The sequence below is a fragment of the Wolbachia endosymbiont (group A) of Conops quadrifasciatus genome (genome assembly GCF_964027015.1).
Lineage (GTDB): Bacteria > Pseudomonadota > Alphaproteobacteria > Rickettsiales > Anaplasmataceae > Wolbachia.
Genome location: NZ_OZ034722.1, coordinates 115,343 through 173,013, shown reverse-complemented (window position 1 = coordinate 173,013; position 57,671 = coordinate 115,343). Strand labels below are relative to the sequence as shown.

Below are 57,671 nucleotides of genomic sequence, written 5' to 3'. Positions count from 1 at the left end.
TGATAGATTGGATTCCAATCAAGTGGATTGTAAGTTTTTTTGCTAGTCTCAACCTTTTGGTTATTTTACTGTTTAGGAGAAAAACCAAGTTTTTCTCTTTCTTTCTTGCTTAGCGTTTTGAGAAATTTTACGGTTTCTAATTCATCAGTTGCTTGTACTTGATGTAAATCAAAGCTTTTTTGATGGTTATCCTGCTTAACATTTTCCATCATTTTATCTTTTATTGTTCTATCCTCATCATCAGAAGTGCTGCTACTAACATCACTGATACCACTATCCCCTGAATCACGCCGTTGTTTGTTGGAAGTGCTAACGCTTACATGAATATAGTCTTTCATGAGTTTTTGCATTAGACCTGCTGCAAAAGGTGATTGAAAAAATAATGTGAGAGAAGTAGAAGAAGAATAAGCAGATTGAGTAAGGTAAAAAAATGAGCTTTAGTTACTATAACATGAAGAAACACCCAAGAAACTTTCGTAGTATAACAGGTTTAACTATAGAGGAGTTCGAAAAGGTAGTGGAAAAAGTGAGGTCTGGGTGGGAAAGACTTGAAAAACAGAAAAAGTGCCATGGTAGAAGATCACAACTACCAACTCTAGAAGATAAGTTATTTTGCGTAATTTTGTACTATCGCACTTACATAACACATAGATTTTTAGGGTGCCTGTTCAATGTTCACAACGCAAATGTATTTAGGTTACTGAAGAAAATAGAGCCATTACTTGCCAAAAAAGTTACTATAACAAAAGATAGAAGTATGACACCAGAAAAAATACTGAAGATTCTGGCTGATGTTACAGAACAGCAAATACAGAGACCAGAAGATAGTAAAAAACGGAAGAAATCATATTCAGGAAAAAAAAGAACCAACACTATGAAAACTGAGATTGTTATCGAAGAAGGTGGAAGAATTTTATCAGTGTCAAATTCATATCGTGGTAGAATTAATGATTTTCGCATAAGGAAACAAGAAAAATATTTACCAATCGATAGCATAAAATATGCCGATTCTGGATATCAAGGTTGGCAAAAATTGCAAAGCAATGTTATAATTCCATATAAAAAGTATCGTAAAAAGCCATTAACTCCAGAGCAGAAAGAGCATAATAGAAGATTAGCATCATTTAGAATGAGAGTAGAAAATAAGATCCATGAGATAAAGATATTTAAGATTATGTCTCATGTTTACCGCAATTTTCAGAAAAAATACAACCTGAGGTTCAATATTATTGCTGGTATTGTGAATCTTAAGCACGCCTTTTAGTTAACCTTGATTTTAGTCACCCTCCTTTCCTTCTTTTTATTGCTTGATTCTCAGCAGGTCTTAAGAAATTGTCAAAAGTCTCAAAAAGATGAGTTAAAATAAAAAGAAGAATATTGGAAGTTTAGTTGTTTACACTTTCATGCTATTCCCATAGCATCATATATTACTTAACCTTGCAATAATTTTTTTATTCTTGCTGCTTCTTCAAACTCTAAATTTTCAGCATGCTCTATCATTTGCTTTCTCAAGTCATCCTTATTAGTATTTACTTTTGGTTCTGCTATTGCCCTCTCCTGTAAGGTGTTTGATATAGGTTTTATTATAGTCTTCGGGACAATATTGTGCAATATATTATGTTCTTCTTGTTTTTTTCTTCTTCTTTCAGTCTCTCTTAATGCACGATCTAAAGAACCAGTGATTTTATCTGCATACAAAATTACTCTACCTTCAGCATTACGCGCAGCACGACCGATCGTTTGAATGAGCGATGTTTCTGATCGCAAAAATCCTTCTTTATCAGCATCTAAAATTGCAACCAAACCACACTCTGGAATATCAAGACCTTCCCTAAGCAAGTTAACACCTACTAAAACGTCAATTTCTTTAGATCTTAATTTACATATAATTTCTATTCTCTCCAGCGCACCAATATCAGAATGCAAATAACTCACTCTCATATTTAATTCACTCATATATTCAGCTAAATTTTCAGCCATTTTTTTTGTCAGTGTAGTGATTAAAACACAAAATCCCTTTCTTATTGTCACTTGTGCCTCATGAATTACATCATCAATTTGACTCTCTATTGGTTTCACAATGCAGATTGGGTCTGTAAGCCCTGTTGGACGAATAACTTGCTCTATAAATACGTTATTGGTTTGTGCTAACTCATACTTTCCGGGAGTAGCTGAAATGTAAATAGTCTGCGGCCTAACTTCCTCCCATTCTTCAAATTTTAATGGACGATTATCAAAAGCGGAAGGGAGCCTGAAGCCATAGTCAATCAATTTCTTTTTACGCGCCTCATTACCACTGTACATTGCACCAATCTGAGGAACGGTGACATGACTCTCATCAACAAATAAAATTACGTCTTTGGGTAAATATTCAAACAAAGTAGGCGGTGGATCCCCAGCTTCCATTCCATAGAGATAACGCGAATAATTTTCAATACCTTTACATATTCCTGTTGTTCTCATCATTTCAATATCAAAATTAGTGCGTTGCTCGAGGCGCTTTGCTTCAACAATCTTGTTTTGCAAGTAGTAATAATCCAAGCATTCATGCAGCTCTTTTTTGATTAGCTCAACTGTCTGCAACAGAGTCTCACGTGATGTAATATGATAGCTGTTTGGAAAAATGGTGATTGTATTTAGGCTTTTGGTAATATTACTCGTTATAGCATCAATTTCAGAAATTTCTTCTATTTCATCACCAAGCAGCGATAAACGCCAAGCTTTATTTTCATAATAGGCAGGAAATATATCGATAATATCGCCACGTACTCTGAAATATCCTCTCTCAAACCTGGTATCAGAGCGCTTGTATTGGAGATCAGCTAAGTTACTCAAGAAATCATTAACATGAATTTTATCTCCAACACTTAAAGATATAGTCATGCTGCGGTAGCTTTCAGGCGAACCAAGACCGTATATGCAAGAAACACTGGCAACTACGATCGTGTCCCTGCGCTCCAAGAGGGAGCAAACGGCAGAATAACGCAGCATGTCAATTCTGTCGTTGATTGCAGAGTCTTTTTCGATATAAGTATCAGTTTGCGGCAAATAAGCTTCGGGCTGATAGTAATCATAATAAGAAATGAAATATCCAACAGCATTATTGGGAAATAATCCTTTCATTTCCTCATAAAGTTGTGCTGCTAAGGTTTTATTGTGTGCCATGATCAGCGCAGGTCTGTTTGTCCTTGCTATAACATTTGCCATAGTGAAAGTTTTCCCAGAACCAGTAACCCCAAGTAAAACTTGGTCTCTTTTATTGCTATTTAGCCCCGCAATTAAACTATCGATTGCCTGCGGTTGATCTCCAGCGGGTTGAAAATGTTTAGTGATTTGAAATTTCATAGACTTTACTTACTATCTTTGATTCATTGCATAGTGAACACTATATTGCTTTTAAGATAAGTTGTATAGCTATAAACTTTCCGTAAAGCCATAAAACATTAACCAACAATAAACTTCTTGCATAACCATATAACAAACTTTTATTGGGAATAGAAACGAAAAACTTCCTTGACAAACTCCGCCAGCCCCCTTATCATGAAACTGAAGCTATTTATTTATCTTCGCAATCTGTGCAGGTTAATGACAAAAAACTTAGGGTATTTGGCGTCTCATGTTTAACTTTTCGCACTACGTGCATCGCATGTCTTTAAAAATTTTTAGGTTTTTACCTATATAAGCCGAAACGCGCTTACAAAGCGTTTAAGAGAGCAAAAAACGTCAAATTGACAAGGGAGAATTTGAATGCTAGCTACTACGGGGTTTCTTTGCCTTTTTTCCTGCTTGGTAAATTTCTTAAACACTTGCGGTGTAGGTTAGTTGCAAGTTAAAAGCAGCTAAATCGCTCTTAATCAAGCGTTTTAGAATAAAAAAAACGCCGATATTTTAGTACATAGTGAATAGCCAACCACCAACAGGGTTTCTTTTGCCTTTTTTTTTACTTGGTAAATTTCTTAAATATTTATGGCTAAAGTAATTTAGGCCTACCGACAACCGTCATCCCGCTACTTGTTAGCGGGATCTATGCTAAGAGATACCGCGAATGAATCGCGGTATGACGTAGAGTCAGCGTTAGCCATAACACAACACTTTTATACTCACCAACTCAGTATCCAATCTGGATTCCAGTGGGCTTTGTTGCATAGTACCTTGTATTGGATAGATCAGGAAAAACTTATGTAGCCATTTCAAACTTAGGCACGCCTATTTCGATAAATTTATTCAGCAAATAACACTTGAGTAGCAGTTCCTTCTCACGATTAATTTCAGATTTGTTCCGAAAATTAAACCCGAATGTTTGTTTCAGTCGCGAGAAAAAACTTTCTACATAAGATCTTTTTCCGTAGTTTGTTTGCCTTTTCCACCTCTTCATTCCATCTTCGCTGTATGACTTTATTAGTCTAATTGCAGCATTTCTCTCTGCCATACTTTGGATGCTCTGCTGCATCGTTTTTTGGAGGAATTTTTGTCTTTATGCCGCATTCATCACACAATTTATAGAGTTTATGTCTGTCATATGCTCTGTCTGCATATAGTGCTTTTATGGCATGCTGAAAATTAACTTCTTTAAGCAAATCGCAAGCTCCATAGTGATCAGACCGTTACTGTATTTTGCAGCTATGGCTTTTTTGCTGTTTATATTCAAAATTACGTGTAGTTTCTTTACTTGTTCATAGCTGCGATACTTTCTATTTTCGCTATTTTCCTTGCTGTGGCCAGGAGTGTTGTTATAAATGCTGATGCTTGTGCTATCTATGGCAATTTCGATATCTTCCATATTATTTTTATCAACTCTGCAATCATTGATCTTAATATCAAGTTTCTTAAACCTTCTTGATGCTTGTGAATAGCTGATAACTGCCAAATCTCTTCCTATTTGTTGCAAATATCCTTTTATAAACCCGACTGTTTGTCTTAAGCCAATTCTAAAAAGATTAACGATTATATGCACCAAAATCACAACTTTATCACTATAAATATAGTTGCCGCCCTGCATTTTTGGACTATTTTCATACCAATTTTCGATAGCTTCATCGATGTAACGAAAAATATTTCCCCTTTTTTCAAGGAATTTGTTATATTCGTTTTGGTTACTGACTTTCATTTTCTGTGGCATATTTTTTCTTCAAAGGTTAAATGGCTATTTTATAATGAATTTTGTCAGTAGCCACCAGATTTTTTCAGTTGCTATGCAACAAAGCCCACTGGGATCCAGAAAACTTAACTCTACACCAAGTAAATGTACAATAAGAACTAGATTCCAGACTGGAATGACATCATAGGGGCACTGGGATGACAAAAAAAGGAGCGCTGACCATTTTCGGTCTCTTAAGTTACTTTAGCCATAAATACTTAAGAAATTTACTAAACGAAAAAAAAGGCAAAAGAAGCCCCGTGGTGCGAGTTTTGACCCTATAATAATTTAAACTGGCGCTGTAATAATGTGCTGACGCTTAGTTTAAGCGCGGTTTGGCTGAATGTAGAAAAAATTTAAAAGACATGCAGCCGCTATAATTTTATGTAATCCGCCAAAAAACACCCTAAGTTTTTTACTGAATTTTGTCATTTAGCCTGCAGGTCAAAAACAAGTTTTGAGTCATAAATACCCTTATTGTCATAACAAGGGGGCTGGCGGAGTTTGTCAAGTGGTTTTTTTGTTTCATCCAACGCGCTGCCAAAAGTTTGTTATGCAAGAATACATAGTATCCTAGCCATTTCTCACAGATTCACTCAAACTTAATCAAGTAGGAGTATTATTAATGCGAAAAGGGTTCAATTAGAGACTTAAGTGATATGGCGCGTGAGGAAGATATAAACCAATTAGTAGAAAATGGATTTGATATTAACTCAAAAGATGCAAGTGGAATCACTCTCTTGCATAAGTTCACAAAAGAAGGTGATTTAGTTGGAGTAAAATCATTGCTAGAGCACGAAGCTGATTTTAATGTCGTAGACAACGAAAATAGAAACCCACTGCATTACGCCATTATGCATGGACACAAGAAAATTGCTAAACTTTTTGTTAATCAGCTGACAATCAATTCCAAGGATAAAAATGGATTCACTCCACTGCACCTTGCTGCACTACAAGATGACACGGAATTAATAGATTTTTTGATAACAAAAGGCGCAAAAATTAATGAAAAAGACGCTAAAGAGGGCTATACTCCTCTTCATATAGCTTCACTATACGGTTCTAAAAAAAGCGTCCAAATTTTAATTGATAGCGGAGCAAATCTCGAATGTGAAGATAACAATTTTCGCACTCCTTTGTTTTTAACTATCTATCAATGCACTGCACATTATGACAGCAGAGCAGAAATTATAGAATATCTGATAAAGAAAGGTGCAAATATAGAAGCCAAAGATGCAGAAAATAACACTACGCTTTTCCTAGCAGCGTATAACAACAAAATGCAAATAGTTAAACTTATTGCAAAAAGACAGCAAGCAAGTAACGATGAAATTAAACTTAAAGAGTTTTTTTGCACAAAAAACAACCATGGTTTTGATGCATTAGATTGCGCTATTGAGCATAATAATAGAAAAATGGTAACATTTCTTGTATCAAAAGGAATAGATGCAAATGATCAAGATTTTAATGGCAACGCCAGGCTGCATAAAGCTAGCCATAATGGTAACACTAAAACAGTTAAGCTCTTATTGAAGCTTAAGGTAAACATTAATGCTGTTACTAAATGTAACAGAACTCCCTTGCTACTGGCAGTTAAAAAAGGCCATACAAAAATTGTGAAAATGTTATTGGAAGTTAGAGCCAATATGAACATTTGTGAGCAACAAGGTTTTGCACCTCTACATCTTGCTGTTCAAAAGGATTATTTTGATATAGCTCAGCTGTTAACAGAAAAAGGTGCAGACCTTAACATTAAGTGTAATAACGGTCATACCGCAATAGATATATTCATTAGCAAGGCTAATAGCAAAAAAAACATCGAAGAAAATTACAAAAAATTTTGTAGATTTTTGATGCTTTACCTGAAAGAGCTACATAGTAAACACAAAGCCTGTTGTATACTTTCAACCCTAACTCTAAGCTTAACAATTATAGGCTTACCATTTATTTTTAAGCCTATTATTAAATATAGAGAAAGAAGTAAAATATATAAAAAAACTAAGGCTATGCTGGAAAACTTACTCTACATTTAAGTACAAGAGGGGCGTACAAAAAAACATATAGCCAGTGCAGGTCAAGCTAATATATGACAATTATCTGTTGAATGAAAATGAGATTAAATACATTTTTAATATTTTTATAGAAATCTATTAGTATAGATCTATATGCTGTTCTAATGGCTATTTTTAAATGCTTAATACTCCTCTTCATTATTTCTTGCACACACCTGCCTACTAAGCAACATCTCACTAATATAGGCAACGAAGATCATCATGATATAGGTGAGCACGATTATTCGTTGCAGCAATACAACACCTCTTTGGAGATTAATGAACCGGCAATACCAGAAATTATACCTTTACCAATAGAGTTTCCCGATCTCACAATCAGTAATCAGCTTATTTCTATTAATGTTAGTGAAGAAGTATCAGTAAAAGATTTGCTGATTGAGATAGGAAAACTTTCTGACGTTAACTTGGATATAGACCCAAAAATATCAGGTAATATTATTTTAAAGCTAAAAGATAAGAATATAAATGAAGTAATTCAGAGCATAGCAAATAGCGCCAAATTGCGTTACTCAACAAGCAATGGTGTAATTAGAATTGAGCAGGACTTGCCATACGCGCAAAATTATTACGCAGACTTCATTAATATTCAACATTCTGCTCAAAGCAGTTTTGTCATTAGTAACAATATTACTAACAGTGATGGAAGTAACACTGATAGGGACTATAACAATGTTATGAAGTCTCAATACAGTAGTGACTTATGGAATTCATTAGAAAAAGGCTTGAATGCAATAATGGATGTTAACGGGGTAGATGATGGCGAATTCCTTTCATCCAACAGAGAAGCTGGTGTTATTATTTTGAATGCTAGAAAAGATATCCATAAAGCTGTTGAAGAATATATTAACAAGGTTAAGAAATTAGCGTCTTCTCAAGTAATGATAGAGGCAAAAATAGTTGAAGTTGTGTTAGATGACAAATATCTTTCTGGTATAAACTTAAATGACTTACGCGATGGAACTAAGTCTATAATAAATCAAGATAACTCCATTATTAACCTAGCAATGAACTTTGGTGCGAGTGATCTAGGAGATTTAGTAAAAAATTTAGACAAATTTGGCGCTTCAACTGTAATTTCAAGCCCTAGAGTACATGCTATAAATAATCAGCAAGCGATGATTTCATTTACCAAAAACCATATTTATTTTACTTCCGATATACAAAAAGATACTAGAAACTCTAATCAGACCTTAATTACCAAGATGAATAGCGTTCCAATAGGTGTTGTGCTAATAATCCACCCAAGCATTAACATTGATACTAGTGAAATATTCATGGATATACATCCAACTTTATCAAGAATTAACGGCTACATTAAAGATCCAGATATAGAGTACATCGCACAGCAGAGTAAAATGAAATTAAATAGCGACATTCCAATTGTTGAAATCAGAGAAATGAACTCTATGTTAAAAATTAAGAGCGGTGAAATTATGGTAATCGGCGGGCTTATAGAACATAGAGAAGATAAGCAAAGCTTTAAAGCTACATTACATCAGAAGTCAAAAAGGCTAGCGAATAACATTAGAACAGTAGAAACTGTCATTTTTTTAAAAGCAACAATCGTACCAACATTTGGTTTGTTAGATAGAAAAGATAAGAATTTATATATATATTAAATCACTACTAAAAATTAAATATCAAACCAACTTCAATATTATGAGTGGATATGTCATCTGCAACAGGTATCGGAACGCTAAAGTAACGATAGCCGAGAAAGGTTTTGACTTCTGGGATTATTGAATAGTTAATACCAAGCTTTATTTGATAAGCAAACCATGGAACATTAAGTGGCATTGAACTTTGGGGTGATCCATTAATTCTTTTTAATCTAAAAACTGTTGGTCCTATACCAAGGCCGATGTATGGAGCAAATTGCGTATCCTGAAAGCTGGGATTATAATATAAGTTTAACAAAAACGCAAATATACTTGCTGATTTATCAAATACCAGAGGAGAATTACTATTTTCAATATTGGCTCTAGAATACATGGCTTCAAAATCAACTCGGCCATTTTCTCCAGCATAGTAACCTAAAGATATGCTGTTAACCCATTGGAAATCAATTTTACCATTAAATTCTTTTATGCTTTTAATTTCATCTCCTACTATGTCTACAAGAAAACCATAACGGCTTTTAGCTAAAGTAAGAATTCTTCTTCCCATTTCTTGTATACCCTTAACAAATGTTTCTGAATTGTCACAGTATGTTTTACCACCGTTAGCACTAACATAAAAATCAAGTTTTTTTGATTTTTCTTTTGTAGGCTGCTCATTATCAGCTTGATCTGCAATACGTGACCACATATTTTTCTGATCAGCTACTTGGAGAATAGAAGGTTGTTCAGTAGGACTACTTTCAAGTTCTTGATATTTTAAATCATTTATTAGTATTTTTTTCTCAGTAACCTCTTCAGAATGCATTACATCTTCATTATTGTCCGTTTCTAGTTTTAAGAGTTGTACTTGCTCAATGTGTGTATTACTAATATAAGTAATAAAAAAATAGACACATGGAATGAAAATCAAAAATAAAGTAATAGATATTTTAGTTATCACAAATGAACCCATAATTATCATTTATAGTATAATTACTATATCATATATTTCTTTAATGTACAAAAATTAAGAAAGAATATTTCCAATTAGATAATTATTTTCCACTCCTTTAACATTAACTTTCACAATACTCTTGGCTTGAGCTTTTGATTCAAGCTTTACTAATGCAAAATTTTCTGTTCTACCGACATTATTTTGCTCAACCAGAACACTTTGTTCAGTGCCTATCAAAGATTGATAAAAGCTACTCATCATTTCTCTATTCATTTCTCTTAAATTTTTTACTCGTTCTTTACGCACATTCTCTGGTACTTGCGGCATTCGTGCAGCAGGTGTATTCTTCCGCTCTGAATATGGAAAAGCATGTAGGTAAACTATATTTGTTTTTTTCAGTAAATCAACTGTATCCTGAAACATTTCATCAGTTTCTGTTGGAAATCCAGCAATAATATCAGCGCCAAATGCTATATTAGGCCTCAAGCTCTTCATTTTATGACAAAATTCTATTACTTGTTCTCTGTTGTGACGACGCTTCATTCTCTTTAGTATTAAATTATTACCAGATTGTAGACTCAAATGTAAATGAGGCATAAGTCTTGACTCATTAGCTATTAAATCCATTAATTCGTCGTCAACTTCAGCGACATCGATAGAGGAAAGTCTTAGCCTCTTCAACTCTGGTATATCTTTTAAAACTCTCCTAATCATTGAACCAAGTGATGGCTTAGCAAACAAATCTGTACCAAAGTCAGTAATATCAACACCTGTAAACACTACTTCTTGATATCCATTTTCTACAAAGATCCTAATTTGCTCTATAATACTGTTTATTTGCACAGATTGATTATTCCCTCTTGCCTCAGTAATTGAGCAAAATGTGCAGCTATGATTACAACCATTTTGAATTTCAATAAATGCCCTTGATTTATCTTCAAATCCATTAATTAGAACAGGTTCTGATTTGTTTACTTGGTTATCACTGACTAAGATTTTATCGTCATTTAGTAAGTAATTTTCAGCTTTTAGCTTATCTTGATTACCGAGCACTTTACTTACACCAGGAATGCTACTGTAAACTTCTGGATCCAACTGAACAGCACAACCAACTACGATAATTTCTTTACTTGGGTCGTTTTTATAGATCTTACGTATTTTTTGCTTTACCTGACGTTCTGCTTCGTTTGTCACTGCACAGCTATGTACCACAACAACATTTTTTCTTTCTGCTTTTTTTAATGCTTCTTTGATTAACTCACTCTCGTAAAAATTTAGACGACAACCAAATGTTATCACTTCATTCATGCTAGTATTTTTTAGACCTTACAATTTAAATTATATCACACATCCAAGCAAAGTCATTAAGCCTCTTGCATGACCATTGTTTTGGTAGATAAATGCTATGCAAGCAGCAGACACTGGGATGGCTTTGTTGCATAGCAACGGTAAGTTTTTTCCAGAGTAAATAATTTTATGCAACTATTTCAAATTTAGGCATACCAATTGCAGTAAATTTGTTCATTAAGTAGCATTTAATAAGTAGTTCCTTCTCTCTATTTGTCTCAGATTTATTTTTAAAACTAAACCCAAATATTCGCTTCAACCTTGAGAAAAATCCTTCAATATACGATCTTTTTCCGTAATTTACTTCTTCTTTCCATCTTTTTATACCATTCTCACCATGTAATTTCATTAACTGAATAGCGGCATTTCTATCAAGCATATAATCCAATTTTGGATGCTCTGCTGCGTTGTTTTTCGGAGGAATTTTCGTTTTTATGCCATATTGATTACACAGCTTATAGAGCTTTTTTCTATCATATGCCCTATCTGCATATAGTGCTTTTATAGCATATTTAACATCAAATTTCCCCAATGCTCCATAGTGATCAGAGTAGACGCCATTACTGTATTTTGTAGCTATGACTTGTTTGCTCAACATTATGTGCAATTTTCTTACTTGTTTATAGCCGCGTTACTCTCTATCTTTGCTATTTTCTTTGCTGTGTGTTGTTGTATATACTAATTCCTGTACTGTCTATAGCAATTTCGATATCTTCCATGTTATTTTTATCAACTCTGCAATCATTGATCTTAATATCAAGTTTCTTTTGATGCTTGTGAATAGCTGCAAATTTTTTCCTATTTGTTCAATGTATCCCTCTAAAAATCCCACTGTTTGTCTCAAACCTATTCTGAATAGATGGGTTATTATATGTATCAAAATTACCACTTTGTTGCTGTAAATATTGTTGCCACCCTACATTTTTGGCCCAATTTCATACCAATTTTCTATAGCTTCGTTGATATAATGAAAAATATTTCCTCTTTTTTCTAGAAATTTGTTATATTCTCTATGGTTACTGACTCTCATTTTTTGTGGCATATTTATCCTTAAATCGTCATTTTATAATGAATTTAGTCAGGAATCACTAGTTTTTCTGCTGCTATGCAACAAAGCCACCCCAGTGTCATGCTACTTGAATGACAAGAAAAAACCCACTGGGATAACAAGACTGAGATAGACTAGAAATTAAACGCTACTCCAGCTTCTGCACCAACAGTGCTGTAAAGAACTTTGATTCCGGCATCGTCTTTAGCTGCCTTACCAAAGTTAGCACCATAAGAGCCGAAATAACGAGCACCAGCATAAAGCTTGATTTCTGGAGTTACGTCATAGCTAACACCAGCTTTTGCTTGATAAGCAACACCAAATCCAGAGGCTTTATCACCAGTAGCTTTTGTTGCTAAAGGATTGCTTACATATGCTGCACCAACACCAACACCAACATATGGAGTGATAGGCATATCTTCAATTGCTATATCGTAATACACGTTAACTAATCCTGAAAATGCTGTTAAACTGTCTGCAATTGCTGGATCAGGAGCTTTCTCAAGTGTATCCTTACTTAGCTGCGAATAAAGCCCTTCAATATCAACTCTGATGTCGTCCATTTTGTAACCAAATGCACCACCACCAGCCATAAAAGAAGCTTTATAAAGGTCAGTAGTTGTACCAGTATCCGCATTCTTCTTTTTAGCACCTGTAGCACCATCAATGTTTGTGAAAAGAGGTAAAATTTCACCATTATATTGCAAACGAACGTAGTAGCTAGTTTCTTCATCACTTATTGGACCAACAGGATCTGAAAAAGCAGAGTTTGATAAACTTAGCAACGTTGCTAAAGCGGCTGCTGAAAAAAACTTTTTATAATGCATAATTGTCCTCGTAAAAAAATTAAAATTCCACTCTAGCAGTCTAAGTAACAACTAAAGTTAAGTCAAGTGCTAACTTAATAACACAAAATATTCTACATTTTAACTAATTTTTGGGAAAAGACAAAGATTTTATTAATGAATAAATAGAGTTACACGACTTTTTTACTCTTGATTTTTTGGTATAGCTAACACAGGTAAGATTTACTATCGAAAGATCTCGTCATCCCGCTGCTTGTTAGCGGGATCTATAGCTAAAGTGGCTTAGGTTTACCTACAATTTGAAAAACAAAAATTCGTCATTCCGCTACGGTATGAAGTAGGGCTGTGCTAGCTATAGGCGTATTATATAAAGAAGTACTAGCGTTGAAAATATTAAAAAAGAAATACTTACACTAAAAGAAACTTCAGTAGTATAGAAATAAATTCAAAAAGGAAGTTTGAACCCAGGTGGTAAACCCATCATACCTGCAAGATCAGAAGTTGCATTTGCCATATCTTCTTCTGCTTTTTTAACGGCATCATTAAACGCTGCTGTTACTAAATCCTCTACTATATCTTTTTCCTCATTTCTCATAAGTTCTAAGTCTATGTTCACCTTTTTAGCTTTATAGCTACCTATTTTTATGACTTCCACTAATACAGAAACTTTGCCACCACCAGAAATACCTTGAAACTCTTTCCCAACATATTTTTCTTGAGCTTCTGCAAGTTTTTTTTGCATCTCTTGCGCTTGTTTCATTATTTGACTAAAATCCACAACTTACTCCTTATTTTCTATATTAACTACTTTTGCACCTTTAAATGTATCAAGTATATCCTTAACTGCAGGTGCATAATTTAAATTACTCACTTCCCTATTTATATAACCCGTATCAACTGTAATAACCCACTCCTGCTGAGTCACCTGGTTTAAGTAATTTTTTAAATCATTGCAAAAATTACTATCCAACTTAGATACAGCTTTTAATTTTAAATATCCAGGTTTACAATCTATTAATTGTAGATTATTACACAGTTGTTTGTAAAGATAAATTTGGTTACTCCGCCTTAATAGTTGCAAAACTTTGTCAAAATCATAATTTTGTTGCTGTTCATTTCCTATACTATGCGTATTTCCCTGCTGTGCATTCTGCGAAAGAATTTTTTTGACCACTTGTTCCGGAGAAGGCAGATCAGAAAGATAACAGAGGCTAATTAACATCATTTCAGCAGCAACATCGTTGCATGTTGAAGTTTTTATATCTTGAATACCTTTAAGCAACACCTTCCACAATCTCGAAAAAAATATTAAAGACTTCTTTATACTTAAATCTTTTATCCTATTCTTTTCATACTCTGTAACTGCATTATCAATCTCTTTTGTAATCAAAAAACGGCATACTAACTGAATTGTTTGCAATAGACCTTCAAAAATACTAAGTGGGTTTGCTGTTTTTATCGCCTTGTCAAACACTGATAGAGCTTTCTGTAAATCACCTTCTAATATTGCTCCTAATAGATCGAATATAATATCTTTATCCACTAGGCCAAGTATGTCTATCACATTTTTAGTGGATATTGCACCATCTTTGCTATATAGCACTGCTTGATTCATCAAAAACAAGGCGTTACGCATTGAATTTCCAGAATGTCGTGCAATTAACTCTAATGCTCCCTTTTCAATGGAATAACTCTCTTTTTGTGCAACATCATTTAAACGTTCTACTATTTTAGCTACAGGAATGTTGTGTAAATCAAATCTTTGACAACGTGCAATAATAGTTATTGGTATCTTTTTTATTTCTGTAGTTGCTAAAATGAATTTTACACTAGATGGTGGCTCTTCTAGGGTTTTAAGTAATGCGTTAAATGCACTGCTGGATAACATGTGTACTTCATCTATAATGTAGACTTTGAATTTAGAGCTTATAGGTGAATAGCAAATATCTCCCAGGATTACTTTAACATCGTCAATGCTAGTGTGACTTGCTGCATCGATTTCAATTACATCTGGATGGCTTGAATTTTTTATTGCTAGACAATTTTCACATGATCCGCAAGGTTCAAAAATTGGCCCCAGGGAACAATTCAAACATAAAGCTATTATCCTTGCAGTGGTGGTTTTACCAACTCCACTACTACCAGAGAGCAGTATAGACTGTGGGATTTTGTTTAAAATAAAAGCATTTTCTAATACACGCACTAATATATCTTGACCTACTAGATCTTTAAAGCTACTAGGACGATGTTTTAATGCTATATTCATAGCCTCGGATAAAACAAATAATGAAATAGGTATGCAACCCAAAAAGGTTTTGATATGGCTGCTTCATTTCTGATCTGACCAAATTACAGAGTTTTTGCCTGCATACCTTATAAAATATTATACTTTTTTTTTTATTTAGCAAGGTATATCCTATATTAACCTTAATAATTTATATGTTAGATCTCTTGCAACATTACTTTGGAGTAAACAACTGTTACCTAAAATACTCTTCTCTTGTCATCCCAACTTGGATCCAGAGAAAAAAGATGTGGATTTCAGTGTCACACACTGGAATAACAACCTATAGGTACTGGGATAACAAAAGAGGAATATTATGATTTTATATCATTTTCCTCTTTGTCCATTTTCACGAAAAGTTAGAACTTTTCTAAAAGAAAAAAAATTAGGCTGCGATCTAGTGTATGAAAATCCGTGGGAAAAACGGAATGAATTTATGGAGATCAATCCAACTGGGCAAGTACCAGTATTAATAGATAATAACTTTGTAATAGCGGATAGTAATGCCATTTGTGAATATATAGAAGAGACTTACAATAGCGACGTCAAATTACTTGGTTCATCCACTATTATTAAGTCTAAAATACGCGCTCTAATTAATTGGTTCGACAACAAATTTTACAATGAAGTTACTAAGTATATTATGAATGAAAAAGTAATTACTAACCGCAGCCCTGACTCTAGATTTCTTCATGCAGCTCAGCATAACCTGCCTTGCCATATGGAATACATCGAACACTTAATTAACAAGAACGTTTGGCTTGCAACTGATAAGTTCACTTTGGCTGATATTGCTTTAGCATCGCATATTTCCGTAATGGATTATGTAAGTAGTTTTCCATGGGAAAAAAGTAAAATTTTAAAAGAATGGTACTCCATTGTTAAATCAAAGCCTTGTTTTCGTGAGATATTATTAGAGAGAGTTTCCGGTTTAACCCCTCCTAAACATTACGCTGACCTTGATTTTTAACTTATGTTAGCTTTAAAGCTACAGTCATTCCTTCATCAGTTGGAATCAATATAGAGAAGTATTTCTTTTCATCTGATAATCTATTATTAAACTCCCTCATAGCATGCCATGATTTTTCTGATACTTCTTTTGGAGGCGATTCTAAAAATACTGTATTAAATAATAGAGTGTTATCTGCAACGATTAACCCATCTTGTTTAATGTATGACTCTGCCCAATCTAAATACTTAGGATAACTACTTTTGTCAGCATCGATTAATATCATGTCAAATGGTGCCTTTGCTGATAATTCATTAATTTTTTCCAGTGCATCACCTTCTATTAGAGTAATTTTATCACTTAGATTAAAAGCACTAAAATTTTTTTTTGCTATTCTTGAGTGTTGAGGATTATTTTCTATTGTATATATATGACCGTCTTTCAGTAGAGCTTTTGCCATGCAAATCGACGAATAACCGTATAACGTGCCAATCTCAACAATACTTTTGATTTTATGGATTTTTATAAATAAACTTAATAGCTTTCCTTCTTCAGGGCCAATCTGAATATGTTGCTTTTTTTCAAGAATACAATATTCTTCTATTTTTTTATATTCTTTTGCAAATAGATTTCTTATATATGATAATTTTGTACTAAAATTATTACGCATTACGTTTTATATTATAAATTAGGGAAACTTAATTCATACACAGTTTATAAATATAATAATATAGTTTAAAATAATAAAAACATTTATTTTAAGTTATTATTTCATAGTATAAAATTTTAAGTGACAAAAATTATTATATATCGTACTATGGTTAACTAGTATAATAAACAATCGATTATTATACTAGAATTAAAGGGATTGTTTATGCGCATTTCTCTTTTTAAAATATAATTTTTATAATCAATTAGAGGGGGTTATATGTCTTATACTATTGCTAGTGAAGTTGAAACGTTAAACAAAAAATCTAACAAGAATGAAGGGGTTATGTTACTACATAATCCAGCTTATCGTGAAAAGTATAAAGAACGTTTTAATGAAGCTCAGAGAAAAGTTATGGATATGGTTCAGTTTTATGATGGGACAATAGTATTAATAGAGAATAAAATCGCTATGTATTACTACACTTGGCACAGTAAAAAAAGAGAGTTTGAGCGTAAAAAACAACAAACAGTAGTGAAAAACAATGACTCAGCATAGAGTCTTTTATATGGTAAGCTACAGTGATATTACTTCACTATAGCTTTTCCATATAATTTATCTATCACATCAGTGAGATATTTCAGCTCTTTATACCCTTCATGTTTAACTTTATTACACTCTATATATGACTTACCATCGTTAAGCTTGATGAAAAATATTGGAGTGGCTGTGATACCAAGTTTATTGATTGCCAGTGATTTATCATTTACGATTTTATCCATAATTTTCTTATCATTAATGCATTGGTTAAATGCATCTTGCTTTAAGTTGCTTAGTGCAGCAATTCTTTGTAGTAAAGTCAAATCACTTAAATTGTAGTAATTCCACGAATCTATTGAGTTAAAAACAGCTTTGTTAAAATTAAAGTATTCTTCTTGTTTTTCGTAGCAATGACTTAGCATTGCAGCCTTTAGCCCTCTGTAATCCAAAGGAAAATGACGAAATATATATAACATCTTACCTGTGTCTATATATTTCTCTTTAATTTTAGGAAAAACATTCTTATGAAAAAGAGAGCAGTGATAGCAAGTTAATGAAGCATATTCTATCATTAGAATTGGTGCTTTTGGATCTCCTAATAATTTATCATCAGGTAATAGTGATAGTAACTCCTTTGATGTTATTTCATTAGTTTCTTTTTGAATACGTTGGTTACTGGATTTAACAACTGCATAAGAATTAACACTCATAAGAATTAGTAAAAACAATAGTCTGAAAATCATTACAATACAAACACTTAACTTACTAAAAAAATTACATATTTATATTAATAATGTCAAGATAACTTTTGTTTAGCAAGGCTTTCAGCCCTATCTTTAAATGCAGCAATTATTTTACTCTGTGTATATTTATATACTGAGTTTAATAAAGTGGAAAATGAGTTGGACTTAAACTTAAACTCTATATAAAACTTTACCATAGTTTTATTTTCATCTATGGGAATGAATTGCCATTCATTGTATAGATGTTTAAATATTCCATTTGATGATACAGCTTTTATCCAACCTTCATTTGTTCCACTTGGAGAAAGAAAGGTTACTTCTGATGTGTACTTTCCTTTAATTCCATGAAAAGCTGCGAGAAGATCCACAACCATTTGGTTGTCAATTTTTTCTTTTATATAAACGGCTTTGCACCAAGGAACAAAATCGGGATACCTTTCAACATCAATTACAATTTGGAACACTTCATTAGGCGAACATAGGAAGGTACCTTGTTCTCTGCATTGATGAAGCATAAATGTTAAACCAATCAAAATAGGATCCGTATCTACCGTCAGCCTTAGTAGATTCCTGAGACTAAAGTTAAGGTGGGCATCGCTTATTAATTTTAACGAAATCAATAGAGGCAATTCCCTTGACTAGAAATTATCGCTCGGGAAGTTTAACTTAACTCATAACGCATAGCACAGACCCTTACTTGAATTATAGATGATTTACACAAGGCATGTCTATAGGTATATTAAAAGTCAGCGATTATTATTTAATCTTTATTAAACTTTGCATTCTAAGTATCATAGTTAATAAATATATCTTATGAACATTACTAAAGTTTTAATCATTATTGTTTTTATTGTAATTTCTTCAAGAGCTTACACTAGTTGTACAGATCACAAAATTTTTGTGCATACTATGAAGCAACAAGTGGATGGTATATCTATAAAAGGAAATAGAAAAAACCTAGGACATGTACACGAAAAGCTTCAGGAGGTCATTCAGAATAATGTTAACCTCAAAGGAATATCGCAATTCGTTATAGGAAAACATTGGGCTTTAGTTAAACAAAAAGAAGATTTTTTAAGAGAGTATGAAGTGTATCTTACGCGTTTGTGCGTTAAAATTTTATATAAATACATGCATGATAGTGAAATGATCATAATGAGTACAAAAGCAGTTGACGATGAAACTTGCTTAATTGGTACAAGATTTTCTTACGGTGATGAAGAATTTACAAATATTGATTTTAAAGTTACTAAAAATAACAGTTCTTTCTTGATAAGTGATGTTGTAATGAGTGGAATAAGTATTGCTATTAATCAACGTTCTCAATTTAGTGAAAAAATCGACACGCATGGCATAGCAAGCGTTATAGCTGAATTAAAATGCAATAACAATCCATGATATATATGCCTCATTGGCCTAAACCGCTTGGTAGTAGACCAAAGGATTTTTCTCTTGATCACATAAAAAGCTTTCTAAATAAATTGGGCAATCCTGAGAAAAAAATGCTGCCAATAATTCATATAGCTGGAACTAATGGGAAAGGCTCAACACTAGCATTTATAAGATATATAATGCAAGCAGCAGAGTATAAGGTCCATGCATACACTTCTCCACATTTGGTGAATTTTAATGAAAGAATAGTTATTGCAGGCAGTTATATCGACGATAATGAATTATATAGCTTATTAGAAGAATGCCGTGCCGTAATTGCAGAACAACCTATCACTCTGTTTGAAGCTGCAACCATTGCAGCTTTTTTAGCTTTTTCTCGTCATAAAGCCGATATAACTTTAGTTGAAGTGGGTATGGGTGGAAAACTTGATGCAACAAATGTTATAGATAGTCCGATTTTAACAATCATTACCTCCATTGCCCTTGATCATACAGAATATCTTGGCCCTACTATAGAAATTATAGCAGGTGAAAAGGCTGGAATAATGAAACCTAATGTTCCTTGCGTAATAGCACCACAAGAAAAATCTGTAATGAACACGCTAGAACACCACGCAATAAATAAGAAATCTCCTTTATATAGAGGAGGTCTTGAATGGAATTGCGAAAAACAACTATCTGTCATCCAAACTGGGATCCAGAAACAAAAAAATGAGTGGTCACGTGCTGGAGCTCAAATGATTTTTCAATCAGCTATTCAATCAATAGAATTTTCTTTGCCATCTTTAAAGGGTGATCATCAGGTGATTAATGCAGGCAATGCTATTGCAGCATGTAGTATTTTAAGTGGAAAATACGGATTTGATATTGGAGAAGAGGATATTACTTCAGGTTTACAGAGTACCTACTGGCCTGCACGACTAGAGCTCATAAAAGAGGGTAATTTAATTTCCCTACTACCGAAAGATTGGCAATTATTTTTAGATGGTGCGCACAATAATGACGGTGCTAAAGTGCTATCTCAGTGGGTAAAAGATAATTTTGCTGAAGGTATCTATATAATTTTTGGTGTTACTCGTAACAGAAATGTGGAAGAGTTCCTAGAGCACTTAAAGCCATATATCAAACTACTATGTGCGGTTTGTGTTAAGTCTGAACCTAAAGCAACAAATACAAATTTGATTAGGGAAAAAGCCAATAACATAGGAATAAAAGCAGTTGAATGTGAATCAATTGGCGATGCAATATCAAATCACATATTAAAAGCCTCTATCCAAAACATCAAAACCATACTAATCTGTGGCTCATTGTTCCTAGCTAGAGACTTCGCTATGGAGAATAGCTAACTTTGATGATATGTGAGCATTAACTGACCGATGGGGAAATAACTTTGATTGCTCATAGTACTGCTTGGTTGTTCGTCATCAACTTCTACAAGTGGACCATCACCTTTAAATTGCTCCTCAATTGAATTTATAGTTGTCTTTTTGAGAATATAATTACTTGCAGCATTTAAAACAGGTGAGGTAACAATTAAAAGCGTGAATGGTAATGAAAGTAATAAGCCGGATAACATCATAGAGTTAGTTATACCAAAGCCGTTGGCAACTAAATCTAATCCCACACCGAAAAACATTAAAGATGTACAGATTATTTTGCTCAAAATCAATGAATTTTTTAGCCACTTTAATTTAGTCCTATCACTCTTTGAAAAATTTCCGCATTCTTGGTCAAAGTTAAACAACAATAAAATATTAGTCTGACTATTAAACTCTTTTCCATTTCTAGTATAAATGCTCTTAATAGCTGAATTCAAAATAAATCCTGCTAACAAGGGAGCAAAAAAACCTACTGCTATTGGTACATTACAAGAAATACCATTAATTATTAAAAATGCAATTGATGTGAAGACCACTAAAAGACTTCCTAAGAGATTTGAATAAGAAGAATATTTTGAATAAGCAGTTACATTATTGTTAATTGACTGCTGCTTACTATGGAGTTTATTTCTGCCCTTATCATCTAAGTATTTTTGCAATTCTTCATAACTGCGACTTCACAACTTACTGCGTAATTCTTTCATTAAATTATTTCTTTCACTGAGACCTTTCTCCAACGGCTCTATTATAAATTCTTCAAAAAATGGCTTATTTGATGCAATAACCTTAAATTTCTCCTCTGCTTCTTTATTGTTTGGGTTTTTATCTGGGTGATATTTTAACGATAATTTACGGTATCGTGCATTGAACTCTTTCCTAACAGTCTCAATGCCAGAATTTACCACATCCTTTTTCTGAATACCAAACGTTAAAAACAACCGCTTAAAAGCGTGATACTCATTTTCATTCAAAACATTTCTAGCCATATTACACCTACAAATTAACTAACTATTAATGTTCTATAATATACATATTTCCAAACTATGTCAATTATTTCATAAACATCTCTGGTAAAAATTATTTCTATTATGACTAGCATGATAAGTGTATGAAGCAACCAAAATTGTCATTACAGCGCTTAGTGTACGACAGTGCTCCAACATTTAGGGTTGCAGTTTGCATGGCAGGCGGCGTCATCTGAGTAGCTGACCTATCCAAGCGGTGTCATCCAAGCAGACCTATTGATTTTACCCTTGGCAATAGAAGCTCTAGAGCAAATTATTTAAATGAAAATGAAGTAACAACGATAATTCATCAAAATGGGTATAGGATTTGGGGAAATAGGACATGTTCAAAAGATGAAAGATGGGCTTTTCTGTCAGTGAGAAGGACTGCAGATTTAATCAATAGACCTGCTGCAAAAGGTGATTGAAAAAATAATGTGAGAGAAGTAGAAGAAGAATAAGCAGATTGAGTAAGGTAAAAAAATGAGCTTTAGTTACTATAACATGAAGAAACACCCAAGAAACTTTCGTAGTATAACAGGTTTAACTATAGAGGAGTTCGAAAAGGTAGTGGAAAAAGTTAGGTCTGGGTGGGAAAGAGTTGAAAAACAGAAAAAGTGCCATGGTAGAAGATCACAACTACCAACTCTAGAAGATAAGTTATTTTGCGTAATTTTGTACTATCGCACTTACATAACACATAGATTTTTAGGGTGCCTGTTCAATGTTCACAACGCAAATGTATTTAGGTTACTGAAGAAAATAGAGCCATTACTTGCCAAAAAAGTTACTATAACAAAAGATAGAAGTATGACACCAGAAAAAATACTGAAGATTCTGGCTGATGTTACAGAACAGCAAATACAGAGACCAGAAGATAGTAAAAAACGGAAGAAATCATATTCAGGAAAAAAAAAGAACCAACACTATGAAAACTGAGATTGTTATCGAAGAAGGTGGAAGAATTTTATCAGTGTCAAATTCATATCGTGGTAGAATTAATGATTTTCGCATAAGGAAACAAGAAAAATATTTACCAATCGATAGCATAAAATATGCCGATTCTGGATATCAAGGTTGGCAAAAATTGCAAAGCAATGTTATAATTCCATATAAAAAGTATCGTAAAAAGCCATTAACTCCAGAGCAGAAAGAGCATAATAGAAGATTAGCATCATTTAGAATGAGAGTAGAAAATAAGATCCGTGAGATAAAGATATTTAAGATTATGTCTCATGTTTACCGCAATTTTCAGAAAAAATACAACCTGAGGTTCAATATTATTGCTGGTATTGTGAATCTTAAGCACGCCTTTTAGTTAACCTTGATTTTAGTCACCCTCCTTTCCTTCTTTTTATTGCTTGATTCTCAGCAGGTCTTTAGTTAAATCAAGTGAAGTAAGACTTGTAAGTTTGGCTAACTCTTTTGCAATTTCAACACTAATCTTGTAATCAGTTAAATGAAGTGAAGTAAGATTTTTGAGCTTAGCTAATCCTTTTGCACCTTCAACACTAATCTTGCACCTAACTAAACTAAGCAAAGTAAGATTTGTGAACTTAGCTGATTCTCCTGCAGCTTCAACACTAATCTTGCACCCAGTTAAATAAAGTGAAGTAAGATTTTTGAGCTTGGCTAGTTCTTTTGCAACTTCAACACTAATCTTGCACTTAGTTAAATAAAGCCCTGCAGTATTTGGTCTGTCTCTTAAAAGGTCTACTAACTTACATCTATGTAATCTAAATCACGTAAAACTAAAGTGTTACCCCGTATTTCGAATGTCATTTATTCCACCACATTATTAGAGAATATTTCAACTCTACATAATATTTCAACAAAAGTCTACTTCTTACCCTTAATCAACTCTAAAGCCTTCTTCAAATCTATACTCTCAATATCTGCACTCTTGCCCAAAGCAACGTTCGTTTTACCGCATTTTATATAGAATCCATACCTACCGTTGCAGATGAAAACTTCTTTTCCTTTTTCATTAACCCCGAGAGATTTTAACTCTTTGCGTGGACTGTTTGCAATAATTTGTACAGCTTCGCTCAATTCTGTATTCAGCACCTCTTTAGAGCTTTTTTTAAGAGAAAAATATCTACCATCATAAAAAATATAGTACCCAAATCGTCCAAGGCCTATTTTTATTTCCTTTCCGGTCTCAGGGTGTTCTCCGATTACTTTTGGCAAGGAAAGTAACTGAGTAGCGGTATTCAGATCAATATCATTAACATTTAGATCCTTTGGTATGGAAACTGTTTTTTTCTTTTTGGACTCACTATTAAACTCAAGGTAAAGCCCAAAAGGGCCTTTTTTGATTACCACCTCTTGACCTGTTACATTGTCCACGCCTAAACTTTTTGGATATTCTGAATTGTCGTTAATACCTGTAATTTCCTTTGTATGGTTGCATGCAGGATAGTTAGAACATCCAAGAAACACCCCGGCTTTTCCAAAGTTTAATTTCAATATACCATCGGAACAATCAGGACATTTCTTACCTATTTCTTCTTTTCCTTCCTCTGAACAAAACCAATCGACTACCAAGTCATTAATACCGCTAAAAATCTCATCATGCGTCATTTGCTTGACAGAGTTTACAAGACTAAAGAATGGCACCCAAAAGTAGCCTAGTTCTTTTTTCCAATCTGCACGTCCATTTGAGATTAAATCAAGCTTCTCTTCCATTTGTGCTGTGAAGTCATACTCTACACAACGCTGAAAAAAAGTTTCTAAAAATATGGTAACGATCTTACCACGACTGCTTGGAATAAATCTTTTATTATCCAGTGTAACATACTCACGATCCTGCAATACCGAAATAATTGTCGCATAAGTTGATGGACGGCCTATACCGATTTCCTCCATTTTTTTAATGATACTTGCTTCACTATAACGAGGTGGCGGTTGAGTGAAATGCTGTTTTGGCTCAACTGAAATCAGCTTACATGCTTCCCCTTCCTTCATGGCAGGTAGCAGGCCTTCATTTTCGGCTTCCATGTTATCTTGATAGACTTTATAAAAACCATCAAAGAATATACTTGATCCACTTGCTCGCAGAATCACTTTCTGATCAGTAGAACTAATTTCAACTACCACTTGATCAAGAATCGCCGATTCCATTTGACTTGCAATGGTTCTTTTCCAGATTAAATCGTACAATTTAAATTGCTCTGGCGTTAAGTAATCCTTAATACTACCCGGCGTTCTATTGATATCAGTTGGACGAATTGCTTCATGTGCTTCTTGAGCATTTTTGACCTTTTTTACATATTTACGAGGAGACTGTGGTAAATATTTATCACCATATAACGACTTAATTGACCCTCTAATTGAGTTTATAGCCTCATCTGCAATATGAAACCCATCTGTACGCATGTAAGTTATCAACCCTACAGTTTCACCACCAATATCGATACCTTCATATAAATTTTGCGCTATGCGCATAACATTTTTCACGTTAAAATACAGCTTATTCACTGCATCTTGCTGAAGACTTGAAGTAATAAATGGAGGAAGTGGGTTTCTCTTAACTTGCTTGCGTTCTACTGTGCTTACAGCATATTGCCTTGATTCAATCTCCCTGACTAAGTTCTTTGCTTCTTCTTCATTTTTAATATCAAATTTTTCTAGCTTCTTATTGTCATAGTGACTCAGCATAGCAAAAAAAGCCTCATCTTTGCTATTTTGCATTTCTGCCTTTATGCTCCAATACTCCTGTGTTATAAACTTACTGATTTCATCTTCCCGTTCGCATATAAGCTTTAATGCAACAGACTGCACTCGCCCTGCAGACTTGCTCCCCGACAATTTCGTCCATAACAGTGGTGACAAACTAAATCCAACTAGATAATCCAAAGCTCTGCGTGTTTGCTGTGCGCGCACTAAGTCCATATTAATTTCACGTGGATTCTTTATTGCTTCTTGAACTGCTCTCTTTGTTATCTCATTAAAGACTACTCTATAAATGTTGTTTTCATTACTGATTGCTTTCTTTTCTTTTAATGTCTCTATCACATGCCAAGCCATTGCTTCTCCTTCTCTGTCTGGGTCTGTTGCAAGATATATATCTGATGCTTTACTCGCTGCTTTTACTAACTCTTTTATATACTTTTCTGCTTTTTCAATGGTTTCATACTTTATAGCAAAATCATTATCCGGATCGACAGAACCGTTTTTTGCTGGAAGATCCCTCACATGTCCAAAGGATGCAGCTACTTTGAACTCTTTACTTAAATATTTGCCTATTGTCTTTGCTTTCGCAGGTGATTCAACTATTAATAATGCCATATTGTTAATTATTTTAGTATTTAAAGATAATATGTTGAGAAATATACGATGAAAAGTAAAAAAATATTTTAATAGGTCTTGTGAATTTTACAGAGTAGGTTGTTCATGGTTTCCAGAAAACCCTTGGACCTTGCTATTTTCAAGTGAATTTGAAGGTCTATTACAATAGTATATGATTGCAGAAGCAACCAGACAACAAGCTCCAACTGCTATTCCCACTGCTATAGGGAGAGTAGACCGGCGGACCTTCCCCGCCAGCCTCTCGCAGAACTGTGCATGAACCTCTCGACTCACGCAGCTCCCATTATTCGGCCCTTGCTACTAATTATAGCATAATCAAGGACTCTGTTTTAATCAATTGCTCATCCCATTTCTGGTTGACAAATAACTAAACTAAATCCCTTCGCTCCATCTTCATTACAGAGACTTCTTCACTACTACGCACCCCTGTTTTCCGCATCGGTACTCTCACCCTTGGAGTTTAGCTCCTTGGATTTCTCCCTTATCATCAAAACGACAGGTTCCCGCAGTTCCACGCAATAGCCCAAAATAGATTCACGCCACCTCTATGCCGGACGCCACCTATCCAGTAAACAAGCTCCCGATAGATTTATCCCAGGTTAGGTTAGACACCTGGTTTTGACGTCGTCTAGTTCCTTTCGACACTTTATCAGTGGTTCATTTGCATTCGTCTCTCTATTTCACACATGACACATAATTGCGCCTTTTCCATAACGCTTACTACCTTGGCTCTTTACCAAAGCAGCTTATGGTTGTTTGAAGCCTGCTCTTGTAAACCGGCTCCGAGGGGCCCACCCTCATCTATTGCGTAGCTTTTGCACTTAGTTTGCTCTTACTTGAACAATAGACCTGCTGCAAAAGGTGATTGAAAAAATAATGTGAGAGAAGTAGAAGAAGAATAAGCAGATTGAGTAAGGTAAAAAAATGAGCTTTAGTTACTATAACATGAAGAAACACCCAAGAAACTTTCGTAATATAACAGGTTTAACTATAGAGGAGTTCGAAAAGGTAGTGGAAAAAGTTAGGTCTGGGTGGGAAAGACTTGAAAAACAGAAAAAGTGCCATGGTAGAAGATCACAACTACCAACTCTAGAAGATAAGTTATTTTGCGTAATTTTGTACTATCGCACTTACATAACACATAGATTTTTAGGGTGCCTGTTCAATGTTCACAACGCAAATGTATTTAGGTTACTGAAGAAAATAGAGCCATTACTTGCCAAAAAAGTTACTATAACAAAAGATAGAAGTATGACACCAGAAAAAATACTGAAGATTCTGGCTGATGTTACAGAACAGCAAATACAGAGACCAGAAGATAGTAAAAAACGGAAGAAATCATATTCAGGAAAAAAAAAGAACCAACACTATGAAAACTGAGATTGTTATCGAAGAAGGTGGAAGAATTTTATCAGTGTCAAATTCATATCGTGGTAGAATTAATGATTTTCGCATAAGGAAACAAGAAAAATATTTACCAATCGATAGCATAAAATATGCCGATTCTGGATATCAAGGTTGGCAAAAATTGCAAAGCAATGTTATAATTCCATATAAAAAGTATCGTAAAAAGCCATTAACTCCAGAGCAGAAAGAGCATAATAGAAGATTAGCATCATTTAGAATGAGAGTAGAAAATAAGATCCGTGAGATAAAGATATTTAAGATTATGTCTCATATTTACCGCAATTTTCAGAAAAAATACGACCTGAGGTTCAATATTATTGCTGGTATTGTGAATCTTAAGCACGCCTTTTAGTTAACCTTGATTTTAGTCACCCTCCTTTCCTTCTTTTTATTGCTTGATTCTCAGCAGGTCTAGTGAAAAAAAAGGCAAAGAAACCCTAGGGTGGCTAGTATTCAAATTCTCCCTTGTCTATTTGACGTCTTTTACTGTCTTAAACGCTTTATAAGCGCGTTTCAGCTTATATAGGTAGAAACCTAGAAGTTTTATAAAGACATGAGGTGCACATAGCGCAAAAATTAAGCATGATTTACGCCAAATACATTAAGTTTTTTTGTCATTAATCCACTGCAGAGATTGCAAAGATAAATAATTAGCTTCAGTTTCATGATAAAGGAGGTGGCGGAGTTTGTCAAGGAAGTTTTTGTAGCTCTCATGGTTTTTGCGTCACACGCTGCCATGTGGTATACAAATTTCCTTCGAATTACAACGTACGTGCACTCTATATGCACTTAATACTCTCTTATCAAAATCTCAAGAATCTGCACTATATTTAATGCTGCGCCTTTGCGCAGATTATCAGCCACTATCCACATATTTAATCCGTGTTCAACAGTATTGTCTCTTCTAATACGCGATACATATACAGCATTCTCCTGTATAATATCAATTTGAGTGATGTATTCACCGTCTTCACGCCTGTTGTACACTAAAACTCCACTATCTTCGGCTTCACTTAGCACTTCACGAGCTTGTTCTTCAGTGATATGTTGATCAAATTCTACATTTACTGCCATAGCGTGACCGATAAAGACGGGTACTCTTACACAAGTTGCAGTAACTTTTATATCTTCCTCTAAAATTTTTTTTGTCTCCTCTTGCATTTTCCATTCCTCTTCTGTAGAACCATTTTCCATGAATTTCCCTACATGGGGAATGCAATTAAACGCTATTTGCTTGGGGAATATCTCGGGCTTTTTAGTCTCATTCATGAAGATTTTTTTTGTCTGGTCATAGAGCTCATCCATTGCTGCTTTGCCTGCGCCAGAAGTTGATTGATAAGTTGAAGCAACGATTCTCTTTATTTTTGCTTTCTGGTGTAATAGATGTAGTACTAGCAGCATCTGTATTGTAGTACAGTTTGGGTTGGATATTATGTTGTGGTTTTTATATTCCATAATTTTTTCTTTATTAATCTCCGGAATAATGAGTGGCACACCTTCTTTCATTCTAAAATGGGAACTGTTATCTATCACGATGCATCCAGCCTGTGTTGCAATTGGTACATACCTTTCAGAAACATGATATCCAGCACAGAAAATGGCTACATTAGTTCCAACGAAGTCATAATCCTCAAGGCATAAAACTGTTAACTCTTTGTCACCAAAACTCACCTTCTTCCCTTCTGATTTTTTCGATGCAAGTGCAATTACAGAATCTATTGCCTCATCTTGAAACTCATCAAGCGTGCTTAATACCTCACGCCCTACTCTTCCGGTTACTCCAATAACAGCAATTTTGTATCCCATATAGACGAACCTCTAACTTTAAAGTTCTATTATATTTTTACTGACAGAATTTACAATTGTTTTAATATTTTTACCTTGCAATTAATTGTAATTTAGCTATTATTATGCAATATTAGTAATATTACATAATAAAGTGAAAGATGAATAAAGAATACAATGAAACTAAGGTTAAACCTGCAATGTCTACATCTCAAGAGCCTGAAAGAACCAATGGATTAAAGGCTCAAAATGTTCTTTCGAAAAAAAGAAAGCCTGCAATAAATTTTGATGATAAAAAATATGGTGTAAAAAACCTTAAAATAGACCAACAGTTCCTAAATAAAAGACAAGAATCTTCAAAGCTAAGAGATTTCTTAAGATCAATACCAATAATAGGGAGATTTTTAGCAAGGATTTTCACACCTGAAAAAATAGAAATCATCAGTAACCCTATGTATGACAACATGGAAGAATATGAAAAATCGCAAGCAGGTCACTCCAGTAAGATAAAAGATGAGACTAGTGTAGATGATGAACACGCAAAAGAAGTAGATAGTAAACTTGAGAAGGGTAATGTTGAACAAGTGGAAAATAAGAAAAGTCGTTAAACTCTATTTTATTGTGCAGGAGCTCTGCAGTACCAAAATAAATAAATGGGTATGCCACTTGCGGTGAATAAGCTTGCGATCAGCAAGGTATTCACAGAAGTTTCAAATATTACCCAGCAGCAAAAGGTTGTTGCTATACTGCCAATTAAAAATTTGTAATAGTTTTTCTCCTTTATAATAACCTTGAGAAAAGCAAGACTGCATGCAAGGTAAACAAATAAAAATGAAACTACAGAAAAGTCGATAATTGATGTGATCTGTTTAGCAAAATTGTTGCTTGAAGTGAGAATTAGTAGAACTGAAGTGCCAACGGAGCTGATTGTTGTGCCCCAGAAAGGAGAACCGTGCTTGTTTCTTTTAGCAAAGAACTGTGGCATCAGTTTATCTTCTGCAAGGCCAAGGGCCACTTGTCCACTAGCTAGTACCCAAGCATTTAAACTGCCAACACAAACAATAAAAGCAACAATAGAAATGATCAAATGCCAATTACCTGGAAACATAATTTTTATTGCGTCAACATACGGCGCTTTTGAATTAACTAGATCATTGCCGTTTATCAATTCCATGATTGCAAGGCTATTAATGAAATATATAACTGCAACAGAGATTGTGCCAAGCACTATGGCTCTTGGTATAGTCTTGGCTGGATCGTTGACTGATCCTGCAGGTGCTGTTGCTGATTCAAGTCCAACAAAACACCATAGAGTGAGTAGTGTAGAGCGAGCAAGGACTTGAGACATCGTGAGGCTTGATATTTCCTCACTTATGATAAAATTATTCCTATCAAAGAAAAACAACGCTGTTACTGGTATAGCAAGCAGTGCGGTAATTTTGACAATCATCAATGGAAGCTCAACACATCCAGCAGTAGTGACACCTCTGAAATTTATTAGTGTAATGATCGTAAATAATAGTATTTCTAAAAATAAGCGTATATTTTGAATATATCCATGAAAGAGTGGAGTGAGATAGCCAATACTTGCAATGATCACTGCTGTCGTGCTAACCAATAAAATCACCCAATATGTCCAACCAACAAAGAAAGCTGCAGCAGGGCCAAAAGCATACTTTACATAAACGTGAGGGCCACCGGTTTCTGGAAATTTTGCGCAGAGTAAGGCAAAAACCAAAGCAAGAGATATAGTACCAAGCCCTGATATCACCCAGCTTATAAGGCTATATATGCCATATGGAGCAAGGCTAATTGTAAGCATAAAAATTCCAGAGCCAATTTGACTACTAATCACTAAGGCAAAAATAGCCCAAAAACCTATAGACCTGCTGAGAATCAAGCAATAAAAAGAAGGAAAGGAGGGTGACTAAAATCAAGGTTAACTAAAAGGTGTGCTTAAGATTCACAATACCAGCAATAATATTGAACCTCAGGTCGTATTTTTTCTGAAAATTGCGGTAAATATGAGACATAATCTTAAATATCTTTATCTCACGGATCTTATTTTCTACTCTCATTCTAAATGATGCTAATCTTCTATTATGCTCTTTCTGCTCTGGAGTTAATGGCTTTTTACGATACTTTTTATATGGAATTATAACATTGCTTTGCAATTTTTGCCAACCTTGATATCCAGAATCGGCATATTTTATGCTATCGATTGGTAAATATTTTTCTTGTTTCCTTATGCGAAAATCATTAATTCTACCACGATATGAATTTGACACTGATAAAATTCTTCCACCTTCTTCGATAACAATCTCAGTTTTCATAGTGTTGGTTCTTTTTTTTCCTGAATATGATTTCTTCCGTTTTTTACTATCTTCTGGTCTCTGTATTTGCTGTTCTGTAACATCAGCCAGAATCTTCAGTATTTTTTCTGGTGTCATACTTCTATCTTTTGTTATAGTAACTTTTTTGGCAAGTAATGGCTCTATTTTCTTCAGTAACCTACATACATTTGCGTTGTGCACATTGAACAGGCACCCTAAAAATCTATGTGTTATGTAAGTGCGATAGTACAAAATTACGCAAAATAACTTATCTTCTAGAGTTGGTAGTTGTGATCTTCTACCATGGCACTTTTTCTGTTTTTCAAGTCTTTCCCACCCAGACCTAACTTTTTCCACTACCTTTTCGAACTCCTCTATAGTTAAACCTGTTATATTACGAAAGTTTCTTGGGTGTTTCTTCATGTTATAGTAACTAAAGCTCATTTTTTTACCTTACTCAATCTGCTTATTCTTCTTCTACTTCTCTCACATTATTTTTTCAATCACCTTTTGCAGCAGGTCTATAGTCATTTTTTTCTCGTCTACTACTTTCAAAACACGTTCCCTCAGATCCTCACTTTGGCATCATTCTACCTTATCCAAAGCCATTTTATACCTTTTTATCCCTTCTGAGGTAACCTTTTTTCAGTTAGCTATAGGTATAAAATAATGGAGTATGTCTCTCCATCATTCAACAGCAATCACAGTATGTTTTTACAAATTTGAAAATTAGTGTTAAATAAAAATATAAATGCAAAAGGAAAAGAAATGATTGAACTTAAAGGCCAAGAAATTTGTGCAGGCGGAAATAAGAAAAATTTGATTATTTTTTTACATGGTTGGGGCTCAAGTGGCGATAATTTCATTCACCTTGCTAAAGTTATGAGCAAGTTTTTACCCGAGTCATATTTTGTAGCACCCAATGCTCCGTTTGAAAGAGAAATAGGTGATGGTTATCAGTGGTTCAGCTTGGAAGATCGTAGTGAGGAAGCGCTATATAATGGAGTAAAAAATGCTACATCAATTGTAAATCATTTCATTGATACAAAATTAAAGGAGCTTAATTTAAAAGATACGCAACTTTCTTTGGTTGGATTTTCTCAAGGAGCAATGCTTGCAATACATACAGCTCTCACCCGCTCTCAATCCTGTGCATCAGTTGTTGCATACTCTGGTAGGTTTCTTTCACCTTCAAAAACTGCACCAGAGATCAAGTCAAAACCTAACATATGTGTTATCCATGGTGATGCTGACGACGTGGTACCTTTTTCGTCCCTCGACTTAGCGGTTAAAGCTTTGAAAGAAAATGGAATAAATGTTGAAGGGCACCCAATTCATGCATTAGGGCATATTATTAATGAAGAGGGGATAAAATTAGGAGTAGAATTTATCAAGAAGAATTTTAAAAATTAATTTTTATGCACTTGTTTTGCTTTGGTTATGGATATGTGGCTAAATTTTTATCGAAAAAACTGCTGAACTTAGGTTGGAAAGTCAGTGGCACATCAAGAAGTAAAAATATACAAAATGTAATCCTCTTTAATTATGAGAAAGTTAGTCAAGATCTGCTTAAAAGCGCAACGCACGTTTTAATTTCTATTCCTCCAGATGGTGATGATGTTATGGAGAGATATGGTGATTGCCTGCAAAATGTTAAATGGTTTGGTTATTTGTCTGCAACTAGCGTTTATGGTGATTACTCTGGTAATTGGGTGAATGAGGAATCTGAAACAAAACCTATAGAAATCAGAGGAGAAAAGCGCCTTAGATCTGAAAAGAAGTGGCTGAATAGCAAACTGCCTGTACATATTTTTCGTTTAGCTGGAATATACGGTCCTGGTAGGAACGTGTTAATTGACTTACAGCTTGGCAAAGCAAAAAATGTGAAAAAAGAAGGGCATTTTTTTTCTCGTATTCACGTTGAAGATATATCGAACATTCTATTTTCTTCCATGCAAAACATAAAACCTGGTGAAGTATACAATTGTGCAGATGATTTACCCACTACACAATCTGAAGTGATAATGTATGCAGCCAAACTTCTCAATGTTAGTCCTCCAGAGCCAATTGAGGTTTCTTCCTTACCAGATTATGCACAGAGTTTTTATTTAGGGTCAAAAAAAGTAAGTAATGTTAAAATTAAAAAAGATCTTAATTTCTCTCTAATTTATCCTAACTATAAGGTGGGATTAGAAAGTTTGCATGTAAAAAAAAACTGAAATCACATCAGAATTATAGATAGGCCTATTGTTTAGTTCTGTAATTGTGTCCGTTCAGGAAAATGTTCTCTAGGTAAGATTGTGGAGTATTCGTTGCAGCATTTGGCTGTTCAATTACGTTGGTTGATTCTTTAGGTATACTATTTCCTTCAAAATTTCCATCTCGTATAGCTTCCAGAACGCTTTTTCCTCCTAAAAGACAGTTTTCTCCTAAACTTTTCCCCTTATCTTCTAACTCGTTAAGCCTTGCTTCGCTCTCCTTATCAATCTTTACTTCTATTTCATTACTATTTTTCTTAGGATTTAGATGAATACTGATTTTTCCTGCTTCACTATCAAAAGATAATGTTACACCTTGCTTACAAACATCCAGATAATTTCTTTTTCCGTTGTAGCTTTCAACTCTTACTATACTTTTCCCAATTTGCAGTATACCAACTCTTAAGTTTAAACCTTTATTCTTTTCATTGCTTAGGATTTTTGCAACTTCAACAGTACTATCTTGTGGATATTTTATAAAAAAGCACTCATTATCTATCTCTACTTTTAATTCTAATTTGTCCTTTTGAGCTTGCTCATTTTTGTTTACAATACTTTCATATGCTACATTTTTTAGATCGTTTTCAATTTCCTTACATTGTGCAAAGAGATCATTTACATAATTAGAATCAGAAGTTACATGTCCTAGCTCACCACCATCGAAAAGACCTCTTTCTACTTTCCCACCTTTTAACAATAAATCCCTAATGGTGTTTCTTATGATGTCTAAATTACCATCTTCCAGTGCTTCATTCGTGTTGTCATCATCTTGATCTTCATTGTTACAGGAAACATCCTGACCTCGAAATGCATGCGCTTTACTGCTAGGGCATAGGCCTTCATTCTTAATAACATCTATTATTTCTTCAAATATCAAATTTGTTACAGTTCTATAACGATCACCATAACATGAATTTAGTCTTATCCCTTTCCCTTTCCCTAAATATTTATTTGTTATGTATTGAATAAGCCTTAAAGCACTTCCTTTGTTATTTTCTTCTTCCACCTTTTTCATCTCCTTACAAAATTCATCAATCAGCTTCTCTTCATTTTTATTTAATGGTATTTCTAGATCCATTAAAAGTGAGCCATCTTTCGAAAAACAAGAATAATCTGAACTACAGCTCGAATTTGAGTCCCAATCACTTGATTCAGTATTAAGAGAGAACTTCGTCGGATCTTCTATATCACTTTCAAGAATTTGTTGGTCTATTGTTTGTTGCTTTTTTATCTCATAAGTCATGTTATATAACCATTACCCATTAATTCTTTGATAAATACTATAATACATAGGCAAGTCAGTAAAGAAATTTGACTTACATTACTCTACAACGATTTCGAGATAGAGGAATGAATTATTTTAGTTTTGATATTTAAACGTTTTGTATCTGCTGTAACGATTTCACTTCCAATTTGCTATTCTTTACATATTGAATTGCAAGCACTAACGCTTTACTCCCAGAAGCTGTGGTGCTATAAGCTATATTTTGCAAAATAGCAGTTCTCCTGATATCTTTGCTATCTGAGACTGATTTCACACCTTTTGAAGTATTGATTACTAGATTTATTTTTCCATCTTTGAGCATATCAACTATGTGGGGTCTGCCTTCTCTCACTTTATTTACAGCTTTTGCAGCAATGCCGTTATTATTCAGATATAAAGCTGTGCCTTTGGTTGCATATATTTCAAAACTCAGTTCTTTCAACATTCGTGCAACAGGCAATATATACTCTTTATCATCATCTTTTACTGAAACCAGAGCTGTTCCTTCTATTGGTAACTTGTATCCTGCAGCCATGTGCGTTTTTGCAAGTGCAGCTTCAAACGATGAGTCAATTCCCATCACTTCTCCTGTTGATTTCATTTCAGGACCAAGTAGAATATCAATTCCCGAAAAGCGCATGAATGGAAAAACAGCAGCTTTAACTGCAAAATGATTGAAAGGCTTGTTTTCCTGATTCAATTTTTTACCCAAAATAACCTGAGTGGCAAGCTTTGCAATAGGAATATTGATTACCTTGGAAATAAAAGGAACGGTTCGACTAGCTCGTAAATTTACTTCAAGTATATATACATCACTCTCTTGAACAGCAAACTGAATGTTTATCAGACCGTTCACTTCTAGTGCAAGAGCTATTCTTTCAGTTTGGAGCTCGATCTCTTTTATTACTTCGTCACTCAATGTATTTGTCGGTATTGAGCATGTTGAATCGCCAGAGTGGATACCAGCTTCTTCAATATGCTCCATGACCGCTGCAATGAAAACTTTTTCCCCATCACACACAGCATCAACGTCAACCTCAACTGCATTGACTAAAAATTTATCAAGAAGCAGCGATCCGTGTTCAAAAATTTTGGTTTGATTCAAGACATACTCTTTAAAGCTCTGAGTATCGTGTATAATCGACATAGATTGACCGCCGAGGACATATGATGGCCTGACTACTAGTGGAAACCCCACCTTTCCTGCGTTGGTTAACGCTTCTTTTACTGAATGGCAGATAGAACTTTCAGGTTGTTTTAAATTAAGTTGCAAAGCAAGGTTTTTAAATCTCATGCGATCTTCTGCAAGGTCAATAGAATCAAACGAAGTTCCCAGAATTTTGAAACCTCTCTCGTTAAGCACTTTGGCTAACTTTAAAGGTGTTTGACCACCTATTTGAACTATTACACCAACCAGTGTGCCATTTTCTTGCTCTTTACTTAGTATTTCAAGCACATCCTCTGCAATCAGTGGGGCGAAATATAAACGGTCAGCGGTATCATAATCAGTTGAAACGGTTTCTGGATTACAGTTGATCATTATTGTTTCATACCCCATTTCTTTGGCGGCAGAAGCTGCATGTACGCATGCATAATCAAACTCAATACCTTGACCAATGCGATTTGGACCACTTCCTAAAATGACAACCTTTTCTCGGTCAGAAACATCTGCTTCGCACTCCATTCCCTCTGTCATCCCAGTGCTTGACACTGGGATCCATTCTTCCTTATCTCTGGATTCCAGCGTTACGCGCTGGAATGACATCATTGTGTTACCCTCATAACAGCCATACATATAAGCAGTGCTCGATTCAAATTCAGCTGCACAGGTGTCTACACGCTTATAAACTTGTTTAATGCCAAATTTTTTTCTTATTTCTTCAATTTGCTCTACTTTCTTATTGCTTAATTTTGCCAATCTTGCATCTGAAAACCCCATTTTTTTCAGCTCTAACATTTCATATGCAGTTTCAGGAAGGCCGTTTTCCTTGATTTTTTGTTCAGCTAATATAATTTGCTGTATATTCTGCAAAAACCATAAGTCATATCCTGTAATCGAATTTATTTCTTCTATGCTTATTCCATGACGCATTGCGTCAGCAGCAATCAGTAATCTGTTTGGCACCAATTTTGCTAATTGAGATCTGATGTGATCAATATCAGTATTTTCAGGAAATACTTCATTAAGTCCCGTAAGGCCAGTTTCAAGCGAGCGAAAAGCTTTCTGCAGCGACTCATTAAAAGTGCGGCCGATCGACATCACTTCCCCCACTGATTTCATGGAAGTTGATAGTTCACAATTCGTCCCCTTAAACTTCTCAAATTCAAAACGAGGAATTTTAGTGACGATGTAATCAATCACTGGTTCAAATGCAGCAGGTATAACTGGAGCGCAATCATTACGTATCTCATCGAGTGAATAGCCGATAGCAAGTTTAGTTACAACTTTTGCAATAGGATAACCTGTTGCTTTTGAAGCAAGTGCAGAAGAGCGAGAAACCCTTGGATTCATTTCAATCACAACGAGGCTTCCATCTTCTTTAGGATTCACTGCAAACTGAACATTTGCACCACCGGCACTAACATCAATTTCTCTTAGCACTGCTATAGATGCATTTCTCATCTGTTGGTATTCTACGTCACGCAGAGTCAAAGCAGGAGCAACCGTGATACTATCTCCTGTGTGCACTCCCATTGGATCAATATTTTCTATCGAACAGACTATTATGCAGTTATCTTTACAATCACGGATAACTTCCATTTCATATTCTTTCCAGCCGATAATTGATTCATCTATCTGAACTTCATTTATTGGCGAAATTTTGAGAGCACTTTCTGCAATATTGAAAAACTCCTCTTTATTGTATGCTATGCCGCTACCTGCACCACCAAGGGTGAATGACGAGCGGATGATTGCTGGTAATCCAATGTAATCCAAAGCCTTTCTTATTTGTTCTTGATTTTTTATAATGATACTTTTGGGGTATTTTAGCCCTATTTTATCCATGGACTGACGGAATAACTTTCTATCCTCTGCTTTTTTTATTGCTTCTCTATTTACCCCTATTAATTCTACATTGTATTTGTCTAACACTCCATCATCTGCAAGTTTTATTGTGCAATTGAGTGCTGTTTGCCCGCCCATTGTTGGCAATATTGCATCTGGCATCTCCTTAATTATAATTTTCTCTATGATTTCAGGCAGTACCGGCTCAATATAAGTTGCATCAGAAAACTCAGGATCTGTCATTATAGTTGCGGGGTTGGAGTTAACCAAAATGACTTTATAACCTTCACTTTTTAATACTTTACAGCTTTGCGTTCCGGAATAATCAAACTCGCATGCCTGACCTATAACTATTGGGCCTGCTCCTATTACTAATATAGATTCTATATCTGTGCGTTTTGGCATAATTACAATAACGATTTCTGTTCAAATAATGTTACCAATCTTTCCTGTATATGTGAATTTTTATTAAACCTATTAGCTAACTACTTTTAGGCTTAACGACTATTACTATGGTTATATAGCTAGCACAAATTAGATCTCCCTACGTCATACCGCCGCGGTATCTCAAGCATAGATCCCGCTAACACGTAGCGGGAATGACGAGGCTTACCTTATCGGATTGTTTCAATACGTCATACCGCGATTCATTCGCGGTATCTCATCCGCTAACAAGTAGCAGGATGACGGTTTCTCAAATCGTCGTTAGCTATATGTAATTTATTCGGGAGATTTGCTAAGCGGTAAGATTTTTCCTGATACGCTGCAATCGTTAGAAGCTAACTCCACAAATTTGTCTGTTAGTTTATCAGGTGACACCAATCCAGATCCAGGAAATGCCTGCTCACTACCCACAGGTCCTTTCGTGTATACAGCATTTACACATAATTTTGTATGTTTTGTCTCAGATGCATATATCTGCACCATTATTTCTAGTGCAACTTTACTTGCAGCATACGGCATCCAATATGGATAAGAGGAAGGAGAAAGTGTCACCTCTGAGGTCATGAATATCACTCTTCCAGCATTAGACTTCTTTAGCATTGGATCTAAGTTTTTTAGTAAGTACCAATTGGCAGTAAAATTTGTATTCATTACGTTCTGTAGCTCTTCAATCTCACAGTCGTGAATAGGGTTCAATTTGCCTAAAATTCCAGTACATGCAACTAATATATCAAGTGCTCCAGATTCTGATAATTTCAGGCTTTCTATCATGTTTGTCAGTATCTTTACATTCTCAAAGTCTAAAAGATCAAGCTGAATTAGTTTCACAGATCCTTCTTTAAATTCTTCAAGCTCTTCAATTTCATTATATAGTGGCTTGAGATTATCAAGAGATCTTGAAATCAGAATCACACATGCACCTTCTTTTACAAATCTTTTTGCAACAGCAGAACCTATTTCACCTGAAGCTCCGGTGATTAAAGCTACTTTACCTTCTAACTTACTCATTTCTTTCTCCTTAGCGAGATTCATTGAAATATTTTAGCTGAAAATTAAATTTTGCTCCATATATAAAAATCAAACTTAGCATATAAAAAAATAGTAATGACACTACCATACCACCTAAACTTCCATATATCAAATTCAGTTGATCAAAGGAAGCTTTTAAGTATTGCTTGAAAGCTGAAGCAGAAATTGTCCAAAGAATAACAGCCAGACAAGATCCAGGAAAGACGTCTGATAAATTTTGTTTTATGTTTGGCAACATAAAATATAGCCAAGAGACTACTGTGAAAAGTACAAATTCAATGAGGAGATATTTAGTATAACTAATCCCCTGATAGGAAAAATCAATTAGCATTGGCACTAATGTAGAGAACACTATAGTTAGAGTTATAATAAGCGTGATCACTAAAAATTGTAGTATACTTAACAACCTTCTTAATATATAAGGTGGCGAAACCGGAACTTTATAAGCTTTGTTCAATATTGTTCTTAGCCCTTCAATTGTTGACGAGGCGGTCCAAACAGCGCCTACAATTGCTAAAGTTAGTAAGCTTTGCGGCGGGCCTGATATTATCTCTCTGATACGCGGCATCAAAGATGCCAAAATATCCTGTGGCATGTTATCAATGATAAATACCCAGCCAATGTTATACTGGTCTAAGAAATTTGCGAATGTTGACGCCACAGCCATTAAAACAATAAGAAAAGGGAATATCGATAACAGGATTAAAAATGATAGATACCCTGCATGTTCCACTCCATCATTATGAATTGTGTCAATCAAAGCACGATAAAGGCAATAAACGATGCTGTAAAATTTCTGTAGCACTGTAATATAAACGAACCAAGAAAAGTATTCTAAATGAAATAAAGGATACTTTTAAGCAAAAAATCCTCACCATTTACTTAAATTTAATCAAAGTGAAGGATAATCCAGCATTAAATAGAAATTATCGGAGGCATAATGAAAAATTTTCTTCTACTTGTGGCTTTAATTCTCTCCTTTGCATTTGATGCACGTGCTGATCTAGATGCAACATCAGCAGTAATATGCAAAATAATTGGTTATACTCACGGCATAGGTGGGCCGATGATCACAATAGTGATAATAGGTGCAGCTTTACTTGCAATATTTGGCAGAATGCCGTGGCCAGCACTTTTTGCACTCGGTGCATTTACTGCTGTGTTCTTCGGTGCTCCTGCCGTCGTTTCAAAAATAGCACCAGGTACAGCAAGTAAGTGCGAGACATGTACGGGTAATCAAACATTGCAAGAGGAACCTGTAGGATCAGGGAAGTATAAGTGTAAATAGTCTTAAAAAGTTTAAGTCAATGATACTTCTTGTATCATTGACTTAAACTTAATCAAAGTGAAGGATAATCTAGTGAAATAGAAACTATAGGAGGCATAATGAAAAATTTTCTTCTACTTGTGGCGTTAATTCTCTCCTTTGCGTTTGACGCAAATGCTGATGAAACATCAACAGTAATATGCAGTATAGTAAAATACACTCAAGACCTAGGTGGGCCGATGATCACGATAGTGATAATAGGTGCAGCTTTGCTTGCGATATTTGGCAGAATGCCGTGGCCAGCTCTTTTTGCATTAGGTGTGTTTACTGCCGTATTTTTTGGTGCTCCTAAGATTGTAACGGTAATAGCACCAAATACAGTGCAAGCATGCTCATAGGAGCGTTCTATGTGACAGCGTTACAAATAAATGTAAATAGGTATTACAAGCCTCAAAAAAATCTTATGTACGTGGTGCTTCTTAAAGAAGCACCACTATCACATTATATCATAAACCTTTGTTGAGGTTTTCTTTACTTGAAAGTGGTAAGTTTTACCACTTTCAGTGTCTATAACTACCTAATAAATTCTCTTTATGTAATCATATCAGTTAAAGTCTGAATTCCAGTGTCAAGCACAGGAATGACAAGGTATAAACCTTATCGTCATACTGCCGCAGACCATCATACCGCCGTGGTATCTCTAGATCCCACTAACACGTAGCGGGATGACGAAGTTATTGTCATGCCACCGCAAACCGTCATACCGCGATTCATTCGCGGTATCTCATCCGCTAACAAGTAGCGGAATGACGAATTACTTGACCTTTACAGGGATGACGGTTGTCGTTTAGCCATAAATATTTAAGAAATTTACCAAACGAAAAAAAAGGCAAAAGAAGCCCCGTGATGCGAGTTTTGACCCTATAATAATTTGAACTGGCGCTGTAATAATGTGCTAACGCTTAAAATAAGCGCGATTTGGCTGAATGTAGAAAAAATAAAAAAGACATGCAGCCGCTATAATTTTATGTAATCCGCCAAAAAATACCCTAAGTTTTTTACTGAATTTTGTCATTGAGCCTGCAGGTCAAAAACAAGTTTTGAATCATAAATACCCTTATTGTCATAATAAGGGGGCTGACGGAGTTTGTCAAGTGATTTTTGTCTCTCCATGATACTTGGGTGACATCAACAGTTGTATTTTATATTATCTTTTTGCTCTACTAGCACTCAAGTTTCCTATTTAAAATTTTTAATATTAAATTCAATTCATTTGGATTATTATACCGTATCATAACTTTACCCTTAGAATTACTGTCATTAATTTTGATCTTTAAACCAAGTTGAGAAGATATAGCACCTTCTAGTGCTGCCATATCTTGACTTTTGGTATATCTCTGCTCTTTTTGGTTGTTACTTTGATGTAAGTCTTTTATCAATTTTTCAGTGTGCCTAACGCTTAAGCCTTGGGAAATTATTTTTTCTGCAATACTTTCCGCATTTTCAACATTAATCAACGCTCTTGCATGGCCCATAGATAGCTTTTTTTCGTTGATCATTGTTTTTACTCCATTAGGAAGTGACAACATCCGAATCATATTGGTTATGTGACTGCGGCTTTTGCCTATAGTTGAAGCTAATTCTTCATGTGTATAGGAAAACTCATCTATCAGTCTCTTATACGCTTCACCTTCTTCTATTGGATTAATATCTTGCCTTTGTATGTTTTCAATAATGGATACTTCCAAGCATTCCTTGTCGCTCAGATCTTTTATGATAACGGGTGCACTATCAAGATTTGCAATCTTGCTTGCTCGCCAACGACGTTCCCCAGCTATTATTTCGTAACCATCATCATTTGAATCTTTGCGTACCACGATAGGCTGTATAATGCCACTTTTCTTTATCGAATTTGCAAGTTCTCTTAATGAATCCTCGTCAAAATGTTTCCTCGGTTGAAATTTGCTTGGGTGCAGTAATGAAATAGGCAAATACTCTTGTCGATCTTCTTTATTATCATAATTATCGCCTATGAGGCCGGCAAGACCTCTGCCGAGGCGTCTATCATCCTTCATACCACGCCCTCACTCACTAGCTTCTTCTCCTTACAGCTGCTCGCGTGCTTTTTTAAAATTTCCCTTGCCAAACTTATATATGCTTGTGCACCAGGACACTTAAGATCATACACAATAGCGGGTTTTCCATGAGAAGGCGCTTCTGATAACCGTACGTTACGTGGAATAACAGTCTCATACAATGGTATGATAGTTTTGTATACTTTATCATTTAAATACTGGCAAATATCGTTTTTAATCTGTTCACTGAGTTTGTTGCGCCTGTCATACATTGTTAACACGATTCCTTCTATTGCCAAAAAAGGGTTTAGGTTATTCCTTTTTATCAGTTCTACAGTTTTAACTAAATGGCTTAATCCTTCCAGAGCAAAAAACTCACACTGAAGAGGAACAATAATAGAATTAGCAGCAGTCAAAGCATTTATGGTTAGAAGCCCAAGTGATGGAGGGCAATCGATGATTATATACTCATAATTATCGCGTATCTTCTCTAATGCGCTTTTTAGCACAAATTTTCCTCGCTCAAGTTGCGATAATTCAATTTCTGCAGCTGACAGATCAACTACTGACGAAATTAGTGATAAATTTGGAATTTCCTTTATATTGAAAATTGCCAATTCTATCAATTTATTTTCGCTGCTCAGTAGTATTTTGTATATATTTTTTTCTTCCCTACTACGATAAGAAATCCCGAGTCCGGTGCTAGCATTTCCTTGAGGATCAAGATCTACCAATAAAGTGCTTTTTCCCACAGCAGCAAAGGCTGTCGATAAATTTATACTAGTTGTGGTTTTGCCAACTCCACCCTTTTGATTTACTATTGCAATAATCTTGCTCACGCCTTTTATCTTATGTATAAAATAATTCTATTGTATATATGCAAGAAACTTTTGCATTAGAAAATTTTTTTGTTGCTAATCACACTAAAATTAGACTGTCTTTTTTGCTTTGTGTAACACACTTTGAACCTTGTTTCCCAATTCATTCAGAGTGAATGGTTTTGGCAAAAAGTGAAAATCTTCTATATTGATGTCATCACTCTTTAAAAAAGCATCTTCTGCATACCCAGAAATAAAAATAACGTTGATATTTGGCCTACAGATCAATGCTTCTTTAACTATTTCTGGACCACTCACCTCTGGCATGATTACATCAGTGATTATTAGATCTATGTGTTGATTTTTTTTACTGATTATTTCTAGCGCCTCGCTGCCTATGTTCGCTTCTATTACATCAAATCCTTTTCTTTTGAGTGCTTTAGAGATGAATTCCCTTACTGAATTTTCATCTTCAATCAATAAAATTATACCATTACCTTTAATTTCACTTACTACCGGTCTTTCTATTTCTTCACTATCTTCCTCTATCAGATTTTCATCTGATATGTAAACCATGGGCAAAAATATGCTAAATTTAGTTCCATGATTTACTTTGCTAGCAACATAGATGTATCCTTCAGTTTGTTTAATAATGCCATATACAGTAGAGAGGCCAAGACCTGTACCAGAGGTAATATCTTTGGTAGAAAAAAATGGGTCAAATGCCTTTTCAATTGTATCACTTGTCATTCCACATCCAGTATCAATTACTTCAATCACAACATAATTTCCATGTTCGATCGTTTCCTTGTCTGGAGAAAACATGTCCTGAGATGTAGAATTTAATGAGTCAATCTTTTGATTAAAGGTTCGTATAGTTAATTCTCCGCCCTTTTCCATAGCAGCACTAGCATTGACTGCTAAGTTAAGTATAACTTGCTCTAATTGCCCTTGATCAGCCCTAACAGCACCCAAGTCTCTACCATAATAAATATTAAACTTTATATTTTCACCTATTAATCTTTTTATCATTTCATAAAGATTAGCTATAGTACTATTTACATCAATAATTTTTGGCTGCAAGGTCTGTCTTCTTGAAAAAGCAAGCAATTGTCTTACTAAATTTGATCCACGCTTTGCATTTTGCTGTATCTGTATTATATCTCCAAAAGATGGATCACCAGCTGAATGTTGGAGTAAAAGCAAATCGCAAAATCCTATTATCCCAGTCAATATATTGTTGAAATCATGCGCAATACCACCTGCTAACTGCCCTATAGCTTGCATCTTTTGATAATGCTCAAGCTTTATCTCTAGGTTTTTGTGTTCAGTATTGTCAATAAAATAACAAAGTATGAAGATCATTTTATTATGAAGAAACTTATTGAAATATATTTTTATGTTATTATCGCCGTTGAGCTGTACATCAAAGGACGCATTATTTATTCTATTACTCGAAAAATATTCACGTATTTTCACATGATAACTATCTAATATCAATGTAAAGATTGAATTATTATCTGACCCTGCAAGCTTTATTAGTGCCGTATTTTTCTTTACAAAGTTGCCGTTTATGTCACATTGTGCAATAGCAATTGATGAATTTGCAAAACAAGGGTGTAATTGATAATCAACAATATTTGATTCGGTTGGTGTTATAAAGCCATATATATAGCTATGGTTGTATTTATCACAAAATATAGCAGTGCTCATATAAGCCTTGAATGGAATACCACTTATAGTAAAAAACAAAATTTCATTATCGGTTGTTGTATTGTTATATTTAGATTGAGATATAAAATCACTGATTGAGCTACCTTTTTCCAGTTTTTTCAGTTCAAATATATCTAAAAATCTTTTATTTACAGATAAAATCACCCCTTTGGCATTTGCAATGTAAGTTCCTATACTGTGTTTTTCTATTAACTCTTCATATATCTGCTCCTTGTTTATCTGTGTTGCTTTTAACACAAAATACCCATCTGGCCTTGCTATTGGCACTAATGATAAATTTAAAATCTTATTACTATTTATAGCAATTTGGGGATTATCTGGTATCGGCTCAAAGAGCAAAAGAAAGTTAGATACTCTATTCTTCTTGTTTAAGGAAATACATACTTGTACAGAAGAGTTATTTTTTAGTGCATGATAGAGTACTTTTTTGTCTTCTTCTGAAACATCTCCTATTTCAAAAATCTTGCCTAACGTAATGTCATCATCTATATGATCTTTAAACCTTTCGTAGAACCTTGCATCAGCATAAATAATACCCTCATCTCTATGTAAAATAAGGCAAAATTCTGTATTATGATTTAGTGCATTTGCAAATATTGCATTTTGAAATTCTATAGTATTAATTAGGTGTCTGTAGCGTTTTACATTATATATCATAAAGAGAGTTGTTAGAATGCTAACTAATAAATTAATCTCTATATTAATATGCTGACTATATATATCAAAAAAGTAGAGTATCGATATTGCTACTGGAGGTAAGAGCATAATAACTGCCATCACAACAATTGACATTCCATAATTTCTTAGTATGAAGTCAACCCTGTTCTCTTTTTTGTTATCTATGTATCTTTTACTCATTATTGTTACTTGGCATCGTTGTACATACGAAAATGTTTTATTATATTGATTTAATTATTATAGATTTATTAACGTCTTTGATAGATAATTATCATCCAAATCTAATTAAGTTCCTTAAATATCAGATATAACAATGTTAATAAGCTAGCGAGAGGATATTATGGAAAAACAAAGAACACAAGCATTTAAGTGGTTCTGTGCACTAAGAGATAAGATCATAGAATCTTTCTTATTAATTGAAAAACAATCATCCGCAGAGCCAAAGATCGAAAAAAGAAAGTGGGATCGCCCAGGTGGTGGAGGTGGTGAATCTACAATTATTTTTGGCAATGTTTTTGAAAAAGTTGGAGTAAACGTTTCAAAAGTACACGGAAAATTTGCAGATTCAGCCATTAATGAAATTCCTGGTGCAAGTGAAAGTAACGGAGAGTTTTGGGCAAGCGGTATATCTTTAGTGTCTCATATGCAATCGCCCCTTATCCCTGCAGCACATATGAACACAAGGCTGATATATACTTCAAAACAATGGTTTGGTGGAGGGATGGATTTTACGCCAATATATAAAAATGAAGAAGATTGCAAGTATATTCATGAATCAATCAAAATGACATGTGATAGATTTGACACCGGATATTATCCAAAATTTAAAGAGCAATGTGACAACTATTTTTTCTTACCACATAGAAAAGAGCCGCGTGGCATTGGTGGTATTTTCTATGATAATCTGAGTTCTGGCAATTGGAGAAATGATTTTGAATTCACAAAAGCAGTAGGTGAAGCCTTTTTGGAAATTTATTTGCACATCATACGTAAACGTATACAAAAATATTGGACAAAAGAACAACGAGAAAATCAATTAATAAAACGTGGCAGATATGTAGAATTCAATCTGTTATACGATCGTGGCACAAGGTTTGGTTTAATGACTGACGGCAATCCAGATGCAATTATGATGTCAATGCCACCACTTGTTAAGTGGTTATAGAGAGCTGCTATTAGCAGAAAATAAATCATCATAGTTTAAAGTTGTACCATGATAGTGAGCTTTTATATAGGGGGTATAATCATGGGTATAATAGATAATTTTTTAATTAAATCTGTCAAAAACAATGACATAAAAGGTGTTAAACTGACTCTAAGTCTCTACAATGCACTAAATAGTTTTAGAAAATTCTTTTCAAAGACTATGTCTTTCAAGAATACAGGATCATTTGATATAAATAATAATCAAGCTTTAAATCAGGCTTTAGGATATGCAGTAAAAAGTCTTGATTATGATGTAATGGAATTACTTATTAATGCTGGCGCCAACGTTAATGCAATAGGCAGCGACGGTATAAGAAGTGTAATCTATAAATACGAAAGAGCACTTGCTCATGAGAAAGAGGTTATGCCGGTCCTAGGCAAGGAGTATCTCAAAGACTATAAGGAAAAATGTTGTTTAATACTTGGTGAGTTAGTAATAAATGGTGCAATGCCTCGAAATGTTGCAGAAAAGGAAAAAATATTGAACATTTTCAAAGAAAGAGAGGGTTTTGATGAGTTTAAAGAAGTAGTAAAGCTGAAACTTGAGGCTAACTCAGTTGGTAACATGATACCACCTAAAAAACCTCCTAGAACCTTTGAATATGAGCCAATAACTATGTACGCTGAGGTGAGCAACAATGTAATACCACCTCAAAAACCTCCTAGAACTTTTGAGTATGAGTCAAAGAGTACTGGCCATGGTAATTTTCTTTTAAAAGAGTCTATTTACACTGAGGTGTATGACACTAAGGTTAGTAACTCATTAGGGGAGTTGAACGTATCAGAAAAATCTATTTATGCTGAAATATATGATTCACATAAAAAATCTACTGAAAATTCATCATTGGACGATAGTGGTTATTTGAGTATATCAGAAGAACCTATTTATTGCACTATAGATGATCTTTCAGAACAAAAAGCCTGCTAGCTTAAAACAGAAAGAGCCAGAACAATCGTCAGAACCTATTTATGCTAGGGTAGATTTGTCCAAGAAAAGAGCAGAAAAAAAAGCAAAAGATGTAAAAGCCAATTCTGGAACTTACCATGGGTTAGTGCAGGATAAAGTGAATGATTGGCAAGAGCAAGTGAAGCTAAGTGCTAATAAGCCGATAAGTCAGCAACAGACTAATGATCAAAAAATTAAGACCAAGGCTGGCTTTAGTGTAGAAGAAATAAAGCAGAAATATGAGCGTAGAGATTCTGGCTACGATTCTGGCTATGATTCCGATACAAAAGTTGAACAACAATTAGAATTAGGATCTAAAACTCCTAAATCTGAAATAAATTCAGTGAATATTAAATATGGAATAGAGAAAGACGTTTGCGCCATAAAATAATTGACTTTATGTGCATAATCAATATAACTTGAGTTAATTCGCATTGACTCTTTCGTCTAGTGGTTAGGACACCACCCTTTCACGGTGGTAACACGGGTTCAAATCCCGTAAGAGTCACTCAAGTAGAATATAATTAAAGTTTTGAATGGGAAAAATTAGGCTTTATTTTGAAGAAGCTTTATCACAAGGCGTGAGTTTAGCACTTAATCCACAACAAAGTCACTATATTTGCAATGTAATGCGGCTTAAGAAGTATGATAATCTCTCTCTTTTTAATGGAAAGGATGGAGAATGGTTAGGAGAAGTAGTTAATATATCGCGTAAATTAACAAAAGTTACACTCAAAGAATGCACTAAACAACAGCAATATGAGGAAAATTTATACTTATATTGTGCCATGGTAAAAAGTGGTGCTTTAGGCAACATAGTAAGACAGGCAACTGAAATGGGAGTAACCTGCATTCAATTTATTTCAACGGAACGTACAGTAGTAAAAAACATTAACCTAAGTAGAGCAAAATTACAGGCAATCGAAGCTGCGGAACAATCCGGTAGGATGAGTATACCAGAGATTTTGCCTCCTATTAACTTTTGTGAGTTACCTGATTCCCAGAGTAAAAATTTTGTTTTATGTGATGAAACAGGTAAAGCTGATAAAGTGCTGAAAGGTAAGAAAAATGTTGCTATTATTGTTGGCCCTGAAGGTGGTTTTTCATCTTATGAACTTGATCTTGCCGATAAGTTTTGTCAAAAATTGATTCTAGGAAAAAGAATTTTAAGGGTCGATACTGCTGTGGTTGCTGCACTAACTTTCACCAATTGGTGTAGCTAGATTTTTAAATATGGCTAAGGTTTGGGCCATAGAGAAATCTGATTCAGTGTTGCACGCACTAACTGTACAAACTCTATAGGCCGCCTGCGAAGCAGTTTGCTACTAAAGAGGAGCTAATAAAAACATATTCTAAAATAATATTAAATCTTATATTATATTTTTTCTAAAATAAACAAATGAATCTTGCATTTTGCCTGAGTTATTGATACTCTGAGTAAAGAAGTCGGGGCGTAGCGCAGCCTGGTAGCGCATTTGGTTTGGGACCAAAGGGTCGGGAGTTCAAATCTCTCCGCCCCGATGCTAGCAGAAGTTTTAACGCTTTTAATAGTTAGAGCTTTTAAAAGCATTTCGTTCATATTGCAGTTTAACGCTCAAGTTTATAAAATAATTGACAATGTTAATTTTCTAATTTATAAATAAATTTTGAAATGATTACCGAAGGAGGTATAGAGTTTGATTGAAGTATCAGTCCATTATGGTGATGTAGACAGAGCTTTTCCAGTATTGAAAAAAACAATTCAAAAGGAAGGAAGAGGGTTGAAAATGAAAAAACAATATCATGAAAAAAAATCAGAAAAAAGAGCTAAAAAGAAAGCTGAAGCGAGAAAAAAGAGGCACCAGCAAGAATGCAGAAGGCAGCGTTACGGTTGGTAATTTTTTAATAGTTTATCATTGGTTGTTTTATGAATATTCACGAATATCAAGCAAAAGAGATTTTGCATAAATTTAATGTCCCGGTGCCAAAAGGTTTTGTCACTATATCTGCAGAAGGAGTAAAGACTCAAGTAAGTCAATTAAAATCTGACGTGTTTGTGGTTAAAGCTCAAATTCATGCAGGTGGTAGGGGTAAAGTCGGTGGCGTAAAGCTAGCAAAGTCAGCTGAAGAAGCTCAACAGTTTGTAAAAGACATGATTGGTATGACTTTAGTTACTCATCAAACAGGGTCAAGCGGGCAGCAAGTAAGAAGAGTATATATTGAAGAAGGCTCAAGCATTAAGAAAGAGTATTACTTAAGCCTGGTAATTGACCCGAAGCTCAGTAGGCCAATATTCATATTTTCCTCAGAAGGTGGAATGGACATCGAAGAAGTGGCGAAAAATTCTCCCGCAAAAATTGTGAAATTTGATATTGATCTTGCTAAAAGTTTTGATAGCAGCAAGTTAAGCAGCAGTTTTAATTTGAGTTCAGAACAAATAGAAAAAATAACAAATGTTGCAAAAAATATATATGATGCGTTTATTGCAACTGATGCGAGCCAAATTGAAATTAATCCACTGGTTGAAACAAGTTCTGGAGATTTTATTGCGCTCGATGCGAAAATTAATTTCGATGACAATGCTTTATATCGTCACCCAGAAATTATGGAACTTCGTGATTATGATGAAGAAGTGAAAGAAGAGATAGAGGCTTCAAAGTATGGGCTCAGTTACATCAAAATGGATGGCAGTATTGGTTGCATGGTAAATGGTGCAGGTCTTGCTATGGCAACAATGGATATAATAAAATACTACGGAGCAGAGCCTGCTAACTTTTTGGATGTTGGTGGTGGAGCGAGTAAAGAAACTGTAACTGAAGCATTTAAAATCATATTGTCTGATAGCAACGTAAGAGGAATTTTGGTTAACATATTTGGTGGTATAATGCGTTGCGATATTATCGCAAGTGGAATTGTTGCGGCTGTAAAAGAAATGAGCATTAAAGTTCCTCTAGTGGTTAGATTATCAGGTACTAATTTTGAAGAAGGAAAAAAAATTTTAGAAGAGTCGGGATTAAATATTATTGCTGCAGATGAGCTAGATGAAGCTGCGCAAAAGATAGTAAAAGAGGTAAAATAAAGCATGTCCGTTTTAGTAAATAAAGATACAAGATTAATATGCCAGGGTTTTACTGGTGCACAAGGTACGTTTCATTCAGAGCAAGCTATTGACTACGGGACGAAAATGGTTGGCGGTGTAACTCCTGGAAAGGGTGATAGCACTCACCTTAATTTACCGGTTTTTAATACTGTAGCAGAAGCTAGAGAAAAAACTGATGCGAATGCTACGGTAATATATGTACCTGCTAAATTTGCTGCTGCTGCAATACTTGAAGCAATAGATGCAAAAATAGAATTGATAGTTTGTATTACAGAGGGCATTCCTATACTTGATATGGTGAAAGTTAAGCGCGCGCTTGTTGATTCAAAAAGTCGATTGGTTGGTCCCAACTGCCCGGGAATTATTACGCCTGAAGAGTGCAAAATAGGAATTATGCCTGGCCATATCCATAAGCGTGGACACATAGGAATTATGTCTCGCTCCGGAACTTTAACTTACGAGGCAGTAGCACAAACAACCGCTGTTGGTCTTGGTCAATCCACGTGTATCGGAATTGGGGGGGATCCAGTTCATGGTATGACATTTGTCGACTGTATGGAGCTCTTTTTAAAAGATGACGATACTCATGGTATTGTAGTTATTGGTGAAATAGGTGGAAACGAAGAAGAAGATGTATCACATTTTGTGAAAACAGAAAAAACTAAAAAGCCAATCGTTGGTTTTGTAGCAGGTCAAACAGCACCTCCAGGAAGACGTATGGGACACGCTGGAGCAATCATCTCTTCCAGTGGTGGAAGTGCTGGTGCAAAACTAGAAGTTATGCGGAGCGCCGGGATTGCAATTGCTGAAACCCCTGCAGTGATTGGTAAGAAGGTATTGGAAGTAATGCATTAGTGCCTAATCTAAAACGCAGCTGTACGAACGTTGTGATTTGAGGAGCAGTTTCTGCTAGAAAGGGTGTCACTCAAGTAGCTGACACTGGTTCACTCTATAATGGTGTCATCCGAGTAGCTTGACTACTTTGATCCAGGAAAGTTTGCTTGTAAGCAAGCAAACTGATTTGGTGAGTATAAAAGTGTTGTGTTATAGCTAACGCTGACTCTACGTCATACCGCCGCGGTATCTCTAGATCCCGCTAACACGTAGCGGGATACTTGACCTTTACAGGGATGACGGTTGTCGGTAGGCCTAAATTACTTTAGTCATAAATATTAAGAAATTTACCAAACAAAAAAAAGGCAAAAGAAGCCCCATGGTTGGCTAGTTATTTATATGTACTTCAAAATATTGGCGTTTTTTATTCTCCTAAGAAACTCCCTTAACTAGCGCTTCTTGTTGAACTAATATGTAGCCAAATTCCTGTGCTTTTTTGATTAAATTTTTTACAACTCTCTCTTTGTAACGTGTTTCGTAATAGCTCATTCCTTTTTCCACATACTCTTGTCCATATTTCAACATTTGGTAAAAGATGCATGCTAATTTTCTTGCTGTAGAAGTGATTGCTTTTATTGCTCCTAGCCGTTTTTTTAATCTCCTACAATATGCACCCAATGCACTTTTACTATTTCCCACAGCATAAGCAGCCATTCGCAAGGCATTCGTAGCACGATTAATAACTTTACGAGTTTTTGTTCAAAATACTTTTTCTCCTGTAATCTTATTAGCAGGGCTAAGCCCTAACCATGAGGTAAAATGCCTTTCTGATCGCCATTTATTATGATTAATGCCAACTTCCGCAATAATGGTTTGTACAGTTAGTACATCAAATCCAGGAATTTTAGTGAAATCTATACCAGTTACACGATACAATTCCTCACGCAGGGTGAAATTTGGTCTGCCTCTTCTAGACTTATTTTTTTCCTTACCTAACTCTTTACTCTCATCGGACTTCGTCTCTAATGCTTTGTAATAGTTCTCTATACTTTTATCACATTCAATTATTTTTTCTTGAAAAAAATTATATGCTTCATATTCTTGCTTTAATACAAATAAATGTTCTTCTCTATAATCGCCTGTTAATGCTTTTGCTATAGTAGCCTTATCATTCTTCATATTCACACTTCTGAATTCAGCTAGTTTTTTAGGATTCCTTTCACCTTCTACTATTGCTTTAATAATTTGCATTCCTGTGACGCCAGTAATATCGCTTGTCACTTTATGTAAATGAATATTCATTTGTACTAACACCTTTTGCATGCGATTAATATGTTTAGCAGCGTTTTCAATTAAGTTTTTACGTTGCCGAACATAACCACGCAATACACACATTTGATCATCTGGCCTAAATGATCCTTGGATTAACCCATAACTATGTAGTTGTTGAAGCCATTGACAATCCTGAACATCTGACTTTCTTCCAGGTACATTTTTTACATGTCTTGCATTTGCAAGCTTTACTTCAAGTCCATATGATTCAAGTACTTGGAACAAAGTAATCCAGTATACTCCTGTTGACTCCATGGCTACTGTAGTAACTTTACATTTCTTCAGCCATTTTGCTATGTTATGGAGATCCTCTGTAAAGCAGCTAAATTTTTGTATACGCTGTTCATCACTTCCTTCTGGTACACATACATAATGTACAGCTGAACCAACATCTATTCCTGCTGCATCAGGATTCATGATCTCTAATTTACTTTTTGCTTTTTTCATAGTAACTCCCTTATTATAATTTGTAATAGGGAAACGCTTCAGCTTGGAACGGTTAGATAATACAATCTCCTAACCGAGGTAGCCTAAAAAACTCCATCAATGATTTGACCGTTCCTCCCAAAACCATGCTAAACGACGGGTACTTATGGCACCAGTGAAAATTTCGGTTATAACTTCAGAGGCGCTTCCTATACAACTATACTTAAAAACTACTAAAAACTTAAATTGAGGAGTTTCTTCCTGGTTTGACAGATTTCTTCTGTTCAGTGCTAAATGATGCTAATCTTCTATTATGCTCTTTCTGCTCTGGAGTTAATGGCTTTTTACGATACTTTTTATATGGAATTATAACATTGCTTTGCAATTTTTGCCAACCTTGATATCCAGAATCGGCATATTTTATGCTATCGATTGGTAAATATTTTTCTTGTTTCCTTATGCGAAAATCATTAATTCTACCACGATATGAATTTGACACTGATAAAATTCTTCCACCTTCTTCGATAACAATCTCAGTTTTCATAGTGTTGGTTCTTTTTTTTTCCTGAATATGATTTCTTCCGTTTTTTACTATCTTCTGGTCTCTGTATTTGCTGTTCTGTAACATCAGCCAGAATCTTCAGTATTTTTTCTGGTGTCATACTTCTATCTTTTGTTATAGTAACTTTTTTGGCAAGTAATGGCTCTATTTTCTTCAGTAACCTAAATACATTTGCGTTGTGAACATTGAACAGGCACCCTAAAAATCTATGTGTTATGTAAGTGCGATAGTACAAAATTACGCAAAATAACTTATCTTCTAGAGTTGGTAGTTGTGATCTTCTACCATGGCACTTTTTCTGTTTTTCAAGTCTTTCCCACCCAGACCTAACTTTTTCCACTACCTTTTCGAACTCCTCTATAGTTAAACCTGTTATATTACGAAAGTTTCTTGGGTGTTTCTTCATGTTATAGTAACTAAAGCTCATTTTTTTACCTTACTCAATCTGCTTATTCTTCTTCTACTTCTCTCACATTATTTTTTCAATCACCTTTTGCAGCAGGTCTTAAGTGCAAGATTGGTGTTGAAATTGTAAAAGAATTAGCTGAGCTCAAAAATCTTACTTCACTTGATTTAATTAAGTGCAAGATTAGTGTTGAAGTTGCAAGAGAATTAGCTGAGCTTGCAAATCTTACTTCACTTGATTTAACTAAGTGCAAGATTAGCGGTGAAATTGCAAAAGAATTAGCTAAGCTATCAAACCTTACTTCACTTCATTTAGTTGGTGCAATATTGGTGTTGAAGTTGCAAGAGAATTAGCTGAGCTTGCAAATCTTACTTTTCTCAATTTAGTTGATTGCAAGATTAGCAATGGAGTTGCAGAAGAATTAGCTAAACTTACAAATCTTACTTTATTCGGTTTAAAGATTAGCGATAAAGGTGCAAACGTAAAACTGCAAAATGAGGTGCCGAACTCGCAAGAAAAACTTAAAAGCAGTAGCAAATACTATATTTGTGGAGCAGCAGTTGGTTTAGTTATTGGTTTAGTTGCAGCATATTGTTTAGGAGCTGCTGCTTTAACTCCTGTTGGCGTCTCTGTTGCAGTGTTTATTGCATCTGCTGTGGTTGGCGCGTTACTCGGAGCTGGGGTGGGTTATGCTGTGAGTACATATCTTGAAAACACTGAAGTTAAAAATATGCAACCTCACAAGAGTTATTGAAGATCTGTATTAAATACTAGCACAGGGGCTTTCTTCTATAGCTAACACAGGCCTATTTCAAGACCTCGTCATCCCGCTGCTTGTTAGCGGCTGAGATACTGCGGCGGTATGACGTAAAGAGATCTTACTTATTATAGCTATAACACTGAAGTTTACAATCAGAACAAACCACTTGGCCACGTGGAACTGACTTCAGCTTGTCCGTTGAAACTTGATTTGAGCAGAATATACATTTTATTGTGTTGCTTGGAGTAAGTGAGTTATCAACAGTAATCCTATCATCAAAAACAAAACACTCACCTTCCCAATTACCATTTTTATTATAAGTTTTTTCAAGGTAAGAAAGAATGCCGCCTTTCAGGTGGTACACATTGTTAAATCCAAGATTTTTCATGTACGCTGTTGATTTTTCGCATCTAATCCCACCAGTGCAGTACATAGCTACTTTCAGGTCTTTACTCTCAGAGAAAGACTTTGCCCACTCAGGAAAATCGCGAAAACGCTGAGTATGTGGATTGATTGCATTTTTAAACTTGCCTAATTTCACTTCATACTCATTTCGTGTATCTATTACTAAAACGTCAGGTTGAGAAGTAAAATCATCCCAATGCTCTGGATCAACATATTTACCCTTAAGGGAAATATCAAGATTGCCTACACCAAGATTCACAATCTCTCTTTTTAATTTTACCTTCATCTTGCTAAATGGTTGATATTCTGCTGCACTCTCTTTCCATGTAAGGTCCCTTAGCCTATAATCAGAACGTAGAAAATCGAATATTTTATCAATCGCGTTTCTTTCACCAGATACGGTTGCATTAATACCCTCTTCTGCAAGGAGTATAGTACCCTTTAATTCAATGTTGTCGCATGCAGTTTTTATTTCGTCTTTCATGTCATGATAATTAGAGAGTTCTACAAAGTGATAGAAAGTTGCAATGACGAAGCTCATGATTATTCACTTATCAATTAAAAACATGATATACAAAATTATAAAGATATTCAATAGTACGGCTGTTAATTACTGGATATCTTCAGTTTTTACATATAACATTTTAATATCAAATATAGATCCAAATTAATGTTTTTGAGAGTATTTAAAAATATATTCTTATTTTTAGTAAGTATATTATTCGTCTGTCCTATACTATCGTTAATATCGATTCTATTTACAGAATCAGCAAGTTCTGGATGGGTAATCAGCACACTTTTCCCTGAATATATACTGAGTACGCTAATTTTGATGATAGGAGTGGGGGGGATATCCTTCATATTTGGAGTGATTCCAGCATGGCTCACCACATTTTTTTCATTTCCTGGAAGTAAAATTTTTGAGATTGCTTTATTCTTTCCGATATCGATTCCTGGATATATAGTAGCGTTCGTCTATGTAAATACACTAGAATTTTCAGGTCCGGTACAGAGCTCATTAAGAGACATTTTAGAGTGGAGCAAAGGTGACTATTGGTTTCCTGAAATAAAATCCCTAGGTGGTGGAATATTAGTAATGGGATTTAGTTTATATCCATACGTTTATATGCTAGTCCGCTCAAGTCTAAAGAATGTTAGTAACTCAGTCACTATTGCGTCAACACTTGGGTTCTCCTCATTACAGAGCCTGTTTTCTGTCATCATACCTTCCATACGTCCATCAATTATAGCTGGGTTGTCCTTGGTACTAATGGAGGTAATTACGGATTTCGGCACACCACAGTTTCTTGCTATCGATACTTTTACGACAGGAATATATCGCACCTGGTTTTTACTGCATGATAAATATTCAACTACTGTTTTAGCAGATGCAGAATTGATT

The 57,671-nt window shown here is 34.7% G+C and carries 48 protein-coding genes, 2 tRNA genes, 2 other RNA genes and 7 pseudogenes (1 of these 59 cut by a window edge); 26 read left to right on the top strand and 33 right to left on the bottom strand.

Annotation, left to right across the window (positions count from 1 at the left end; all coding sequences use genetic code 11):
- Nucleotides 1–65 precede the first annotated feature (65 nt).
- A complete protein-coding gene (locus AAGD69_RS00910; protein WP_341812258.1) occupies nucleotides 66–350 on the bottom strand; it encodes a hypothetical protein in 285 nt (94 codons plus the stop codon).
- A 101-nt stretch (nucleotides 351–451) separates the two neighbouring features.
- Here AAGD69_RS00910 and AAGD69_RS00905 point away from each other — a divergent pair, with 101 nt between their 5' ends.
- Nucleotides 452–1,264 carry a transposase family protein gene (locus AAGD69_RS00905; RefSeq protein WP_410529856.1) on the top strand — a complete coding sequence of 271 codons (813 nt, stop codon included), beginning with the start codon at nucleotides 452–454 and terminating at the stop codon, nucleotides 1,262–1,264.
- 167 nt (nucleotides 1,265–1,431) lie between these two features.
- Here the strand turns inward: AAGD69_RS00905 and uvrB are convergent, their stop codons facing one another.
- From uvrB to AAGD69_RS00885, 4 genes are all read right to left on the bottom strand, one after another.
- The gene (uvrB, locus tag AAGD69_RS00900; RefSeq protein WP_341812256.1) at nucleotides 1,432–3,345 is read right to left on the bottom strand and encodes an excinuclease ABC subunit UvrB; all 1,914 of its coding nucleotides are present in this window, start codon (nucleotides 3,343–3,345) and stop codon (nucleotides 1,432–1,434) included.
- Nucleotides 3,346–4,177: 832 nt separating this feature from the next.
- On the bottom strand, nucleotides 4,178–4,429 hold the full coding sequence (locus tag AAGD69_RS00895) for a hypothetical protein (protein ID WP_341812255.1): 252 nt from the start codon (nucleotides 4,427–4,429) through the stop codon (nucleotides 4,178–4,180).
- Entirely contained in the window at nucleotides 4,404–4,577 is a 174-nt protein-coding gene (locus tag AAGD69_RS00890) for a hypothetical protein (RefSeq protein ID WP_341812254.1), read from the bottom strand. The genes AAGD69_RS00895 and AAGD69_RS00890 overlap by 26 nt, the downstream gene beginning before the upstream one ends.
- On the bottom strand, nucleotides 4,544–5,119 hold the full coding sequence (locus AAGD69_RS00885; RefSeq protein ID WP_341812253.1) for a transposase: 576 nt from the start codon (nucleotides 5,117–5,119) through the stop codon (nucleotides 4,544–4,546). The genes AAGD69_RS00890 and AAGD69_RS00885 overlap by 34 nt, the downstream gene beginning before the upstream one ends.
- Before the next feature lie 677 nt (nucleotides 5,120–5,796).
- Here AAGD69_RS00885 and AAGD69_RS00880 point away from each other — a divergent pair.
- Both AAGD69_RS00880 and AAGD69_RS00875 read left to right on the top strand, forming a co-directional pair.
- The gene (locus AAGD69_RS00880; RefSeq protein WP_341812252.1) at nucleotides 5,797–7,170 is read left to right on the top strand and encodes an ankyrin repeat domain-containing protein; all 1,374 of its coding nucleotides are present in this window, start codon (nucleotides 5,797–5,799) and stop codon (nucleotides 7,168–7,170) included.
- A 143-nt stretch (nucleotides 7,171–7,313) separates the two neighbouring features.
- The gene (locus AAGD69_RS00875) at nucleotides 7,314–8,828 is read left to right on the top strand and encodes a secretion system protein (protein WP_341812251.1); all 1,515 of its coding nucleotides are present in this window, start codon (nucleotides 7,314–7,316) and stop codon (nucleotides 8,826–8,828) included.
- A gap of 7 nt (nucleotides 8,829–8,835) precedes the next feature.
- Here AAGD69_RS00875 and AAGD69_RS00870 read toward each other — a convergent pair whose 3' ends face one another.
- The 8 genes from AAGD69_RS00870 to ffs all read right to left on the bottom strand — a co-directional run bounded on the left by AAGD69_RS00870 (nucleotide 8,836) and on the right by ffs (nucleotide 15,340).
- Nucleotides 8,836–9,768, bottom strand: coding sequence for a P44/Msp2 family outer membrane protein (locus AAGD69_RS00870; RefSeq protein ID WP_341812250.1), 933 nt, complete (start codon nucleotides 9,766–9,768; stop codon nucleotides 8,836–8,838).
- A 66-nt stretch (nucleotides 9,769–9,834) separates the two neighbouring features.
- Nucleotides 9,835–11,070, bottom strand: coding sequence for a tRNA (N(6)-L-threonylcarbamoyladenosine(37)-C(2))-methylthiotransferase MtaB (gene mtaB / locus AAGD69_RS00865; RefSeq protein ID WP_341812249.1), 1,236 nt, complete (start codon nucleotides 11,068–11,070; stop codon nucleotides 9,835–9,837).
- 166 nt (nucleotides 11,071–11,236) lie between these two features.
- The gene (locus tag AAGD69_RS00860) at nucleotides 11,237–11,707 is read right to left on the bottom strand and encodes a transposase (RefSeq protein ID WP_265035053.1); all 471 of its coding nucleotides are present in this window, start codon (nucleotides 11,705–11,707) and stop codon (nucleotides 11,237–11,239) included.
- Between the two features lie 318 nt (nucleotides 11,708–12,025).
- Nucleotides 12,026–12,151, bottom strand: a complete 126-nt coding sequence (locus tag AAGD69_RS00855; RefSeq protein ID WP_264732015.1) for a hypothetical protein — start codon at nucleotides 12,149–12,151, stop codon at nucleotides 12,026–12,028.
- A gap of 140 nt (nucleotides 12,152–12,291) precedes the next feature.
- A complete protein-coding gene (locus AAGD69_RS00850) occupies nucleotides 12,292–12,984 on the bottom strand; it encodes a P44/Msp2 family outer membrane protein (RefSeq protein ID WP_341812248.1) in 693 nt (230 codons plus the stop codon).
- A 424-nt stretch (nucleotides 12,985–13,408) separates the two neighbouring features.
- On the bottom strand, nucleotides 13,409–13,723 hold the full coding sequence (locus tag AAGD69_RS00845; RefSeq protein ID WP_064125278.1) for a YbaB/EbfC family nucleoid-associated protein: 315 nt from the start codon (nucleotides 13,721–13,723) through the stop codon (nucleotides 13,409–13,411).
- A 21-nt stretch (nucleotides 13,724–13,744) separates the two neighbouring features.
- Nucleotides 13,745–15,229, bottom strand: coding sequence for a DNA polymerase III subunit gamma/tau (gene dnaX / locus AAGD69_RS00840; protein ID WP_265016627.1), 1,485 nt, complete (start codon nucleotides 15,227–15,229; stop codon nucleotides 13,745–13,747).
- A gap of 21 nt (nucleotides 15,230–15,250) precedes the next feature.
- Nucleotides 15,251–15,340: signal recognition particle sRNA small type (ffs, locus tag AAGD69_RS00835), an RNA gene on the bottom strand.
- Between the two features lie 223 nt (nucleotides 15,341–15,563).
- On the opposite strand from ffs, the gene AAGD69_RS00830 reads away from it, so the two are divergent.
- On the top strand, nucleotides 15,564–16,217 hold the full coding sequence (locus AAGD69_RS00830; protein ID WP_064125276.1) for a glutathione S-transferase family protein: 654 nt from the start codon (nucleotides 15,564–15,566) through the stop codon (nucleotides 16,215–16,217).
- A 1-nt stretch (nucleotide 16,218) separates the two neighbouring features.
- On the opposite strand, the gene AAGD69_RS00825 is transcribed toward AAGD69_RS00830, so the two are convergent.
- On the bottom strand, nucleotides 16,219–16,866 hold the full coding sequence (locus AAGD69_RS00825; protein WP_341812247.1) for an O-methyltransferase: 648 nt from the start codon (nucleotides 16,864–16,866) through the stop codon (nucleotides 16,219–16,221).
- A gap of 258 nt (nucleotides 16,867–17,124) precedes the next feature.
- Between AAGD69_RS00825 and AAGD69_RS00820 the strand changes: the two genes are divergently transcribed.
- The gene (locus AAGD69_RS00820) at nucleotides 17,125–17,403 is read left to right on the top strand and encodes a DUF2671 domain-containing protein (protein WP_253309235.1); all 279 of its coding nucleotides are present in this window, start codon (nucleotides 17,125–17,127) and stop codon (nucleotides 17,401–17,403) included.
- Between the two features lie 29 nt (nucleotides 17,404–17,432).
- Here AAGD69_RS00820 and AAGD69_RS00815 read toward each other — a convergent pair whose 3' ends face one another.
- The 3 genes from AAGD69_RS00815 to ssrS form a co-directional block, all read right to left on the bottom strand.
- Nucleotides 17,433–18,128 carry a DsbA family protein gene (locus AAGD69_RS00815; protein WP_341812246.1) on the bottom strand — a complete coding sequence of 232 codons (696 nt, stop codon included), beginning with the start codon at nucleotides 18,126–18,128 and terminating at the stop codon, nucleotides 17,433–17,435.
- Nucleotides 18,129–18,181: 53 nt separating this feature from the next.
- Nucleotides 18,182–18,661, bottom strand: coding sequence for a type II toxin-antitoxin system RatA family toxin (locus AAGD69_RS00810; protein ID WP_341812245.1), 480 nt, complete (start codon nucleotides 18,659–18,661; stop codon nucleotides 18,182–18,184).
- Between the two features lies 1 nt (nucleotide 18,662).
- Nucleotides 18,663–18,823: non-coding RNA, 6S RNA (gene ssrS / locus AAGD69_RS00805), on the bottom strand.
- Nucleotides 18,824–18,941: 118 nt separating this feature from the next.
- On the opposite strand from ssrS, the gene AAGD69_RS00800 reads away from it, so the two are divergent.
- Complete coding sequence (locus AAGD69_RS00800; RefSeq protein ID WP_341812244.1) at nucleotides 18,942–19,526, top strand: ABC transporter substrate-binding protein; 585 nt, start codon at nucleotides 18,942–18,944, stop codon at nucleotides 19,524–19,526.
- The gene (locus AAGD69_RS00795) at nucleotides 19,523–20,866 is read left to right on the top strand and encodes a folylpolyglutamate synthase/dihydrofolate synthase family protein (protein WP_341812243.1); all 1,344 of its coding nucleotides are present in this window, start codon (nucleotides 19,523–19,525) and stop codon (nucleotides 20,864–20,866) included. Before AAGD69_RS00800 ends, AAGD69_RS00795 begins: the two co-directional genes overlap by 4 nt.
- Here AAGD69_RS00795 and AAGD69_RS00790 read toward each other — a convergent pair.
- Together AAGD69_RS00790 and AAGD69_RS06925 are read right to left on the bottom strand one after the other, a co-directional pair.
- A complete protein-coding gene (locus tag AAGD69_RS00790) occupies nucleotides 20,863–21,558 on the bottom strand; it encodes a J domain-containing protein (protein WP_341812242.1) in 696 nt (231 codons plus the stop codon). The genes AAGD69_RS00795 and AAGD69_RS00790 overlap by 4 nt on opposite strands.
- A 114-nt stretch (nucleotides 21,559–21,672) precedes the next feature.
- A pseudogene (locus AAGD69_RS06925) lies at nucleotides 21,673–21,819 on the bottom strand (DnaJ domain-containing protein); the annotation flags it as partial.
- Nucleotides 21,820–22,130: 311 nt separating this feature from the next.
- On the opposite strand from AAGD69_RS06925, the pseudogene AAGD69_RS00780 reads away from it, so the two are divergent.
- Both AAGD69_RS00780 and AAGD69_RS00775 read left to right on the top strand, forming a co-directional pair.
- Nucleotides 22,131–22,307 (top strand): annotated as a pseudogene (locus AAGD69_RS00780) (phage tail protein); the annotation flags it as partial.
- Nucleotides 22,308–22,386: 79 nt separating this feature from the next.
- A pseudogene (locus AAGD69_RS00775) lies at nucleotides 22,387–23,221 on the top strand (transposase family protein).
- 521 nt (nucleotides 23,222–23,742) lie between these two features.
- On the opposite strand, the gene topA reads toward AAGD69_RS00775, so the two are convergent.
- A complete protein-coding gene (gene topA / locus AAGD69_RS00770) occupies nucleotides 23,743–26,193 on the bottom strand; it encodes a type I DNA topoisomerase (RefSeq protein ID WP_341812241.1) in 2,451 nt (816 codons plus the stop codon).
- A gap of 945 nt (nucleotides 26,194–27,138) precedes the next feature.
- Between topA and AAGD69_RS00765 the strand changes: the two are divergent.
- Nucleotides 27,139–27,973, top strand: a pseudogene (locus tag AAGD69_RS00765) (transposase family protein).
- A gap of 437 nt (nucleotides 27,974–28,410) precedes the next feature.
- On the opposite strand, the gene AAGD69_RS00760 reads toward AAGD69_RS00765, so the two are convergent.
- Nucleotides 28,411–29,427, bottom strand: coding sequence for an aspartate-semialdehyde dehydrogenase (locus tag AAGD69_RS00760; protein WP_341812240.1), 1,017 nt, complete (start codon nucleotides 29,425–29,427; stop codon nucleotides 28,411–28,413).
- Between the two features lie 140 nt (nucleotides 29,428–29,567).
- Between AAGD69_RS00760 and AAGD69_RS00755 the strand changes: the two genes are divergently transcribed.
- A complete protein-coding gene (locus AAGD69_RS00755) occupies nucleotides 29,568–30,014 on the top strand; it encodes a hypothetical protein (protein WP_341812239.1) in 447 nt (148 codons plus the stop codon).
- A gap of 8 nt (nucleotides 30,015–30,022) precedes the next feature.
- Here the strand turns inward: AAGD69_RS00755 and AAGD69_RS00750 are convergent, their stop codons facing one another.
- Together AAGD69_RS00750 and AAGD69_RS00745 are read right to left on the bottom strand one after the other, a co-directional pair.
- Nucleotides 30,023–31,228 (bottom strand): APC family permease, encoded by a 1,206-nt coding sequence (locus AAGD69_RS00750; RefSeq protein ID WP_341812671.1) that lies wholly within the window; start codon nucleotides 31,226–31,228, stop codon nucleotides 30,023–30,025.
- 121 nt (nucleotides 31,229–31,349) lie between these two features.
- Nucleotides 31,350–32,162 (bottom strand): transposase family protein, encoded by an 813-nt coding sequence (locus AAGD69_RS00745; RefSeq protein WP_410529854.1) that lies wholly within the window; start codon nucleotides 32,160–32,162, stop codon nucleotides 31,350–31,352.
- Between the two features lie 345 nt (nucleotides 32,163–32,507).
- On the opposite strand from AAGD69_RS00745, the gene AAGD69_RS00740 reads away from it, so the two are divergent.
- Both AAGD69_RS00740 and AAGD69_RS00735 read left to right on the top strand, forming a co-directional pair.
- On the top strand, nucleotides 32,508–33,152 hold the full coding sequence (locus tag AAGD69_RS00740) for an alpha/beta hydrolase (protein ID WP_309166945.1): 645 nt from the start codon (nucleotides 32,508–32,510) through the stop codon (nucleotides 33,150–33,152).
- A 5-nt stretch (nucleotides 33,153–33,157) separates the two neighbouring features.
- Nucleotides 33,158–33,958 (top strand): SDR family oxidoreductase, encoded by an 801-nt coding sequence (locus AAGD69_RS00735; RefSeq protein ID WP_341812237.1) that lies wholly within the window; start codon nucleotides 33,158–33,160, stop codon nucleotides 33,956–33,958.
- A 25-nt stretch (nucleotides 33,959–33,983) separates the two neighbouring features.
- Here AAGD69_RS00735 and AAGD69_RS00730 read toward each other — a convergent pair whose 3' ends face one another.
- The 4 genes from AAGD69_RS00730 to AAGD69_RS00715 all read right to left on the bottom strand — a co-directional run bounded on the left by AAGD69_RS00730 (nucleotide 33,984) and on the right by AAGD69_RS00715 (nucleotide 40,546).
- Complete coding sequence (locus AAGD69_RS00730; protein WP_341812236.1) at nucleotides 33,984–35,240, bottom strand: hypothetical protein; 1,257 nt, start codon at nucleotides 35,238–35,240, stop codon at nucleotides 33,984–33,986.
- A gap of 130 nt (nucleotides 35,241–35,370) precedes the next feature.
- A complete protein-coding gene (gene carB / locus AAGD69_RS00725) occupies nucleotides 35,371–38,673 on the bottom strand; it encodes a carbamoyl-phosphate synthase large subunit (RefSeq protein ID WP_341812235.1) in 3,303 nt (1,100 codons plus the stop codon).
- A gap of 315 nt (nucleotides 38,674–38,988) precedes the next feature.
- Nucleotides 38,989–39,744 carry an SDR family oxidoreductase gene (locus tag AAGD69_RS00720; RefSeq protein ID WP_341812234.1) on the bottom strand — a complete coding sequence of 252 codons (756 nt, stop codon included), beginning with the start codon at nucleotides 39,742–39,744 and terminating at the stop codon, nucleotides 38,989–38,991.
- On the bottom strand, nucleotides 39,731–40,546 hold the full coding sequence (locus tag AAGD69_RS00715; RefSeq protein WP_341812233.1) for a YihY/virulence factor BrkB family protein: 816 nt from the start codon (nucleotides 40,544–40,546) through the stop codon (nucleotides 39,731–39,733). The genes AAGD69_RS00720 and AAGD69_RS00715 overlap by 14 nt, the downstream gene beginning before the upstream one ends.
- A 135-nt stretch (nucleotides 40,547–40,681) precedes the next feature.
- Between AAGD69_RS00715 and AAGD69_RS00710 the strand changes: the two genes are divergently transcribed.
- Nucleotides 40,682–41,029 carry a TrbC/VirB2 family protein gene (locus AAGD69_RS00710; protein WP_341812232.1) on the top strand — a complete coding sequence of 116 codons (348 nt, stop codon included), beginning with the start codon at nucleotides 40,682–40,684 and terminating at the stop codon, nucleotides 41,027–41,029.
- 98 nt (nucleotides 41,030–41,127) lie between these two features.
- Entirely contained in the window at nucleotides 41,128–41,406 is a 279-nt protein-coding gene (locus AAGD69_RS00705) for a TrbC/VirB2 family protein (protein ID WP_341812231.1), read from the top strand.
- Between the two features lie 825 nt (nucleotides 41,407–42,231).
- Here AAGD69_RS00705 and AAGD69_RS00700 read toward each other — a convergent pair.
- From AAGD69_RS00700 to AAGD69_RS00690, 3 genes are all read right to left on the bottom strand, one after another.
- Entirely contained in the window at nucleotides 42,232–43,083 is an 852-nt protein-coding gene (locus tag AAGD69_RS00700) for a ParB/RepB/Spo0J family partition protein (RefSeq protein WP_341812230.1), read from the bottom strand.
- Complete coding sequence (locus AAGD69_RS00695) at nucleotides 43,080–43,922, bottom strand: AAA family ATPase (RefSeq protein WP_341812229.1); 843 nt, start codon at nucleotides 43,920–43,922, stop codon at nucleotides 43,080–43,082. Before AAGD69_RS00695 ends, AAGD69_RS00700 begins: the two co-directional genes overlap by 4 nt.
- Before the next feature lie 90 nt (nucleotides 43,923–44,012).
- Nucleotides 44,013–46,493 (bottom strand): ATP-binding protein, encoded by a 2,481-nt coding sequence (locus tag AAGD69_RS00690; protein WP_341812228.1) that lies wholly within the window; start codon nucleotides 46,491–46,493, stop codon nucleotides 44,013–44,015.
- 160 nt (nucleotides 46,494–46,653) lie between these two features.
- Here AAGD69_RS00690 and hemF point away from each other — a divergent pair, with 160 nt between their 5' ends.
- The 8 genes and pseudogenes from hemF (at nucleotide 46,654) to sucD (ending at nucleotide 52,399) form a co-directional block, all read left to right on the top strand.
- Complete coding sequence (gene hemF, locus AAGD69_RS00685) at nucleotides 46,654–47,478, top strand: oxygen-dependent coproporphyrinogen oxidase (RefSeq protein ID WP_341812227.1); 825 nt, start codon at nucleotides 46,654–46,656, stop codon at nucleotides 47,476–47,478.
- 48 nt (nucleotides 47,479–47,526) lie between these two features.
- Nucleotides 47,527–48,856 (top strand): annotated as a pseudogene (locus AAGD69_RS06920) (hypothetical protein).
- Between the two features lie 45 nt (nucleotides 48,857–48,901).
- A tRNA-Glu gene (locus tag AAGD69_RS00670) sits at nucleotides 48,902–48,973 on the top strand.
- Between the two features lie 28 nt (nucleotides 48,974–49,001).
- Complete coding sequence (locus tag AAGD69_RS00665) at nucleotides 49,002–49,688, top strand: 16S rRNA (uracil(1498)-N(3))-methyltransferase (RefSeq protein WP_341812224.1); 687 nt, start codon at nucleotides 49,002–49,004, stop codon at nucleotides 49,686–49,688.
- A 224-nt stretch (nucleotides 49,689–49,912) separates the two neighbouring features.
- A tRNA-Pro gene (locus AAGD69_RS00660) sits at nucleotides 49,913–49,986 on the top strand.
- Between the two features lie 155 nt (nucleotides 49,987–50,141).
- Nucleotides 50,142–50,342: a 30S ribosomal protein S21 gene (gene rpsU, locus AAGD69_RS00655; protein WP_341812223.1), complete on the top strand. Its 201-nt coding sequence runs from the start codon at nucleotides 50,142–50,144 to the stop codon at nucleotides 50,340–50,342.
- Nucleotides 50,343–50,371: 29 nt separating this feature from the next.
- Nucleotides 50,372–51,523, top strand: a complete 1,152-nt coding sequence (sucC, locus tag AAGD69_RS00650) for an ADP-forming succinate--CoA ligase subunit beta (RefSeq protein WP_341812222.1) — start codon at nucleotides 50,372–50,374, stop codon at nucleotides 51,521–51,523.
- 3 nt (nucleotides 51,524–51,526) lie between these two features.
- The gene (gene sucD, locus AAGD69_RS00645) at nucleotides 51,527–52,399 is read left to right on the top strand and encodes a succinate--CoA ligase subunit alpha (protein WP_265033078.1); all 873 of its coding nucleotides are present in this window, start codon (nucleotides 51,527–51,529) and stop codon (nucleotides 52,397–52,399) included.
- Between the two features lie 411 nt (nucleotides 52,400–52,810).
- Here sucD and AAGD69_RS00640 read toward each other — a convergent pair.
- Both AAGD69_RS00640 and AAGD69_RS00635 read right to left on the bottom strand, forming a co-directional pair.
- Nucleotides 52,811–54,157: pseudogene (locus AAGD69_RS00640) on the bottom strand (IS110 family transposase).
- 244 nt (nucleotides 54,158–54,401) lie between these two features.
- Nucleotides 54,402–55,125: pseudogene (locus AAGD69_RS00635) on the bottom strand (transposase family protein); the annotation flags it as partial.
- 89 nt (nucleotides 55,126–55,214) lie between these two features.
- Here AAGD69_RS00635 and AAGD69_RS06915 point away from each other — a divergent pair.
- Both AAGD69_RS06915 and AAGD69_RS00630 read left to right on the top strand, forming a co-directional pair.
- Nucleotides 55,215–55,457: a hypothetical protein gene (locus tag AAGD69_RS06915; RefSeq protein ID WP_410529876.1), complete on the top strand. Its 243-nt coding sequence runs from the start codon at nucleotides 55,215–55,217 to the stop codon at nucleotides 55,455–55,457.
- 146 nt (nucleotides 55,458–55,603) lie between these two features.
- Nucleotides 55,604–55,858: a hypothetical protein gene (locus tag AAGD69_RS00630; protein WP_341812221.1), complete on the top strand. Its 255-nt coding sequence runs from the start codon at nucleotides 55,604–55,606 to the stop codon at nucleotides 55,856–55,858.
- Between the two features lie 124 nt (nucleotides 55,859–55,982).
- Here the strand turns inward: AAGD69_RS00630 and AAGD69_RS00625 are convergent, their stop codons facing one another.
- The gene (locus AAGD69_RS00625; RefSeq protein ID WP_341812220.1) at nucleotides 55,983–56,810 is read right to left on the bottom strand and encodes a rhodanese-related sulfurtransferase; all 828 of its coding nucleotides are present in this window, start codon (nucleotides 56,808–56,810) and stop codon (nucleotides 55,983–55,985) included.
- 129 nt (nucleotides 56,811–56,939) lie between these two features.
- Between AAGD69_RS00625 and AAGD69_RS00620 the strand changes: the two genes are divergently transcribed.
- Nucleotides 56,940–57,671: the 5' portion of an iron ABC transporter permease gene (locus tag AAGD69_RS00620; protein ID WP_341812219.1), read on the top strand. It continues 867 nt past the right edge of the window; the window shows 732 of its 1,599 coding nt (coding positions 1–732); the start codon lies at nucleotides 56,940–56,942; its stop codon lies off the right edge, out of view.

What these genes read in the sequence shown, in the direction of transcription:
- AAGD69_RS00800 (WP_341812244.1), top strand. Translation starts at nt 18,942, where the DNA reads ATGAACATTACTAAAGTTTTAATCATTATTGTTTTTATTGTAATTTCT.
- AAGD69_RS00845 (WP_064125278.1), bottom strand. Translation starts at nt 13,723, where the DNA reads ATGAAACAAGCGCAAGAGATGCAAAAAAAACTTGCAGAAGCTCAAGAA.
- AAGD69_RS00690 (WP_341812228.1), bottom strand. Translation starts at nt 46,493, where the DNA reads ATGAGTAAAAGATACATAGATAACAAAAAAGAGAACAGGGTTGACTTC.
- AAGD69_RS00905 (WP_410529856.1), top strand. Translation starts at nt 452, where the DNA reads ATGAAGAAACACCCAAGAAACTTTCGTAGTATAACAGGTTTAACTATA.
- AAGD69_RS00850 (WP_341812248.1), bottom strand. Translation starts at nt 12,984, where the DNA reads ATGCATTATAAAAAGTTTTTTTCAGCAGCCGCTTTAGCAACGTTGCTA.
- AAGD69_RS00825 (WP_341812247.1), bottom strand. Translation starts at nt 16,866, where the DNA reads ATGCGTAATAATTTTAGTACAAAATTATCATATATAAGAAATCTATTT.
- dnaX (WP_265016627.1), bottom strand. Translation starts at nt 15,229, where the DNA reads ATGAATATAGCATTAAAACATCGTCCTAGTAGCTTTAAAGATCTAGTA.
- AAGD69_RS00745 (WP_410529854.1), bottom strand. Translation starts at nt 32,162, where the DNA reads ATGAAGAAACACCCAAGAAACTTTCGTAATATAACAGGTTTAACTATA.
- AAGD69_RS00735 (WP_341812237.1), top strand. Translation starts at nt 33,158, where the DNA reads ATGCACTTGTTTTGCTTTGGTTATGGATATGTGGCTAAATTTTTATCG.
- AAGD69_RS00820 (WP_253309235.1), top strand. Translation starts at nt 17,125, where the DNA reads ATGTCTTATACTATTGCTAGTGAAGTTGAAACGTTAAACAAAAAATCT.
- AAGD69_RS00815 (WP_341812246.1), bottom strand. Translation starts at nt 18,128, where the DNA reads ATGATTTTCAGACTATTGTTTTTACTAATTCTTATGAGTGTTAATTCT.
- mtaB (WP_341812249.1), bottom strand. Translation starts at nt 11,070, where the DNA reads ATGAATGAAGTGATAACATTTGGTTGTCGTCTAAATTTTTACGAGAGT.
- carB (WP_341812235.1), bottom strand. Translation starts at nt 38,673, where the DNA reads ATGCCAAAACGCACAGATATAGAATCTATATTAGTAATAGGAGCAGGC.
- AAGD69_RS00860 (WP_265035053.1), bottom strand. Translation starts at nt 11,707, where the DNA reads ATGTTGAGCAAACAAGTCATAGCTACAAAATACAGTAATGGCGTCTAC.
- AAGD69_RS00730 (WP_341812236.1), bottom strand. Translation starts at nt 35,240, where the DNA reads ATGACTTATGAGATAAAAAAGCAACAAACAATAGACCAACAAATTCTT.
- AAGD69_RS00875 (WP_341812251.1), top strand. Translation starts at nt 7,314, where the DNA reads ATGGCTATTTTTAAATGCTTAATACTCCTCTTCATTATTTCTTGCACA.
- hemF (WP_341812227.1), top strand. Translation starts at nt 46,654, where the DNA reads ATGGAAAAACAAAGAACACAAGCATTTAAGTGGTTCTGTGCACTAAGA.
- sucD (WP_265033078.1), top strand. Translation starts at nt 51,527, where the DNA reads ATGTCCGTTTTAGTAAATAAAGATACAAGATTAATATGCCAGGGTTTT.
- sucC (WP_341812222.1), top strand. Translation starts at nt 50,372, where the DNA reads ATGAATATTCACGAATATCAAGCAAAAGAGATTTTGCATAAATTTAAT.
- AAGD69_RS00740 (WP_309166945.1), top strand. Translation starts at nt 32,508, where the DNA reads ATGATTGAACTTAAAGGCCAAGAAATTTGTGCAGGCGGAAATAAGAAA.
- AAGD69_RS00880 (WP_341812252.1), top strand. Translation starts at nt 5,797, where the DNA reads ATGGCGCGTGAGGAAGATATAAACCAATTAGTAGAAAATGGATTTGAT.
- AAGD69_RS00855 (WP_264732015.1), bottom strand. Translation starts at nt 12,151, where the DNA reads ATGCCACAAAAAATGAGAGTCAGTAACCATAGAGAATATAACAAATTT.
- AAGD69_RS00720 (WP_341812234.1), bottom strand. Translation starts at nt 39,744, where the DNA reads ATGAATCTCGCTAAGGAGAAAGAAATGAGTAAGTTAGAAGGTAAAGTA.
- AAGD69_RS00750 (WP_341812671.1), bottom strand. Translation starts at nt 31,228, where the DNA reads ATGCTTACAATTAGCCTTGCTCCATATGGCATATATAGCCTTATAAGC.
- AAGD69_RS00700 (WP_341812230.1), bottom strand. Translation starts at nt 43,083, where the DNA reads ATGAAGGATGATAGACGCCTCGGCAGAGGTCTTGCCGGCCTCATAGGC.
- AAGD69_RS00830 (WP_064125276.1), top strand. Translation starts at nt 15,564, where the DNA reads ATGATTTTATATCATTTTCCTCTTTGTCCATTTTCACGAAAAGTTAGA.
- AAGD69_RS00795 (WP_341812243.1), top strand. Translation starts at nt 19,523, where the DNA reads ATGATATATATGCCTCATTGGCCTAAACCGCTTGGTAGTAGACCAAAG.
- AAGD69_RS00895 (WP_341812255.1), bottom strand. Translation starts at nt 4,429, where the DNA reads ATGGCAGAGAGAAATGCTGCAATTAGACTAATAAAGTCATACAGCGAA.
- AAGD69_RS00760 (WP_341812240.1), bottom strand. Translation starts at nt 29,427, where the DNA reads ATGGGATACAAAATTGCTGTTATTGGAGTAACCGGAAGAGTAGGGCGT.
- AAGD69_RS00705 (WP_341812231.1), top strand. Translation starts at nt 41,128, where the DNA reads ATGAAAAATTTTCTTCTACTTGTGGCGTTAATTCTCTCCTTTGCGTTT.
- uvrB (WP_341812256.1), bottom strand. Translation starts at nt 3,345, where the DNA reads ATGAAATTTCAAATCACTAAACATTTTCAACCCGCTGGAGATCAACCG.
- AAGD69_RS00885 (WP_341812253.1), bottom strand. Translation starts at nt 5,119, where the DNA reads ATGCCACAGAAAATGAAAGTCAGTAACCAAAACGAATATAACAAATTC.
- AAGD69_RS00710 (WP_341812232.1), top strand. Translation starts at nt 40,682, where the DNA reads ATGAAAAATTTTCTTCTACTTGTGGCTTTAATTCTCTCCTTTGCATTT.
- AAGD69_RS00625 (WP_341812220.1), bottom strand. Translation starts at nt 56,810, where the DNA reads ATGAGCTTCGTCATTGCAACTTTCTATCACTTTGTAGAACTCTCTAAT.
- AAGD69_RS00665 (WP_341812224.1), top strand. Translation starts at nt 49,002, where the DNA reads ATGGGAAAAATTAGGCTTTATTTTGAAGAAGCTTTATCACAAGGCGTG.
- topA (WP_341812241.1), bottom strand. Translation starts at nt 26,193, where the DNA reads ATGGCATTATTAATAGTTGAATCACCTGCGAAAGCAAAGACAATAGGC.
- AAGD69_RS00755 (WP_341812239.1), top strand. Translation starts at nt 29,568, where the DNA reads ATGAATAAAGAATACAATGAAACTAAGGTTAAACCTGCAATGTCTACA.
- AAGD69_RS00910 (WP_341812258.1), bottom strand. Translation starts at nt 350, where the DNA reads ATGCAAAAACTCATGAAAGACTATATTCATGTAAGCGTTAGCACTTCC.